Origin of the sequence: Dyella sp. (assembly GCF_051954575.1) — a bacterium.
Lineage (GTDB): Bacteria > Pseudomonadota > Gammaproteobacteria > Xanthomonadales > Rhodanobacteraceae > Dyella_B.
The window spans coordinates 1-55,670 of record NZ_JBQCHP010000048.1; the positions used below are offsets into that span (position 1 = coordinate 1).

The following is a 55,670-nucleotide window of genomic DNA, read 5'->3' on the forward strand; positions in this document are numbered from 1 at the left end:
TCCCCTTCCCGCGCCATGCCGGCGGCACTGTACGCGCTGGCTGCCGGCGCCTTCGGCATCGGCACCACCGAGTTCGTGATCATGGGTTTGCTGATCCAGGTGGCCGCCGATTTGAAAGTGACCATCGCCACCGCCGGCCTGCTGATTTCCGGCTATGCCCTGGGCGTGTTCGTGGGTGCGCCGGTACTGACCGTCGCCACCAGCCGCTGGCCGCGCAAGGCGGTGCTGATCGGCCTGATGGCGATCTTCACCCTCGGCAATCTGTGTTGCGCGATGGCACCCAATTACACGCTGCTGCTGCTGGCGCGCGTGGTCACTTCCCTCGCGCACGGCACCTTCTTCGGCGTGGGTTCGGTGGTGGCGACCAGCCTGGTGCCGGCCAATCGCCGCGCGTCGGCCATCTCGATCATGTTCACCGGCCTGACCATCGCCACCCTGCTCGGCGTGCCGGCGGGCGCGTGGCTGGGTTTGCATTTCGGGTGGCGCTCGACGTTCTGGGCAGTGGCGGCGATCGGTGTGCTGGCGATGCTGGTGATCGCGGCGCTGGTGCCCGCCGATCACGAACACGGCAAGCGCATCGCCGTGCGCGATGAACTGCGCGCCATCGGCCAGCCTTCCGTGCTGCTCGGCTTGTTGATGACGGTGCTGGGCTTTGCCGGCGTATTTACCGTGTTCACCTATATCCAGCCGATCCTGACCGAAGTGACCGGCTTCGCACAGGGCGCGGTGTCACCGATCCTCTTGGTGTTCGGCGTCGGATTGATCGCCGGCAACCTGCTCGGCGGCAAGCTGGCCGATCGTCATCTCACGCGCGCGCTGTGGTCGACCCTGGTGGCGCTGATCGTGGTGCTCGGTACGATGAGCTTCGCGCTGCATAGCAAAGCACTGGCGGTGCTGTTCGTCGGCCTGCTTGGCGTCGCGGCATTCGCGACGGTGCCACCGCTGCAACTGTGGGTGCTGCACAAAGCCAACGATGCGAAGCACCTCGCTTCCAGCTTGAACATCGGCGCTTTCAATCTGGGCAATGCGCTGGGCGCATGGCTGGGTGGCGTGGTGGTGGCGCGCGGCCCCGGCCTTGGCGCGCTGACCTGGGTCGCGGCGCTGGTCACTTTTTCCGGCTTGCTGATTGCGCTGTGGGCGCAGCAGCGCGAAAGCGCGCTTGCACGGCTGCCGGCCCGCGCCTGCCCGGGCAGCGGCGCGTAATCGACCAATCTTTGTGCTCAAAGGAAAAACGACCATGGAATACCGATTTCTCGGTGCCTCCGGCTTCAAGGTCCCCGTGCTCGGATTCGGCGCGGGCACCTTCGGCGGCAAAGGGCCGCTGTTCAGCGCCTGGGGCAATGCCGATGCGACCGAAGCGCGGCGCCTGCTCGATATCTGCCTGGACGCCGGCGTAAACCTGTTCGACACGGCGGACGTCTATTCGGATGGCGCTTCCGAAAGCATTCTCGGCGATGCGCTCAAGGGGCGCCGCGATCAGGCGATCATCTCCACCAAGCTCACCCTGCGCAGCGGCGACGGCCCGAACGATGTTGGCGCATCGCGGCATCATCTGGTGACGGGTGTCGAGCGCGCACTCAAGCGGCTCGGCACCGATTACATCGATCTGCTGCAACTGCATCACTTCGACGCCATGACGCCGGTGGAAAGCGTGATGCGCACGCTCGACGACCTGGTGCGCGACGGCAAGCTGCGTTACGTAGGCGCGTCGAACTTCTCCGGTTGGCAGCTGATGAAATCGCAGGCTATCGCCGACCGATTTGGCTACACGCGCTTTGTCGCCAACCAGACGTACTATTCGCTGATCGGCCGCGATTACGAGTGGGAGCTGATGCCGTTGGGCCTGGACCAGGGAATCGGCGCGCTGGTGTGGAGCCCGCTCGGCTGGGGCCGCCTCACCGGCAAGATCCGTCGCGGCCAGCCGCCGCCGGAAGGCAGCCGGCTGCATGAAACGGCCGGTTTCGCGCCGCCGGTAGAGGAAGAGCGGCTGTTCCGCGTGATCGACGCGCTGGACGAGATCGCGGCGGAAACCGGCAAGAGTGTGCCGCAGATTGCGCTCAACTGGCTGCTGCAGCGTCCTACCGTATCGAGCATCCTGATCGGCGCGCGCAACGAGCAACAACTGCGGCAAAACCTGGGCGCGATCGGCTGGGCATTGACACGCGAGCAGATCGCGCGACTGGATGCCGCCAGCGCCGTCACGCCGCCTTATCCCTATTACCCGTATTGGAACGGGCAGTTCGCCGAACGCAATCGGCCCGCTGTGCCGATCGCATGATCTCTCGACCTGGAGCTCGCACGATGAAAGCCGTCGCCCTCACCCGTTACCTGCCCATCGACGATCCGCAAGCGCTGGTCGATGTGGAGCTGCCCACGCCGCAGATCGGCGCGTACGATCTGCTGGTGCGCGTGGAGGCGGTGTCCGTCAATCCTGTCGATACCAAGCTGCGCTCGCCCAAGCCGAATGTGGAAACGCAACCGCGCGTACTCGGCTTCGACGCCGCCGGCACGGTGGAAGCGGTCGGCGCCGAGGTCAGCGGTTTCAAGCCGGGCGATGAGGTGTATTACGCCGGCGACGTCACCCGCCCCGGCAGCAATGCGCAGCATCAGGCGGTGGACGCGCGGCTGGTTGCGCATCGGCCGCACCGGCTGGATGCAGCCGCTTCCGCGGCGCTGCCGCTGGTCACGATCACTGCGTGGGAGCTGCTGTTCCATCGCATGCCTTATTCGCCGGAACACGGCGGCGACGGCAAGTCGTTGCTGGTGATCGCCGGTGCCGGCGGCGTGGGCTCGATCGCGATTCAACTGGCGCGCCGCGCTGGCTTCACCGTGATCGCCACCGCGTCACGACCAGAAACGCAGGCATGGTGTCGCGCGATGGGCGCGCAGCACGTCATCGATCATCGCCAATCGCTCACAGCGCAGCTGAAGGCGCTGGGTTTCGAGCACGTCGACGCCGCCATCAACCTGGCCGACACCGTGCATTACTGGACCGAACTGGGCGAGCTGCTCGCGCCGCAAGGCCATGTCGGCCTGATCGTGGAACCGACCTCACCGGTGCACATCGGCGATCCCTACAAGGTCAAATGCATCGGCATCCATTGGGAAATGATGTTCGCACGCCCTCGCTTCAAGACGCCCGACATGGCCGAACAAGGCCGCCTGCTGGCACGCGTCGCGGCCTTGATCGACGAAGGCGAGCTGCGCGGCATCCAGCGCGAAACGCTAGGCCCGATCAATGCGGAAAATCTGCGCGAAGCGCATCGGCGATTGGAATCGGGAAGCACGATCGGCAAGCTGGTGGTTGCGGGTTGGTAGCTTCGCATCCACCGCGGCGGTCATTCCCGCGAAGAAGCGCATACGCTTCGCTCGCGGAAATAACCGCCGCCATCAATGATGCACCGCCGGCTTCGCCGGTTCGCCTTTCTTGCCCAGCTCCTCGAGCAAGGTGCGCAGATCATCGGCGTGCTCTTCCTCCTTCGCCAGGATTTCCTCCATGACACGGCGCGACGAAGGATCGTCGTTACCCAGGTATTGCACGATGTCGCGATAGCTGTCGATGGCGATGCGCTCGGCGACCAGGTCTTCCTTGATCATATCGACCAGGTCGCCGCCTTCCACGTAATCGGAATGCGCGCGTGTGAGCAAACCGTCCGGATTGAAATTCGGCTCGCCCTCGAGCTGCGTGATGCGCCGCGCGAGCATGTCCGCGTGTTGCTCTTCTTCCTGCGCATGCTCCAGGAATTCCGCCGCCACGCTCTTGGCGTGAATGCCCGAGGCCATGTAGTAGTGCCGCTTGTAGCGCAGCGTGCAGACGATTTCGGTGGCCAGCGCTTCGTTGAGCAGCTTGATCACGGTGTCGCGATCGGCCTTGTAGCCTTCGGTGATCGCGCCCTTGTCGATGTGTTCGCGGGCGCGCTTGCGGATGGTCTGGATGTCCGTGAGGAAGGGCTTGGACGCCATGGCTGTCTCCTGTATCCGGCCAGTCGGGACTGCTCCATCCATCCTGTCTTCACTGCCGCGAAGCACGGGTGAAATTGAGGTCGCGAATGCGTTCCGCTGCTTCGCTTATGGAAGTGTGTAGTCGAAAACGTAGGAGTGCTTGCCATCCTCGATCTGGATCTGCATCGTTCCCAGCAAGCCGGCCAGGGCATCCGTCCCCGAATCCGGCACCACCGTGATCGTCAGTTGCGGCGCGCCGCGATCCATGATGCCGTAATGCTGCAGCACGAAGCTGCCCTGTTTGCCGTGCAAGGTGCCGATTACACGCTCGATCGCCACATAACCCGCCGAGCCTTGCACCTGTCCCATCGCCGAGAGCATTTCGCCCAGGCTGGTGGCCTCAAGATCGCCGTGGAACTGCTTGTCGATGGTCATCCGCCCCAGGTTCGCCGGCTCGATGCCAGGCGCCGCGGGTTGCGGGGTCAGCTTTACGTCAAAAGGTCCGTTTGCCTGCATGATAGGTTCCGGTTCGCATTGCAGACGCGACATTATTACAACGGCGGACATGGCGATTGGAAAAACGCGACAGTTGGGGACTGCATGACGATTGACTTGGGCAAGCCTCGCGGCGTCTTGCACCCGCGATTGGCGCACGGTGAATTCCTGCATGCGCGCCGCACGCCGTCCCTTGCGCTTGCAGGCGTGGTGGAGCATTACTGGCACGTAGCCTGGGACTTGCGCGGGCTCCCGGCGCAGCAGCAGGAAACGCTGCCGCATCCAAATGTCCACTATGTGATCGAGCCGGCCTTGACCGCCATCTATGGCGTGCACACGGGCCGCTTCGTTCGATTGCTTGAAGGCAAAGGGCAAGTGTTCGGCATCAAGTTCAAGGCCGGTGGCTTTTTCCCGTTTTACGACAAGCCGGTTTCGGAGCTACGGGATCGCTCGCTCGATCCGTGCCAGATCTTTGGAGATGACGCGGGCGGCTTCGAAGCGGAAGTGCTTGGGGCGACGAACGTCGATATCATGGTCGCGGCCGCCGAGCGCCTGTTGTTCACGCACCTGCGGAACGTGGATTCGAATGTTGCTCGCGTGAGCGAACTTGTGGCCGGCATTGCGGCAGATCGCAACCTGACCTCGGTCGATGCGCTGGCCCAGCAGGCCAAGCTCACCAAGCGCGCTTTGCAAAGGTTGTTCAATCAGTACGTGGGCGTCAGTCCCAAATGGGTGATCAACCGCTACCGGCTGCACGAAGCCGTTGCGCAAATGCAGGCAGGTGTATCGGTATCGTGGATGGAATTGGCGTTGACGCTCGGCTATTTCGACCAGGCGCATTTCATTCGTGATTTCCGCAAGCTGGTGGGACGTTCGCCTGCGGAATACGCTCGTGCGGAAGGTCGTTTGGGTGACTGAGCGAATGTTTGCTCCCTCCCCTGCATGCAGGGGAGGGATAGATGGCGGCAAGCTTTGACCATCACGCCTTGTGATAAACCTCCGCGCCCTGCGCGCGGAATTCGGCCGCCTTCTCCGCCATGCCTTCGTCCAGCGCGACGGTTTCTTCCACGCCGTGTTCGGCGGCGTAATCGCGCACATCCTGGGTGATCTTCATCGAGCAGAACTTCGGACCGCACATCGAGCAGAAGTGCGCGGACTTGTGCGCATCCTTCGGCAATGTCTCGTCGTGGAATTCCTTGGCCTTTTCCGGATCCAGGCCAAGATTGAACTGATCGTCCCAGCGGAATTCGAAGCGCGCCTTGCTGAGCGCATTGTCGCGCACCTGCGCACCGGGATGACCCTTGGCGAGATCGGCGGCATGCGCGGCGATCTTGTAGGCGATGATGCCGTCGCGCACGTCCTGCTTGTTCGGCAGGCCCAGATGCTCCTTCGGCGTGACATAGCAGAGCATGGCAGTGCCGAACCAACCGATCATCGCCGCGCCGATCGCGCTGGTGATGTGGTCGTAGCCGGGCGCGATGTCGGTGGTGAGCGGCCCGAGCGTATAGAACGGCGCCTCGTGGCATTTCTCCAGCTGGCGCTCCATGTTTTCCTTGATCAGCTGCATCGGCACGTGGCCGGGGCCTTCGATCATCACCTGCACATCGTGCTTCCACGCGATCTGGGTGAGTTCGCCCAGCGTGTCCAACTCCCCGAACTGCGCGGCGTCGTTCGCATCCGCCACACAACCCGGACGCAGGCCGTCGCCAAGGCTGAAGGATACGTCGTATGCCTTCATGATCTCGCAGATTTCCTCGAAGTGCGTGTAGAGGAAATTTTCCTTGTGATGCGCCAGGCACCACTTGGCCAGGATCGAACCGCCGCGCGAGACGATGCCGGTGACGCGCTTGGCGGTAAGCGGCACGAAGCGCAGCAGCACGCCGGCGTGGATGGTGAAGTAATCCACGCCCTGCTCGGCCTGTTCGATCAAGGTGTCGCGGAACAGCTCCCAGGTGAGTTCCTCGGCCACGCCGCCAACTTTTTCCAGCGCCTGGTAGATTGGCACGGTGCCGATCGGCACGGGCGAGTTGCGGATGATCCACTCACGCGTTTCGTGGATGTTCTTACCGGTGGAAAGATCCATCACAGTGTCACCGCCCCAGCGGATCGACCACACCATTTTTTCCACTTCCTCGGCGATGCTGGAGCTGACCGCGCTGTTGCCGATGTTGGCGTTGATCTTGGTGAGGAAGTTGCGGCCGATGATCATCGGCTCGCTTTCCGGGTGATTGATGTTGGCCGGGATGATGGCGCGGCCGCGCGCCACTTCGTCGCGCACGAATTCGGGCGTGATCAGCTTCGGCAGCGAGGCGCCGAAGGATTGGCCCGGATGCTGGTGGCGCAGCGCGCTGTCTTTCAGCGCCTCGATGCGCTGGTTTTCGCGGATGGCGATGTATTCCATCTCCGGCGTAATGATGCCCCGGCGCGCGTAGTGCATCTGCGTGACGTTCGCGCCCGGCTTGGCGCGCAGCGGTGCGCGCGTGTGGCCGAAGCGCACGGCGTCGAGCTTGGCGTCTGCCGCGCGTTCGCGACCGAAGGCGGAGGTGAGGCCCGCGAGTTGATCCACATCACCGCGCTCCATGATCCATTGCGCGCGCAAGGCCGGCAGGCCGGTGGCCAGATCCACGGTGTAGTCAGGATCGGTGTAAGGGCCGGAGGTGTCATAGACAGTGATGGGCGGATTGGCTTCGCCGCCGAACAGGGTGGGTGTCTGCGCTTGCGAGATTTCGCGCATCGGCACCTTCAGGTCGGCGCGGCTGCCCTGCACGTGGATCTTGCGCGAGCCAGGAATGGGCCGGGTGACGGCTTCGGAGAGTTCTTGCGCGGCGCGCACGAGATCGGAGGGCAAGGCATTCATCGGCATTCGTCCAGTGCTCAAGCAGTGTCCCGAAGGACGCGCTTTATTGAGAAGTCCGCACGAATGTGCGGCATACCAGCAACTGAAGCGACGGCGCCAACGCATGGTGACCCATGCGACGAAGCTCCCTACACCGGTGCTAACCGGATCAGGTTCGAAGGGACTCTCTCAGCCGACTGCGGTCGGCACCCCCGCTTCCTAACTAACAACAACCCCGCTATTTGACCATGAAGCGGGGTGATAAACGAGTGCAGGCCGCAGGATGCCTTGATCCTTTAGTGCGACGGCGAATAGGCGCGCAGGAACATGGTGACGCTGGCGCGGGCGTTCTCTTCGATTTCCCGGGCGTAGGACTGCTGGCAATCCACGCAGCCGAACATGTGCCGCATCATCGAATCGCCCTTGATCAGCGAAATGAACTGCGTGGCCGCGCGCGAGATGTTGGGAATGTCGAGCTTGCCGGCATCAACCGCTTGCTGCAGCAGGCGCTCGAGCAGGGCGCGGGAACGCATCGGACCCTCTTCCCACATCAGCTTGCCATAGCGCGGATTGCCCTGGCGGCAGTCGCTGAGAATGGCGCGGAACGTGCCCACGGTTTCCGGATCGCAATCCAGGCGGGCGTGGGTGAGGGCGATGCGGTTGAGGATTTCGCCGATATCGGTATCGGACTCGAACTGATAGGTCTCTTCGGGCAGGAGATCCTGGATGCGCGCGCGGATGACCTCGCGGAACAGGTTGTCCTTATCGCCGAAGTGACTGTAGACCGTGAGCTTGGATACGCCCGCCTCCGCGGCGATTGCATCCATGCTGGTGCCGGCGAAGGCATTGCGTATGAACAGAGCCTTGGCGGCGTCGAGAATGGCCGCGCGCTTTTCCATGTCCTTAGGGCGGCCTGGCCCATGTGGCTTGGTCAGCGGGATCGAGTTCATGGATGCACCTTCACAAATCAAAAAACCCAATTTATTATACGGGTCGGTTTACTTATTTTCTGAATGATACCGAATATTTCGGCCGATGTGCGCAACTATCCCTGAAATGGCTCTCAGCGCCCCATTCCGCAAGGCCCAGCGCCTGCTGTCGGAGTGGCTGGAAGGAGGCCGGACAGCGCGCAGACAGGTGTTCGCGATCCGCGCCCTCATTCCAACCCTGGACGTCAGTGATAAGCATCGTCTGTGCCGGTGGCTCGCCTGGTGGTGCGTCGCGGCCGGCCAGCGGGGCGGATGGTTGCTCGGACGCATCGAACGGCTGGACGCCGTGCTCGGCGCAAGCACCGAAAAGGCGCTCTCACTGCTTCCGGTTGGGGTGGATTTGAGCGCCGTTCGCAATCACCGGAAAAGCGCGTAAGTGTCCGCGGACACAGAACAAAAGCATGACTTACGTCAGGTCATCGCGATGACTTCCGGCACTTCGTGCGAGGCATGATGCAACGCAACCTTACCATTGTCGAAACAGGGTCTAAACGCTTATCCTTTTTGACCTTTTTCCGATCCATATAGGCTTTGTTTTCCATGGCGATGAACTTCGATCAGGCGCGTCAAAACATGGTTGAGAACCAGGTGCGCCCCTGGGAGGTGCTGGATGGTCGCGTGCTTGACGTGCTGCGTCACGTCCGCCGCGAGGATTTCGTCCCGGCCGCCCATCGCCAGCTGGCGTTCGCCGACCTGAACCTGCCGCTCGGCCACGGCGAAGTGATGATGAAGCCGGTCGTGGAAGGCCGCGTGCTGCAGGCGCTGGCATTGAAACCCGAAGACAGCGTGCTGGAGATCGGCACCGGTTCGGGCTTTCTTACCGCCTGCCTGGCCAACCTCGCCGCGCAGGTCACCAGCGTGGACATCCATGCCGATTTCACCGCCGTGGCCAATCAGCGCCTGCAGGCCGCCGGCATCACCAACGTGCAGTTGCAGACCGGCGAAGCCGTCAACGAATGGCAGCCGCAGGGCACGTTCGATGCGGTGATTGTCACCGGCGCCGTCTACCGTATCCCCGACCGTTTCCTCGGCTGGCTCAAGCCCGGTGGCCGGTTGCTCGTCGTTCGCGGCGAGTCCCCGGTGCAGCAGGTGCTGGTGCTTACGCACGAAGGCAACGGCCGTTATCGCGAGGAAAGCCTGTTCGAGACGGATCTTCCCTATCTCGCGCACGCCGAACCTCCTCGCCGTTTCGTTTTCTGACCCCGATTTTCGAACCCACGAGGCGAACCATGCGCTTGAAGCTTCTGACCCTTGCCCTGTCCCTGGCTGCAGTTTCCCTGCCCAGCCACGGCGAGGATTTGCTGGATGCATATCGTCAGGCGCGTGCGAACGACCCTGTGCTGGCACAGGCCGACGCCACACGTCTGGCCGTGCGCGAAAATGTGCCGCAGGCGCGCGCATTGCTGTTGCCGCAGATCAATGCCGGCATGACCCTGCAGCAGCAGAGTCTTTCCGGCAGCAATAGCAGCCTGGCCCAGGGCACCGGTTCCGGTCACGAACGCACGCGCTCGATTTCGGCCAGTGTCGACCAGACCATTCTCAACCTGTCCGACATCGCGAACCTGCAAGCTGCACATTCGACCTCCGATGCGCAGGAAAAAACCTATGAGGCTGCCGCGCAGGAATTATTCGTGCGCGTGGCCTCGGCCTATTTCACGGTGTTGAATGACGAGGAGCAGCTCGCCTACGCCAAGGCCAACGAAGAAGCCTATCGCGTCACCTACGACCAGGCCGAGCAGCAGTACAAGGTGGGCATCTCCGCCGTCACCAACGTGTACCAGGCCAAGTCATATTACGAGGCTGCCAAGGCGAACACGGTCAGCGTGCAGAACACGCTGGCTAACGATCGCCAGGCGCTCAGCGTGATCACCGGCAAGCCGGTCGGCGAGCTGAGGAAGCTGCGCCCCGATCTGCCGATGGATCCGCCCACCCCGGCCGATCCGCAGAACTGGGTGGACAGCGCACTGAAGAACAACCCCACGCTGGCTTCCTCGCAGCTTTCCGTCGACGCGGCCCAGCACACCATCAACGCGGCACGCGCTGGCCACCTGCCAACCATCACCGCCAGCCTCAGCCGTGGCAAGACCACGGCATGGCTGGAGAACGGCAGCTACAACGCGCTTGGTGCAACCGGCAACGGCCGCTACGGCACTACCATCGGCGTCACGCTGTCGGTGCCGATCTTCTCCGGCGGCGCCACGCAATCGAAGGTGCGCCAGTCGATCTACCAGCGCGACGAAGCGCAGGACGCACTGGAACTGACGCGCCGCCAGGTCACGCAGAACACGCTCAACTATTACAACTCGGTGCTGGCCGGCATCAGCGAAGTGGAATCGGGCAAGGCCGCGGTGGATTCGGCGCAGAAAGCCGTGGACGCCACCAAGGCCGGCTTCCAGGTGGGTACGCAGATCATGCTGGACGTGCTGACCTCGATCCAGCAGCTGACCCAGGCGCAGAGCACCTATTCGGTCGCGCGCCATCAGCTGGTGTTGAATCGCCTGTTGCTGAAGCAATCGGCGGGCACGATCGATTACAACGATCTGGAATACGCCAATTCGTTGTTGCAGTGATCAAAAAAGGCCGGGATTCCCGGCGTTTTTTTGATCACGTAGGTTGGGGTGCAAACCCCAACGTCATCGAAAAGATACGTTGGGGTTTGCACCCCCACCAGCGGTAAATCACTCCTGCAACATCCGATCGATCAACCGCATCACCCGCCCCACCGCGCCACGCTCGCTGTCGAACACCACTCGCGCCTGACAGCCCATCTGCCTGCAGCGTGCCTCGTCCTGCAGCAGATCGAGCACTTCGGCGCCTAGCGCATTGCTTTGCATCACGCGCTTGGCGCCGCCGCCGCGGATCAGCGTGAGGGTGATTTCCTCGAAATTGAAGGTATGCGGCCCCACCAGCACCGGCCGGGACAGCGCCGCCGGCTCGAGCACGTTATGGCCACCGATCGGCACCAGGCTGCCGCCGACGAAGGCGACGTCGGAGGCGGCGAAGAACGGCATCAGCTCGCCCATCGAGTCGATCACGAATACCTGGTGCGATTCGCCGGGCACGCGGTCCGCGCTGCGCATCGCCATGCTGAAGCCCAGGCTGCGTACCGAGTGCTCCACCAGCCGGAAGCGTTCCGGATGGCGCGGCGCGATCAGCAGCAGGGCGTCCGGCAATCGCTTCAGCACCTCCAGGTGTGCTTCCAGCACGGCCAGCTCCTCGCCTTCATGCGTACTCGCGGCAATCCACACCGGCCGCAGGCGGCCCCATTGCTGACGGAACGCCTCGCCGGCTTCCGGCGCGCCGACTGGAATGGGCATGTCGAATTTCAAGTTGCCGCTGACGGTGACCTGCGCCGGATCCGCGCCCAGCAAGCGGTAGCGCGCCGCATCGGTGCGCGACTGGGCCGCGATCTGCCGCACGCAGCGCAAGGCCGAACGCAGCAGCGCACGCATCGGGGCATAACCACGCAGCGAGCGGCCGGACAGGCGCGCGTTGACGATCATCAGCGGAATGCCACGCCGGTAGCAGCCAAAATAAAGGTTTGGCCAGATCTCCGTTTCCACGATCAGCGCGAGCCGCGGCCGCACCTGCTTCAGGAAACGGTGCACGGAAAACGGCAAGTCATACGGCAGATAGACATGGAACACGCTGTCGCCGAACAGCTGCTGCACGCGCGCCGAACCGGTCGGCGTGACAGTCGTGACCACCAGCGGCGCATTTGGATAATCCTCGCGCAGCGCCTTGATCAACGGCTCGGCCGCGTTCACTTCGCCCACCGATACCGCGTGCACCCAGATGCTGCCGCGCAGATCCGGCGCCTTGAAAAAGCCGAAGCGCTCCGGCCAACGCCGGTGGTAATTGCCATAGCGCACCCCGCGCGTCAGCAGTCGCAGCACGAGCACCGGCGTGGCGAGGTACATCAGGAGGGTATAGAGATAGCGCAACGTCGATTCCTGTGCGGGACGCGGAAGTATACGGGGCATGTGCCGCTACAATTGCCCGAATGCCTGGAACACCTTATCCCCCCTTCACCCGCTCCTTGCTCGCACCACGCCTCTGGCCGGCATGGGTTGGCGTGGGCGTGATGAAGCTGATCGCCATGCTGCCGTTTCCGGTGCTGATGGGCATCGGCCGCGCGCTGGGCTGGCTGATCGAGCGCTTTCCCTCGCCGCGCCGCCAGGTGGCGGCCACCAATGTCGCACTGTGTTTTCCGGAGCTCGATGCGAAAGCGCAGGCCGCGCTGGTGGATGCGCACCTGCGCGACATCGGCCTGATGCTGATCGAGTTCGCGCTGGGCTGGATGGGATCGGACCGCGCGATCGGGAAAATCCCGGTCACCATCGAAGGGCTGGAACATCTCCAGGCCGCACACGCCGAAGGACGCGGCATCTTGCTGGTAGGTGGACATTTCTCGCACCTGGAATTGTGTGCGCGGCTGGTGTCGCAACGCATCCGCATCGCCGGCATGTACCGCCGCATGGACAACCCCGTGTTCGAATGGACGGTGCTGCGCGCGCGGCTGGGTTACGCGCGCGCCATGTTCGACAAGGACGATATCCGCGGCACCGTGAAATACCTGCGCAACGGCGGCACGCTGTGGTACGCGCCCGACCAGGACATGCGCAGCAAGGACAACGCCTTCGCGCCGTTCTTCGGCGTGATCGCCGCCACCATCACCGGTACGCATCATCTGGCGCGGCTGTCCCGCGCGGCGGTAGTGCCGTTCTTCCATCGGCGCCTGCCCGGCAGCCAGGGCTACGTGCTGCGCCTGGGTGCGCCGCTGGACAACCTGCCCAGCGCGGATGCCGAAGCCGATACCGTGCGCGTCAACCGCTGCATCGAAGACATGGTGCGCGAAGCGCCCGAGCAATACCTGTGGGTACACAAACGCTTCAAGACGCGGCCTGAAGGGCAGCCGCCGATCTATTGAGCGCAACGACAGGCTGGCGTCAGCCTCGGCCGGTACATAGATGGATTGGCCTTTTGTCGCGCCGTTGCCATGCCCTATCACCGAACCAGCCGGTCGCGCCGTCGCCCGGCACCGCCGACTGCCGTAAAATCCTGCGAACGGCAGACAAGGAGCGCTGCATGACCACGCAGGAAGGGCGAAGCGCTCCGGCTTGCCCGATCTTCATGTATCACAACATCGCCAAGGCCCCGCGCGGCCTGAAGCGCTGGCGCAGCCTGTACGTGAGTCCCAGCGCTTTCGCGCGGCAGATGTGGCTGCTCAAGCGGTTCGGTTACCGGGGCCTATCGATGTCCGACGCGATGCCGTACCTGCGCGGCGAACGGCAAGGCCGCATCGCAGTGATCACGCTGGACGACGGCTATGTCGACAACCTTGAGTTCGCGCTGCCGATCCTCCAGCGCTACGGCTTCACCGCCACCTGCTACGTAGTCAGCGGCAGCATCGGCCGCTACAACAACTGGGACGCGGAAAAGCTCGGCATCCAGAAGCCCTTGATGACCGCCGCACAACTGCGCGCCTGGCAGCAGGGCGGCATGGAGACCGGCGCACACACGCGCAGCCATCCGCATCTCACGCAATGCAGTGACGCACAGTTGCAAGACGAGATCGCCGGCAGCAAGGCCGATCTGGAAGCCGTGCTCGGCGCGCCGGTGACGCAGTTCTGCTACCCCTATGGCGACATGGACGATCGCGTCGCCGAAGTGGCCCGCGCCGCCGGCTATGCCGCCGCCACCACTACCCAGCGCGGACGCGCCAACGCCGGCATGGACGTATGGCGCCTGCCGCGCGTGCAAGTCGCCCGCCATCACGTGCTGCCGCAGTTCGCCATGCGCGCATTCACCGATTACGAGAACAAACGTCACCCGGGCAGCCGCGCATGAAATTTCTTTTCGTCGGCACCAATCCGGAAAACACCGGCGCCGCCACGCACTTCGTCGCGCTCGCCCTGGCCATGGTGGAAGCCGGCCACCAGGTCAGCGCCGTGGTGTATCCGAATGGCCTGATCGCCAATGCGCTGGACAAGTCCGGTGCGAAACTTTATCCGGCGAAATTCCGCAACGTGTTCGACCTGCGCGGATATTTGGCCACGTTCAAGGCCGCACGTGATCTGCAACCGGATTGGCTGGTCGGCAACTTCGGCAAGGAATACTGGCCGCTGATCCTGGTCAGCCGCCTGCTGCGCGTACCGGTGGCGCTGTTCCGTCACCGCACGCCACCAATGGGCCGACTGTCCCAATACCTGGTGCCACGACTGGCGCAGCGCTTCTTTGCGGTTTCCCAACATGCGCGGCAGGCTTATCTGGACCGTGGCGTGGCGCCGCAACGCGTTCGCGTGCTGTACAACCCGGTGAGCATGACCTGGTGCAAGCCCGACGCGCAGCGCCGCAGCGACGTCCTGCACCAGCTAGGCATTCCGCAGGATGCGATCGTGCTGGGCTATTTCGGTCGCATGCATCACACCAAAGGCATCTTCACCCTGCTTGAAGCGCTCGATGGGGCCATGGCGCAGGAATCGCGCCTGCATTGCCTGTGGCTGGGCCATGGACCGGAGGCGCAACAACTGGGCGAACGCATCGAAGCCGGCAACTTCGCGCACCGCCATCACATGCTCGGCTGGATCGACGACGTGCATCCGTACTACAGCGCGATCTCCATGCTGGCCTTCCCTTCCATCGCCACGGAAACCTTCGGCCGCGTGTCGGTGGAAGCCCAAGCTGCGGGCGCGCCGGTGCTGGCCAGCAACATCGGCGGCGTGCCCGAAACGCTTTCGCCGAACGTCAGTGGCTTGCTGTTGCCACCCGGCAATGCAGCGGCGTTGCGCAACGCCATTCTCAAGCTATGCGATGCAGACGTGCGCGAGCCCATGGGCATCGCGGCGCGCGATTTTGTGGACCGGCATTTCAGCACGCGCGTCATCGCCGACGAATTCGTGCGCATTTTGAGCGATGCCCAGTAGGTTGAGCTGAGACGCCGGGTTGGTCGTTGCCTCAGTCCTGCCTACGACGCGCCTCATGCAATTTGGCGTATTTCAGGAACACGTAAAACGCACCCAGCACACTGGCGACAAACCCTGCCCATCCGCTCAGAAAATACCGCTTCAACACAAACTGCCTTAAAAAAAACAGCGGCGGATAGATCACCATGCGCAGCCCGGTAAAACGCTGCCCACGGCGCAGCTTGTGCGCCACCATGCCGCTGCTGTAGCGATTGATTTTCTCCGCCCGCGTGGCGATATCGCCATCGCCGTTGTTGACGAAGTCGGCGCCCCACAAGGTCTTTACCGGCCCACGCACTTCCACCGCCGCATGCACTTCCACATCGTTCATGGCGCCGTGCCTGCGATTGAACAGGCGCAGATGGCCGTTGCGATGACTCAGGCGGTGCTGCACGGTCCAGAACATGCGCTCGCGGCGCGGCAGGCGGAACCCAGCGTGCTGTGGATCTTCCAATGCACGCTCGATGATCGCGCGCGTACCGGGCGACAGGATTTCGTCCGCATCCAGGTTCAAGATCCAATCGTTGCGCGCCAGTTCGTAGGCGCGCTGCTTCTGCGGACCGTAGTCGTCGAACGGATGCACTTCCACCCGCGCGCCATGCATACGCGCAATCGCCACCGTGCTGTCGGTCGAACCGGAATCGAGCACGACGATTTCGTCGGCCCAATCCACTTCGCGCAGGCAGATATCCAGCGTATCGGCGTTGTTGTAGGTGATCACCACCACCGAGAGCGGTTCACGCGCCATCGCGTTCTTCCTTCGTTGCTGCAAACAGCGACGCACACCATAGCCCCAGCAACCAGGCGAACAACAGCCCCCACCAGGCCGAATAGAAGGCCAGGTGCGAATTGAGCGGAAACAGCATCGCCGCCAGCGATACCGTCACCGGAAAAGCCGTCGCCCGGCCGGCCGACCCTGCGCGCCGCCATGCGCGCACAGCCAGCGCGACACCGACCAGCCACAGCAGCAGGCCCACAACGCCGGTTTCGATCAGCACCTCCAACACCAGTTGATGCGGATGGCAGGCGCCCATGCCGTCGCCGCAATTCTCCGCCACCATGAAATGATCGTTCGCGGGTGCATAATGCGGATATGCGTAGCGAAACCCACGCACGCCCACTCCCAGCAAGGGATGCGCCTCGATCATGCGCACGCCGGTGTGCCAGATATCGAGCCGCCCGGTCGTCGCTTCGTTGAGCGATTGCTCGCTGCCGCTCAAGGCCATCAAAGTGCGCTGCATGCGCGTCTCAAAGCGGGTGGATGTTTTCCATGCGATAGCGCCCGCAATCGCCAACACCACAGCCACCGACGCACCGACCGCCAAAAAGCGCACAAACGAACCCGCTTCGCGCGCGATGAACACCAGCGTGACCAAGCCGAAGGCGATCCACGCCGACCGCGAGCCGCTCAACATCACCGGCCCCAGCAACAACACGAAAGCCACGATCAGCCCGCGCAATTCCCAGCGCTTGCGCGCCGCCCACAGCGCAAACGGCGACAACATCGCCAGCGTCGGGCCCAGCTTGGGATCGTCCGCACCGAACAGCCCGGAAATCCGCTCCGCGTCCGCATGCCCGCGCAAGCTCCAGCCGGTAAGCATCTGCATCCACGCATCGAGCACCCAGAAGGCGATCACCGCCGCCACCGCGACATACAACCCATGCACCCGCTGCTCGCCGCGCAACGCATGACAGGCATAAAGCCCCAGCGGCAGATAACGCAGCAAGCCCAGTACCGTGCTCCAGCTTTTACCAGGCGCCACGGACACGAATGAAGACAGCAATGCTGCGCCGATGTAGCACGTCAGCAGCATCCATAGCAGACGCATCGACGGCTGCGTCCATTCGATCCCTCGCCGCCATGCAAGCAGCAGCCCGATCAGACATGCCGCAGTGCCCAGCTCGGCACTGCGCCCGAACGGCAGCAAGGCCACCACCAGCCAGTACGGCCACCATGGCTGCTGCAGCCAGCGTTTGAGTCGCTCGGAAGATTGGCTGTGCATAGGCGGCTGGCTGGCCTCAGGCGGTCAAGGGAGTCGAGGTACTCGGCTGGCGTAGCGCCAGAGTTCTAGCGATGGTCTTCGTCGGGCCGGCTCCCCGTGCTACGCGTCCGACTCCAACCTGCCCGCGATTTTGCAGAGATCGACCCCGCTTTGTCGCAATGTGTTCGTTAGAATTATTCCGATCGCGCATTATCCGATTCTTCCACACCAAAGCAGCAAGGACGTTATATGACCGCACGCTTGTACGGCCGTAAGTGGGTTGCGCTCGCATTCGCGCTTTTTGCCTTCAACGCTCACGCCACCGACCTGAAAGTCCAGGTATTGAGCGCTACCGTCAAAGACCAGAAAATCCCCGACGCAACAGTGATTCTGCAGCGTAACGGAGCGCAATCCGTACATGCCGTCACGGATGACCAGGGCAACGCCAAGCTGTCCCAGGACCAGGCCGACGATGCCAACTCGTTGATCATCATCAAGAAGGATGGCTACTCTGACCTGATCGCCAAATGTCCGTGTGCCGGCCTGAGCTATGCGCTCAGCCCCGTCATGCAGAACCTCGACGGTTTGCGCGTCGTGCTGAGCTGGGGCGCCGAGCCGGCCGACCTCGACCTGCACGTGGCCTACCCGAACAATCACGTCTTCTGGCGCACAAGGAAGGGGCCTGACGCCAATCTGGACATCGACCACACCGATAGTTACGGACCTGAAACCATCACCCTGGAACGCAAGCACGCGGGCGATACCTACGTCTTCGCGGTGCACGATTACACCGACCGCGCCAAGCCGCATACGACCTCCCTTGCCGACAGTCAGGCCAAGGTGTTCGTTTACGTCGGCAAATCGTTGGTACGCAGCTATTACGTGCCGAAAAATCAGCCCGGCAATTTGTGGACGGTATTTCGCATCACGGGCGAAGGCGAGTTTCAGGACATCAATACCGTGCGCGGCGTGTATGTCGACGCGGAAAACGTGCTCAATGAGATCGGCAACTACAACAACGAACAACTGCAAGTCACCGCCGCCAACCAGGGCGGCATCGATCCGGCCCACGCCAAGACGCTGAACCAGAACGGTGAAAAGGCATATCACGCCGGTGACCTCGAAGGCGCCATCAATCTGTACCGCCAGGCCATCGATGCAGACCCGAACTATGGCCAGGCCTACAGCAACCTGGGCCTCGCCTACCAGAAAGCGGGCCGTGCCGCCGAGGCCATCTGGGCCGACCGCAAGGCGCTGGCTCTGGCCAGCGGTCCGACCGCGGCGACGGTTCGCGCCAGCTCCTACTACAACATCGGACGCCTCTATGAAGATGCAGGTCAGCTCGACGACGCCTTGAGCAACTACCGGGCGGCGAAGCAGCAAAAGGCCAATCCGGTCTACGACAACGCCATCCAGCGCGTCAGCAACCATCGCTGATCCAATCCATGCCCCGCAGCCTTGCGGGGCATTTCTTTTCGCTGCCCGAGTGTTAGCCCATGCGCCGAATCTTTCTATCGGCGATCCTGCTGGTCGTCACGGCAGGGTCGCTTCATGCTGCAGGTCCCAGCGACGTCGCCGGAGGCGACCGCGCCTTCTGGCCTTCTCCCATCAACTCCACCGCGTCGTTCGACCTGGCATCGCGCGCCGAACTGCTGGCGTTCGGCAAGGCCTTGGCCGATAGCGAGCGGATCGATGACCAGGCTCTTCAGCAGCAACTGCAGATCAAGTCGTTCGATCACGCCTCGGTCGAACGCATCCGCGCCACCTACTGGCAACGGCTTACGGCGAACTACATGCTTGCCGCCGCGCATTGTGACAATCGGCAGCCCTTCTGCGCACCGGTGCATGACCAGGCCGATTTCAAGCGCGCCGCCGCGGCCTTCGTCGCCGCACCCGCGCCGGAATATCGCGCGTGGTTCGATCAGGCCAGTACGTTCCAGCATGTGTATTTGAACGAACTGCTGCGGCTTGCTGCGTTGTTCCCGCGAGTCAACAGCGAGGTAATGAGTTTTTCTTCGCAAGAGATCGACGGCCATGCACTGGGCGACCGCGAATTTTTGCTGAGCTTCGACGATGGTCCCACGCATGCAGGCGGTTCAACCGATGCGATGCTGCAGATCCTCCGTTCCTTGCATACGAACGCCACGTTTTTCACACTCGGCGAACCGCTGCAAGCCCGCCTGAAACAGAGTTCGCCAGCCAGCGTGGCAGCCTTGTACCAAGGCATGTGCGTTGGTGCGCATGGCTGGGAGCATCGCTCGCATAGCGCATGGCCGCAGTGGCAGGATTCGGTAATGCGCAGCATGGCCTTGGTTCACGACAATCTGCCGGACAGCTACGTGCCGTTGTTCCGCCCGCCATTCGGCCAACGCCGTCCCGACAGCGGCGATTTCTTTGCGCAGCATGGCTGGCACGTCGCACTGTGGAACATCGATTCGCAGGACTGGAACGCCAAGGTCGGCGCCGAGCAAGTCAAGCAGCGGGTGCTCACGCTGATGCTGCTATGGCGTCACGGCATCATCCTGTTCCATGACATTCACACCAAGGCCCAGGTATCCGTGCCGTGGCTGCATGATCAGGTGCGTGATGCGGGCGTGCAGTGGCTGGATTGCCACCGGTTTTCCGCCGGCACGTGATCTGGAAACGAGAAGGTGGTGGCACGCCCGCAGGCTACGCCACCACTTCCTCATACAACGCCAGCGACGCATGCTGCATGTCGACCAGCCGATAGCGCTGCAAGGGCGAGATGGGCGGCGCCACGCGCAGCAGTTCGGCGGCGCGTTCGATCAGGCGCTCGCGGTCGCCGGGCGGTACGCGTCCGGCGGGGTAGAGTTCGGCCAGCAGTTCGCCCACACCGCCGTGGGCATAGCCGAGTACCGGGCGGCACAGCGCCAGGGCTTCGACCACGGTGCGGCCGAACGCTTCGGGCTTGTTCGACAGCTGCAATATCAGCGCGGACATGGCGTAAATGTCGCGCACGTCTTCGCGCGGCGCAGTCATCACTACCTGGTTGGTTACGCCGCGGCCCTTGATCAGGTCCTTCAGTTCTTGCACGTAGGCTTCGCGACCCGGCTCGATCACGCCGAGCAGCAACAGGCGCGTGTCGATGCCGCGCTGCTTGAGTTCGGCCACCAGCTCGATGGCGTCGTGATGGCCTTTCAGGCGTGTGCCGCGGCCGGGCAAGGTGAGCAGCGGCGCGCCGGCGAGGTTGGGGAATTCGTTGAAGAACGCTCTCTGCCAGCTCTCGTCCGGACGATGACCGTAGGGGAATTTATCCGGATCGATGCCGCGCGGCACGATGCGGATGCGGGTGGTATCCACCTTGTCGTAATGGCTGATGAGGTAATCGCGCACGGTCTGCGATACCACTACGATGCGCTCACCGCGCAACATGATGGCGCTGTAGCGGCCCGGCGAATTGAGCCCGTGCACGGTGGTAATGAAGTGGGGGCGGGGCGACATGCCCTTGAGCGCCCACCAGCCCATCCAGGCGGGCAGCCGCGAGCGGACATGGACTACGTCCGGCTTGAGCTCGCGCAGGATGCGTCGCAAGCGCCCCAGCCGGCCCAGGGTGAGCAGCGACTTGCGGCCGATGTCAAGGGTGATGTGTTCGCTGCCCTCGGTCTGCAGCTGCTTGACCAGGCGGCCGCCAGCTGAGATCACGATCGAGCGATGTCCGGCCTGCACCAATGCCTGCCCCACTTCCAGCACCGAGCGCTCCGCGCCGCCCGAGTGCAGCGCGGGGATGAGCTGCACAACGGTCAGCGTTCTGGCCGGTGTGGCGGCGACGGACATGATTGCCTCATTGGCGACTTTCATCCATAAAACCCAAGCACCAATCGTGCCGTATGGCGCCGTTTATGCACCAGGTCGACGTTGTATTCAGTCGCGCAGGACGTAATGCGCGCCGCAGTAAGGACATACGGATTCACCGCCGTCCTCCACGATGGGCAGATAGACCTTCGGATGGGAATTCCACAGCGCCATGCCGGGCATGGGGCACGACAGCGGCAGGTCCGAACGCGTCACTTCATAACGATTTTCGGCATTCGCCAGGATGGGCGTGACGGCGGCAGAGGAACCCGACATGGGATGGTGCTCCGGGGTAAGACGTTGGGACCGGCAATGTTAGCAGGCCCAAGTTGGCGTGATACAGCACCCGGAATGCGGCCTGGCCCGCGCGTGGCGAGCCGGGCGTGAGCACTTGCCGAAGGAACCCGGCAAGTGCCCACCTTGTCCGTCCCCTCTCCCGCGAGCAGGAGAGGGAGCAGAGGAAAACGACGGCGCTTACTGCCCCGCCTTCGGCACCGAACCTTCGGTGGTGATGTCGATCTGGATTTCGTCGCTGACCTTCGGCACGTACGCACCCAGGCCGAAATCCGAACGCTTGATCGTGGTCGTGGCGTTGAAGCCGATCGCCTGCTGGCCGGTCATCGGATGCTTGCCTTCGTTGTTGAGCGTGGCGTTGAGCACCACCGGCTTGGTTACGCCGTGCACGGTGAGGTCGCCGCTCACCTTGTAATGCTTGCCGCCCAGCGGCTGCACGCTGGTGCTCTTGAAAGTGATGGTGGGAAATTTCTCGGCATCGAAGAAATCCGGCTCCTTCAGATGCTTGTCCAGCGCCGGCACGTGGGTGTCCAGATCGCTCAGCGGCAAGGTCACGTCCACCGAGGACTTGGCCGGGTTCTGGTCGTCGAACACCAGCGTGCCGTCACCCAGGCCGATGTTGGCGGTGGGATGGGAGAAGCCGAAGTGGCTCCAGCTGAACAGCACCATGGTGTGGCCCGGATCGAGCTTGTAGGTGACCGGGGTGGCCTGGGCCGAGAACGCTGCGCCGAGCAGACCGGCCAGCAACATGTAGCGAAGGGTACGCATAAAAAAATCTCCTGCCTTCATCGGGTGGATGGAAAAATCGCCTTCGTGCCAAACGAGGGGACCGTCGCCCGGGCATAGCCCTGGACGGTCATCCCTGGAAAAACCGCTTATTCGACGCGGCATGCTTCCTCGAACGCGAGCCGCGGGCTGCGCGGGAACAAGTCGCGGCTGCTGTCGCCGTAACCGATATTGATCAGGAAGTTCGATTTCACCGTGGTGCCGGCGAAGAACGCCTGATCCACGCCGGCGTTGTCGAAGCCAGACATCGGGCCGCAATCCAGAGCCAGCGCACGCGCCGCCATGATCACGTAGGCGCCTTGCAACGTCGCGTTGCGGAACGCCGTGGTATCGATCAGCGGCTGATTGCCGACGAACCAGCTGCGTGCATCGGCGTGTGGAAACAATTGCGGCAGCTTTTCGTAGAACGCATGATCGTTCGCCACGATCGCGGTCACCGGCGCTGCCATGGTCTTGGCGCGATTGCCTTCGGACAGGAACGGTTTCAACTTTTCCTTGGCCGCGGCGGACTTCACGAACACCAGGCGCATGGGCGAGGAATTGGCGCTGGTCGGACCGAACTTGGCCAGCTCGTAGAGAGCGTGCAACTGTTCGTCGGCCACTTCCTTGGGCAGGAAGGCGTTGTAGGTACGGGCGGTACGGAACAGCTGGTCCAGCGCGGCCTCGGCAAGCTTCTCGCTCATGGGTATCCTCTGGTGAACAATAAAGCGCAGAGTGTAAGCGCAAGCCGGACCGACCAGCGGCGAACGAGGCGAACATACTGTGCACGATCCGGCGACAATCGACCTGCGAGAACGCGGCATGCATCACACGCCGCAGGGCGAATGCTGGGCCATCACTGACCGCGCCGCCGGCAATCAACGACAGGCGCTGGCGCTGGCCGACTGTCTGGGGCTGCCGGTGCGTCACCTGGTGCTGTCGCTGCGTGCGCCATGGTCGTGGCTGTCGCCACGCTTGCTTGCGGGCGGCCGGCTGGCCTTGCCGGCTGCGCAACGCATTAACTTCGCGCCGCCATGGCCCACGGTCGCCATCGGTTGCGGGCGTAGCGCGGCCTTGCTCACGCGCATGTTGCGCAGCCTGACGGATGGGCATTGCCATACCGTGCAGATTCTCGACCCGCGCATCGATCCCGCGCATTGGGACACAGTCATCGCGCCAAGACATGACGGCCTGACCGGCATCAACGTACTGAACCCGCTGGGCTCATTGAATCCCATCGATGATGCATGGCTGGCCGATGGCCGCCAGGCAAGTCCTGCCCTGGGCGAGCTGCCAGGCCCCCGCACCGGCGTGTTGATCGGCGGCCGACGCAGCGGCATCCGTATCGACGCCGATTACGCGCGTCGCCTAGCGCAACACCTGCTCGCACGCCGGCGCCGCGAAGGCGGCAGCCTGCTGGTGCTGACCTCGCGCCGCACGCCCAACGCCGTGGCCGAGGTGATGCGCCATATCATGCGCGGCGTTCCCGGCCTGATGTGGAGCGGGCCTGACGACGGCCCCAATCCCTATCCCGGCGTACTTGGCTGGGCCGATCGCCTGGTGGTGACGCCCGATTCGGTGAACATGCTCAGCGAAGCCTGCGCCGTTGGCTGCGCGGTGCATACGTTTGCGCCGGAGGCCTTGCCCCCGAAGCTTGCGCGGTTTCATGAAAGCTTGCGCGCGGCCGGGCTGTTGCATGGTGTGGATGACGATGTGCCGGTGCGGCAGGTGCCGTTGCGGGAGACGCAGGCGATTGCCGGAGCGTTGCGAGAACGCGCTTTGGGGTGAGGGTACGATCAGCGCGCGGCAATAAAATCTTGCGCAAGAACCGTGGGTTGGGTTGCAAACCCCCAACGTCGCAGCGCATGCGTTGGCCATGTTGGGGTTTGCACCCCAACCTACCAATCGAACCCAAGCGCACGCGTCACTACATTCACTTCGCCGCACAGCGCCTCCAGCTCCGCATCGCGCGCCGCAAGACGCGAACGCAAATCCAGCGTGCACAACAACGCGCGCCGCAACAGCTCCGCATGCGCGCGGGTAAAGCAATTCGCTTGCGCGGTATCGAGCAAACCCGCATCGCGGCAAAGTTCGATCAGGCCTGCGTTCGCTGTCGTCGACAACAGACGCGGCGATTGCGACGCATGCGCCAGCACCAGGCCTTGCAGTGCGAACTCGATATCGAGCAAGCCACCCTGCCCTTGCTTCAAATCGATCAATGTGTCGCTCGAACGATCGCGCTCCGCACGCCAGCGCTGCCGCATGCTGCTGACTTCCGCCAGCACCGCGGTGCGATCGCGCGGCACGGCAAGCGTGCGGCGTCGCACGTCGGCCAGTTCCGCGTTCAACGCGGCATCGCCGGCGACTGGACGCGCACGCAACAAGGCCTGGTGTTCCCAGGTCCAGGCGCGGCTTTCCTGATAGGCGACAAACGCTTCCAGGCTACCGACCAGCAAGCCCTTCGAACCATCAGGCCGCAGGCGCGTGTCCACTTCGTACAGTCGCCCGGCGCGGGTGAGCACGGTAAGCCAGTTCATCACGCGCTGGGTCAGGCGTTGATACCAGCGCGAACCTTCCAGCGGACGCGCGCCATCGCTGATGGCTTGCGCACGCTGGCCATCGAACACGAACACCAGGTCGAGATCGGAGGCGAAACCCAGTTCCTCGCCACCCAGGCTGCCGTAGCCGAGGATGGAAAAACCCGAACCCTCGCCCGGCAAGCGTCCATGCGCGGCGATCACCTCGCGCTCCGCCAGCGCGGCAATCGCGTTGACCGCCGACTCGGCCAGCGCAGCCAGCCGGCGCGCGGTCGCCACCGCATCGGCGCGTCCATCGTTGAAGGCCAACCCTAAGCGAAAAGCGATGCTCGACTTGAATTCGTTGATGCGCTCCAGCTCCGCTTCCGCCTCGCGTTCGTCCAGCGTGGTGAGCACGCGGGCGATTTCCGCGCTGATATCCGCGCGCTTCAGTGGAAGCTGGTCGATGCGCGGATCGAGCACGTCGTCGAGCAGCAAGGGTTGCGCGATCACGCGCTCGGCCAGGAATGCGCTGTCGGCAAATAATTGCGCCAGGCGTTTGCGCGCCGAGGGTTGTTCTTCCAGCAGCGCAAGATAGGAAGGACGGCGCGCCACCGTCTGCACCAGGCGGCACAAGCGCAGCAGCGATGGCACCGGCGCGGAGGTGTCGCGAGCCGCCGCCAGCAATTGCGGCATCAGATGGTCGAGCAGCTCGCGTGCACGCGCCGGCATGGCGCGCAATTGCGACGCCTGCGGCAGTTTCAGCAGAGCGTCCGCCGCTTCCGCACCAGGCTTGAAACCGGACGCTTCAAGCACGCCTGCGTCGAGCGATTCATCGCACGCGCGCTGCCACAGGATGGCGTCCGCCGCGGGCACGCTCGCCTTGGCGCCGCCTTCGGGCATAAGCATGGCGGCAAATTCGTTGGCGACGATATCGCGGTGTTTGGCCAGTTCCTCGGCCAACGGTTCCCATGCCGGATAATCAAGCGCCAGCGCCAGTCGTTCGCGCGCGAGATCATCTTCCGGCAGATCGTGGGTTTGCGCGTCGCGCAGCATCTGCACGCGGTTTTCCAGCCGCCGCAGGAATATGTAGGCTTGGCGCAACGCACGCGCACGCGAAGCGGGAATATGCCCGCGCGCCTCGCAGGCGGTAAGCGCCGGTAGCAGGCCACGCACGCGCAGGCTCGGTTCGCGGCCGCCGCGGATCAGCTGCACCAATTGCACGATGAATTCGATTTCGCGAATGCCGCCCGGCCCAAGCTTGAGGTTGTCGGCCAGATCCTTGCGCGCCACTTCCGCATTGATCAGCGCCTTCATTTCGCGCAAACCGGCAAACGCGGTGTAATCGAGATACTTGCGATACACGAACGGCCGCAGCATTTCCTGCAATTGCTTGCCGGCGTTGCGATCGCCCGCGACGGTGCGCGCCTTGATCCACGCATACCTTTCCCAGTCGCGTCCTTCGCGCTGGTAGTACTGCTCCATCGCGGCGAACGGCAGCGCCAGTCGCCCGGCATTGCCGAACGGCCGCAGGCGCAGATCCACGCGCGCACAGATGCCGTCGGTGGTCGGCTCGTGCAGCAGGCGTACCAACTGGCGGCCCATGCGTACGAAGTATTCGCTGTTGTCCAGCACGCGCGCGCCGTCGCTCTCGCCAGCTTGCGGATAGGCCAGCACCAGGTCGATGTCGGAAGAGAAATTCAACTCACTGCCGCCAAGCTTGCCGAAGCCGACCACGATCAGCCGCTGCAGCACACCGTCCGCATCCCGCGCATGGCCGTAGCGCACGGCAAGGCTGCGCTCGGACCACTCCAGCGCAGCACCCAGCAGGGCTTCGTAGAGCACGCTGGTGGCGGAAAGCGTTTCGGGCAGATCGTCCAGCCCGTTGACGTCCCGAAACACCAGCCGCAGCGCCTCGGCATGCCGGAAGCGTCGCAACGCGGCCATGCAGGCCGCTTCGTCGGGATCGAGCTTCAGGGCCTCGATGCGCGCAGAGGCATCGGCGCTGGCGCGCAGGCGTTCCAGCCCCTGCGGCGCCAGCAATTGCGGCTGGCTGCGCCAGGTCTCGAAGGCGAAATCGCTGGCCAGCAGGGTGCGGCGAATGCGCTCGGCCACGCCGGCGTCGTCGTGCAGCGGCACGCCCGCGGCGCGGCAGCACGCCACCAGTTGCGCGTAGCGATCGTCGATAAGCGCCCGCAACACAGGCGATTCAGTAGGAGGTGAGATGACAGCCATGCAGCCATTATGGGCCCTGCATCGCATGCGATAGAACTGCTTTTCGCGTTCAGGGCTTGCATGCTTCACCGCGATCCTCCGACAGCGTCCTGCCGGATGCGTGCTGCAGCCTTATCGGCATGCGGCAGCACGGAGATCGACGCATGGATACCACGCACGATACGACATCGGCAGGCCACGCCCTTCGCTATGACACGCAAGGCGAGGCGGTACGGGAACTGCAGCGACAGTTGCGCAAACTCGATTACTGCGACATGGACGGCCCCGTCACCGCCGACGGCCGCTTCGGCGATCGCACCCGACGTGCGGTGGAAGCGTTCCAGTACGACTACGGACTTACTGTGGATGGCGTCGCCGGTCCGAAGACGTGGCGGGCATTGCGGCATGCGCTGCGGCGGCGGTCGTGGCAGAGGGTGCGATCGTAGGTTGGGTTAGCGCAGCGTAACCCAACGATATCGCGTCGAAGACGTTGGGTTACGCTGCGCTAACCCAACCTACAATGGCCTACAGCCTTACGCTTCAACGCGCCGCCAAGGGCCTACCGCTACCGGAAAGCTCGCGTGTGGCGGATGCACCGTCGCATGCGCCAACACGCGGCCTTCCCGATCGGTGGCGAACACCGACAGCGCCTGGAAATGAATACCGATGGCATCGTCCACCGGTGCATTGTGGCGCGCCCAATCGCGTTCGCTCCATTCCGCTTCGATCGGCTCGTCCATATTGCCCACGCGCAAGCTGGCGCGCACGGTGCCGGCCACGTGACGCAGGCTGAGCAGCTGCGCGTTCAGGCCGTCGGCGGGCAGCGAGGCCAGCACGATGTCTTCGGGACGCACATGCACGGTGATTTCGTGCGCGCCCTCCGCCGGAAAATTCTCGATGCGCCAGGTGTGGCCGAACAGATGCAACTGCTGCTCCCTCACCACGCCGGGCAAGGCCTGGCCGCGCGCGATGAAGCGCGATGCGAACGGCGTCGCCGGCTGGCGGTAGATCTGTTCCGGCGTGCCGATCTGTTCGATGCGGCCGCGATTCATCAGCACCACGCGATCGGCCATTTCCAGCGCCTCATCCTGATCGTGCGTGATGAACAAGGTGGTGATGCCCAGCGAATGATGGAACTCGCGCAGCCAGCCGCGCAGATTCACGCGCACTTGTGCATCGAGTGCGCCGAACGGTTCGTCCAGCAGCAGCAGGCGCGGCTCGATCGCCAGCGCACGCGCCAGCGCGACACGCTGGCGCTGGCCGCCGGAAAGCTGCGCTGGATAGCGCTGCGCGAAACCTTCCAGCTCGACCTTGCGCAGCAGGTTCTCCACGCTCGCCTTGATCGCCGAAGCCCGCGGCCGCTGGCGCCAGGGACGCACGCGCAAGCCGAAGGCTACGTTCTGCGCCACCGTCATGTGCGGAAACAGCGCATAGTGCTGGAACACCAGGCCGACGCCGCGGCGCCTGGCGTCCAGCGCCAGCAGATCCTGGCCATCGCGCAGCACGCTGCCCGCGTCCGGCTGGTCGAGCCCGGCGAGGATGCGCAGCAGGCTGGTTTTTCCCGAACCCGACGGGCCGAGCACGGCAACGAATTCACCGTCGCCGATGCTCAGGCTGACGTCGTCCAGGGCGGCGAAATTGCCGAACTGGCGACGCAAGCGGGAAATCTCGATACCCATGGTGCCTTCTATCCCTCAATGCAGCTGGTCGCCATGCCGCCATTCCACGAAACGCTTGATGCCAAGCGTGAGGACAGTAAGCAAGGCGAGCAGTGAAGCCGCTGCAAAGGCAGCGGAAAAATTTTCTTGGTACAGCTGGTCCACCTGCAGCGGCAGCGTATTGGTGATGCCGCGCAGGTGGCCCGACACTACGTAGACCGCGCCGAACTCGCCCATGGCGCGCGCATTGCATAACAGCACGCCGTACAACAGCGCCCAGCGCACGCGCGGCAGGGTGACGCGGAAAAAGATCTGCCAGCCGTTGGCGCCCAGCGTCAGCGCCGCTTCTTCCTGTTCCGAGCCTTGCGCCTGCATCAGCGGAATCAGTTCGCGCGCCACGAACGGCAGGGTCACCAGCACGGTCGCCAGTACCAGGCCGGGCAAGGCGAAAATCACCTGCAGGTTATGCGTTTGCAGCCACTCCCCCAGCCAGCCGTCCTTGCCGTAGATCAGGATCAGCATCATTCCGCATACCACCGGCGAGATCGAAAACGGCAGATCGATCAGGGCGGCGAGCAAGGCCTTGCCGCGAAATTCGAAATGCGTCATCGACCATGCGGCGGCGAGGCCGAAGACCAGGTTCAACGGCACGGCGATGGCGGCGACCGTCAAGGTGAGGCGCACGGCGGCGACGGTATCGGGCTGGCGGATCGCATTGAGATAGAACGCCAGGCCTTGCCGGAACGCCTCCGCGAAGATCGCCAGCAACGGCAACACCAGCAACCAGCCGAGCACGGCCAGCGCCGCGAGCACGAGCACGATGCGCGCCACACGCGTGGCCCCGCTCGGCCGGCCGATCGACACCACGGCAGCGACGGCGGCCATCAGCGCACCACCGCCCAGCGGCGCGTCCAGCGATTGAGCCAGGCCATCGCGATCAGCAACAGCAGCGACGCGGCCAGCATCACCGCGCCCAACGCGGCGGCGCCGCGATAGTCGTATTGCGAATCGATCTTCTGCACGATCAGGTAAGGCGCGATCTCGGTATGGAACAGGCGATTGCCGGCGATGAAGATCACCGAACCGTATTCGCCGATCGCCCGCGCCAGCGCCAGCGCATATCCGGTAAGCAGCGTCGGCAGCAGCAACGGCAGCACCACGCGGAAGAAGCGCTGCACCGAGGAGGCGCCGAGTGTATAGGCCGCTTCCTCCAGATCGCTTTCCATGCTTTCCAGCACCGGTTGCAACGTGCGCACCACGAATGGCAACCCGACGAACACCATCGCGAGCAACACGCCCAGCCGCGTGTACGCCACTTCGATGCCGAGCGGCGCGAGGCGACTGCCGACCCATCCGTTCGGCGCATACAACGCGGTCAGCGCGATGCCAGCCACCGCGGTGGGCAACGCAAACGGCAGGTCGACCAGCGCATCACATACGCGACGGAAAGCGAAGCGATACCGCACCAATACCCATGCCACCAGCAGACCGAGCAAGGCGTCGATGGTGGCGGCAAGCAGCGCGGCCCCGAAACTCAGTTTCAACGAGGCCAGCACGCGGGGCGTGCCGATCTGCGCCCACCAGCCCGCCGGACCAAGCTCGCCCGCCGTCCACAACAACGCCGCCAGCGGCAGCAGCACGCAACTGCCGAGCATCGCCAGCGTATAGCCGGTGCTCAAGCGGAAGCCTGGCAGTACATGGCGCGCCATGATCGTCAGTGTGCTCCTTCGGTGATGCGATCGAACACGCCGCCGTCGGCGAAATACGTCTTCTGTGCCTTGCGCCAGTCACCGAACTGCTCGCCGATGGTGAAGGTCTTCACCGCCGGAAATTGCGCCGCGTATTTTGCGGCCACCGAAGCCAGGCGCGGACGGAAGAAATGCTTGGCGGCGATCTCCTGTCCTTCCGGGCTGTATAGATACTGCAGGAACGCCTCCGCGATCTTCTGCGTGCCGCGCTTGGCCACCACCGCATCAACCACCGCCACCGGCGGTTCGGCCAGGATGGTGGTGGACGGCACGATGATCTCGTAGTTGTCCTTGCCGAATTCCTTCTGCGTCATCAAGGCCTCGCTTTCCCACGCGACCAGCACGTCGCCGATGCCGCGCTGCACGAAGGTGTTGGTGGCACCGCGCGCACCGGTGTCGAGTACCGGCACATTCCTGTAGAGCGCGGTCACGTATTCGCGCGCCTTGTCCTCACTGCCGCCCGGCTGACGCATCGCCCAGCCCCACGCGGCGAGAAAATTCCAGCGCGCGCCACCGGAGGTCTTCGGGTTGGGCGTGACCACCTTGACGTCGGAACGGATCAGGTCGGGCCAGTCATGAATCTGTTTGGGATTGCCCTTGCGCACCAGGAACACCACGGTGGACGTGTAGGGCGAGCTGTTGTCGGGCAGGCGCGTCTGCCAATTCTTCGCCAGCAGTCCCTTGTCTGCCAGCACGTCGATGTCATAGGCCAGGGCCAGGGTCACCACGTCCGCCTGCAGACCATCGAGCACGGCGCGCGCCTGCTTGCCGGAACCGCCATTGGAGGTGGTGACGGCAATGCTCTGCCCACCCTGCTTCGCCCAATACGCCTGGAAGGCGGTGTCGGCGTCCTGGAAATACTCGCGGGTGGGATCGTAGGAAACGTTGAGCAGCCTGGTGTCGTTCACCGACGAGCAGCCCGCGCAGAGCGAAACCAGCACTGCCAACAGGAATCCCAGGCGCTTCATACGTGACAATCTCCTCGGGCAGCGTCGCCCACCGTGAACTATAGATTTGGATGGCCGGACGTCCGAAAGCGCGGATCGTTCTAACCATATGCGCTGTTGCTCCCGCTCCGCGGAGGGGAGCGCAGGCTGCTGCCCGCTAGATGAAGACTTCCGCGCGCAATTCGAAGATATGCGGATCGATCACCAGCCCCTTGCGGTTGCTGAAGGCGCGGATGTAGTTGGCCTGCAACCGCAGATGCGTGCCCAGGTACCAGTTCGCGCCCGCGGTCCAGTCATGTTCCTTGCCGCCCTGTACGCGCCCGTCGTTCAGATCGAGCGCGCTGTAGCGGACCGCAAATTCCACCGCCCCCCATGGATGCCCAGGAATCACGTTACTGACATTGCCGTCGTGATACTGGCGTGATTCGCCGGTCAGCACCCAACTGCCGAACACGTAGTAGCCGGAGATGTCGTAGTTCGGCCGCGGCAGCTCGAAGCGGGTCTGCGCCTGCAGGTATTCGCCCTGCACCGACCATGGGCCGTCGATCCACAGCCCTTCCAGGCCGAGGCGGTTGATATGGCTCACGCCGCTCAGCGTGCCGGAGCTGACCAGGGTGACGGCGGTGAGCCCCGCTTCGGGCGGCGCCTTGAAGCTGGCCGTGGCCGGTTGCTGCACGCCCAGCGCGTTCACCAGGCCATAGGGGCGTTCCTGCGACGCGGCCACGCCCAGGTGCAGAACATTCTTGTCCTCATGGATCGGCACCCAGGCTGCGCGGGCCGCCACGGTGTGCCCGCGATTCTTGCCGGTGAGGTTCTCGCCGTAATAACCCAGGCTGGCCAGCCAATGTGTGCGCTGGATCGCCCAATCCAGACCCACGCGGCGGTTTTCGTACACCGCCTGCGAAGGCAACGCCAATTCGATGAAGGTGGTCTGGGTGGAGGTGGTGACGCCTTCGAAGCTCACCGGCGTCTTGCTCTGGCCGAAGCGCACGGCGCCCAAGTCCTGGCCGAACACCGCCTTGGATTGCAGCCGGGCGAACACGTCCTGCCACTGCTTGGATTGGAAGTCGTAATACACGGTGGCGTCATAAACGCCGGGCTTTTTGACGTAGAAGCCCAGGTACCTGCGGCGGTTGGTATGCGAATCCCTGAACTTGCCGTCGTCGTTGGAAAACTCGTTGACGTCGTACTGGTAACGCAGGATCAGCCCGATATCGGTGCCATCGCTGGTTTGCGCATGGGTGGGCCAGTGATAGAGCCAGTCCGGATCGCCAGCCTGGGCGGCGGCGGAAGCCAGCATGGCAAGCGCGCCCCACGCGGCCAAGGCAAGAAACGGCTTGGATCGTCGTCGCGGCATGGAACACTCCCGCGCCGTGGGCGGCGCCTGTGAAAGATGGATGAAAAACCCCTGGTGCGCACCTGCGGGGGAATGGCGCATCCGGGTTCCATGCTGCCTGCGCGCTTTTGTCCGGTGGAAAGGAGGGAATGGCATGGGGTTATGCCGCCCCATCATTTCTTGGCCAAAACACGAAGTCCTAACATCCTTCCACCGATTTGGACGTCTAAACGTCCAGGACCTCAAACGATGACCGCCGCCACACTATCGCCTTTGCCCGAAGACAAGCAACCGCTGGTTGCGCGTCTGATCGACGGGCTGGAAGCGCCGGCGTTGCTGTGGCTTTCCGGCTATCTCGCGGGTGTTGCAGGCCAGCGCCAGCTTCCCGGCAAAAGCGCAGCAGTCGAGCCTTCACCTGCCAACGACACGCAAGCCCGCCTCACCGTGCTCTACGGCAGCCAGACTGGCAACGCCAAGCGGCTGGCCGAAGACCTCGGGCGCCGCGCCTCCGCCGCCGGCCTGGCCGTGCGCGTGGTGCGTGCGGATGCCTACGCCACGCGCGAGCTGAAGCAGGAACGCCTGCTCTATGTCGTCGTCAGCACCCAAGGCGACGCGGAACCGCCGGACGATTCGCGCGCCCTGGTCGAATTCCTCGCCAGCGCCCGCGCACCGAAGCTGGAAGCCTTGCGCTACGCCGTGCTGGGCCTGGGCGATTCCAGCTACCCGAACTTCTGCGCGATCGGTCGCCAACTGGACGAGCGCCTCGCTGCGCTTGGCGCACAGCGCCTGCTTCCGGCAGGCGAAGCGGACGTCGACCTGGAAACCGTCGCGCAACCCTGGCTCGAACACGCCCTGCAGCAGGCGCGCGAGCAACTGAAAACCTCCGCACCGCTGGCCAAGGTCACCACCTTGCGCACCGCGCGCAGCGCGCCGGCGTGGCATCGCGAGCAGCCGTTCCAGGCGCCGCTGCTGCTCAACCAGCGCGTTACCGGCCGCGACAGCGATCGCGACGTACGTCACCTGGAACTGTCGCTGGAAGGTTCCGGCCTGCGCTATGCACCGGGCGATGCGCTGGGCGTGTGGCCGACGCAGTCGCCGGCGCTGGTGGATGCGGTGCTGGCCAGCTTGCGCCTGGATGGCGACAACCTCGTTCGCGTCGGCGACGAGGAACACACTCTGCGCACATGGCTGGCGGAGCATCGCGAACTGACGCAACTCACGCGCCCGTTCGTGGCGGCGCATGCCGAGCGCAGCGGCGATACGCAGCTGCGCGAACTGCTGTTGCCGACCTCGCGCGATGCACTGGCCGCGTTGTTCTCGCAATGGCAGGTGCTCGATCTCTTGCATCGCCATCCGGCGGAATGGACGGCGGAAACCTTGGTCGCGGCGCTGCGCCCGCTGGCGCCGCGCTTGTATTCCATCGCCTCCGCACAATCGGTAGTGGGCGATGAAGTGCATCTCACCGTAAGCCACGTCGACTATGCGTTCGACGGCCAGGCACGTTGGGGCGCAGCCAGTCGTTATCTGGCGCAACGCGCCGAAGGCGAAAACGTGCCGGTCTTCATCGAGGCCAATGAACGCTTCCACCTGCCCGCCGACGATCGCGACATCATCATGATCGGCGCGGGCACCGGCGTCGCGCCGTATCGCGCGTTCGTGCAGGAGCGCGCCGAACGCGGCGCTGCTGGCCGCAATTGGCTGGTGTTCGGCAATCCACATTTCTATTCCGACTTTCTCTATCAGGTGGAATGGCAGCAGGCGCTCAAGCGCGGACAACTGCATCGGCTGGATCTCGCCTTCTCGCGCGACCAGGCGGAAAAGCGCTACGTGCAGCATCGCCTGCTCGAGCAAGGCCGCCGCCTGTACGAATGGCTGGAGAACGGCGCGCACCTGTACGTGTGCGGCGATGCCAACCGCATGGCCAAGGACGTGCACAAGGCGCTGGCCGCGATCGTCGCCGAGCACGGCGCGCGTTCGAGCGAAGACGCCGAAGCCTGGCTGAGCCAGTTGATTCAGCAGGGCCGTTACGCCCGCGACGTGTATTGAGGTGGGTGATGACTGACGCGGCGGCCCTTTCCGAACTCGAGCGCATCAAGGCGAACAGCCGCTTCCTGCGCGGCACGCTGGTCGAAAGCCTGGCCGATCCGGTCACCGGCGCGATCAGCGAAGACGACAACAAGCTCTTGAAGTTTCATGGCAGCTACCAGCAGGACGATCGCGACCTGCGCGAGGAACGCCGCAAGCAAAAACTGGAGCCGGCGTATCAATTCATGGTGCGCGCGCGCCTGGCCGGCGGTGTGCTCAGCCCCGCGCAGTGGCTGTCGTTCGATCATATCGCGCGCACCTGGGCCAATCACACTCTGCGCATCACCACGCGTCAGACGTTTCAGCTGCATGGCATTCTCAAGCGCGACCTGAAGCGTTCGATCGCCGCGATGAACAACGTGCTGGTCAGCACCGTCGCGGCCTGCGGCGACGTCAACCGCAACGTGGTCGCCAGTGCGAACCCGGTCGCCTCGCCTGCACATCGATTGGCATACCGCTGGGCGGAACGCCTGTCCGATCACCTGAAGCCGAAGACGCGCGCCTATCACGAGATCTGGCTGGACGAACAACTGGTCGCCGGCGGCGAGGAAGAAAGCGAGCCGCTATACGGCCCCACCTATCTGCCGCGCAAGTTCAAGATCGGCATTGCGGTGCCGCCGACCAACGACGTGGACGTGTTCGCGCAGGATCTTGGCCTGATCGCGATCATCGAGCACGGCGAACTGCTCGGCTTCAACGTGGCGGTCGGCGGCGGCATGGGCGCGAGCCACGGCGATGCCAGCACGTATCCGCGGCTGGCCAGCGTGATCGGCTTCGTCGAACCGGAACAACTGCTGCGCACCGCCGAAGGCGTGATCGAAGTGCAGCGCGACCATGGCGATCGCCAGGAGCGCAAGCATGCGCGCCTGAAGTACACCATCGATCGCATGGGCGTGGCTGCCTTCAAGGCCGAACTGGAGCGCCGCATCGGTTTCGCGCTGCAGCCTTCGCGCGCGTACCGCTTCGAGCACAACGGCGACCGCTACGGTTGGACCGAGGGCGACGACGGGCGCTGGCATCTTACGCTGCAGATCGAATCGGGCCGCCTCGCCGATCTTCCCGGACAACCGCATCTGAGCGGCCTGCGCGCGATTGCCGAGGAACACCAGGGCGATTTCCGCCTCACCTGCAATCAGAACCTGATCATCGCCAACGTGCCGGCGTCGCAACGCATACGCATCAATGCGCTGGTCGCCGAATACAAGCTCGATGGCTATCGTCGGCTCAGCGGCATCCGTCAGCATGCGGTGGCGTGCGTGGCGCTACCCACCTGCGGCCTGGCCATGGCCGAAAGCGAACGCTACCTGCCGCAGCTGCTGCCGAAGCTGGAAGCCTCGCTCGAACGGCATGGCCTGCTCGACGAGCCGATCGTGCTGCGCCTGTCCGGATGCCCGAACGGCTGCTCGCGTCCGTACCTGGGCGAGATCGCCCTAGTCGGTCGCGCCATCGGTCGTTACGACCTGCGCGTCGGCGCCGACTTTGCCGGACAACGCCTCAATCGCGTGCTGCGCGAAAACATCGACGAGAGCGAGATCCTCGCCGAACTGGATGCACTGTTTGCGCGCTACGCCGCCGAGCGCCGCGAACAGGAACGTTTCGGCGACTTCCTCGTGCGCAGCGGCGTGTTGCCGACCGCGCGCCATCCGATCGATGCAGAGGTTTTTGCATGAGCCCGCCCACCCCCGACCAGGCCGCTGTCGATGCACGCGCACGCGACAAGCTCGAGGCGCGGCTGCTGGCGCTGAGTGCGGAGGAACGGGTCGACTGGGCGCTGGAACACCTGCCCGGCCAGCACGTGCTTTCCTCCAGCTTCGGTGCGCAGTCGGCGGTCTCGCTGCACCTTTTGACCCAGCGCGTACCGGAAATGCCGGTAGTGGTGGTCGACACCGGGTACCTGTTTCCCGAAACCTACCGCTTCATCGACGAGCTGACCGAGCGTCTTTCACTCAATCTCCACGTGGTCCGTCCACACTTGTCGCCGGCGTGGCTGCAGGCGCGCTACGGCGAACTGTGGAACCAGGGGCGCGAGGGGCTCGATCGCTACAACCGGCTGGCGAAGGTGGAACCGATGCAGCGCGCGCTGGTCGATCTGGGCGCCGGCACCTGGTTCGCGGGCCTGCGCCGCCAGCAGTCGCTGAGCCGCGCCACGGCGCCGGTGCTGGATTATCGGCAGGGACGCTGGAAGGTGCATCCGATCGTCGACTGGACCGATCGCGACGTCGGCATGTACCTGCGCCGTTACGACCTGCCTTATCACCCGTTGTGGGACCAAGGCTATGTGTCGATCGGCGATACGCACACCACGCGCCGCTGGGAACCCGGCATGCGCGAGGAGGACACCCGCTTTTTCGGCATCAAGCGCGAATGCGGATTGCATCTGGATGTATGAAGACCAGGAGCGAGTGGAGAGGAGTGAGCAGTTCGAGAACGAGTAACCCCAGCTTTTGACTCCCTCTCACTCCTCTCCCCTCGCTCCTAAAACAAAAGAACATTGCCCCGATTCGAGGAAACATCATGAAAGCCCTGGCCGCCGAAATTGTTTTGGCCGAACACGATGCATTGGTTGCGCCGCATGGCGGCGCGCTGCGCGAGCTGTACCTTCCCGCCGCCGAAGCCGAAGCGCTCAAGCGACATAGCGCCTCGCTGCCGCAATGGACGCTCAACCAGCGTCAACTGTGCGACCTGGAACTGCTGCTCAACGGCGGTTTTTCGCCTTTGCAGGGTTTCCTGGGGCGCGGCGACTACGATCGCGTCGTGCACGACATGCGGCTGGCCGACGGCACGCTGTGGCCGATCCCGATCACACTCGACGTGGACGAAGCCTTCGCCGCGCGGCTGCCGGAAAACGCGCAGATCAGCCTCAACGACATCCAGGGCACGCCGCTGGCGGTGTTGACGGTGGAAGATGTGTATTTTCCCGACCGCATCGCCGAAGCGCAGCACGTGTTCGGCACCACCGACCGCACACATCCCGGTGTGGCCGAGCTGCTGGATCGCACCGGCTCGGTGTATTTGGGTGGCCGCGTGCAAGGCATCCAGCCGCCGGCGCATTACGATTTCAGCGCGCTGCGCCAGAGCCCGCGCGAACTGCGCGACTGGTTCCACCAACACGGCTGGCACCGCATCGTGGCGTTCCAGACGCGCAACCCGATGCATCGTGCGCACCGCGAACTGACCTTGCGCGCAGCCGAACAGGTCGGCGCGAAACTGCTGATCCAGCCTTCGGTGGGACGCACCAAGCCCGGCGACGTCGACCACTACACGCGCGTACGCTGCTATAAGGCGCTGCTGGAACATTATCCGCGCGACCACGCCACGCTCTCGCTGCTGCCGCTGGCGATGCGCATGGGCGGCCCGCGCGAGGCCTTGTGGCACGCGATCATCCGCAAGAACTACGGTGCCAGCCATTTCATCGTCGGGCGCGACCATGCCGGCCCCGGCAAGGACGCGAACGGCAAGCCGTTCTACGATCCGTATGCCGCGCAGGAACTGTTGGCCAAGCACGAGAAGGAACTCGGCATCGAGATCGTGCCGTTCCCTGCCATGGTCTACGTCGCCAACCGCGACGTCTACGTGCCGCAGACCGAGGTGCTGCCTGGCGACGAAGTGCGCGACATCTCCGGCACCGAACTGCGCCGCCGCCTGCAGCAAGGCGACACCATACCGGAGTGGTTTACCTTTCCGGATGTCGTGAAGATCTTGCGTGAGCGCCACCCAGCGCAGGCCCGCCAGGGATTTGCATTATTTTTCACTGGCCTCTCGGGCTCGGGCAAATCGACTCTGGCGCAGGCTGTACTGGCGCGCCTGCTGGAAACCAGCAGCCGGCCCGTCACGGTGCTGGATGGCGATGAAGTGCGGCGCCACCTGTCCAAAGGCCTGGGGTTTTCGCGCGAAGACCGGGACGCGAACATCACGCGCATCGGCTTTGTCGCCAGCGAAGTAGTGCGTCATGGCGGCATCGTGATCTGCGCGCCGATCGCGCCTTACGACGGCGCGCGCAGCGAGGCACGGCAGTTGGTGGAAGCGCACGGACGCTTCGTGGAAGTCCATGTTTCCACCCCGCTGGAAGTATGCGAAACCCGTGATCGCAAAGGCCTCTACGCCGCGGCACGTGCCGGCAAGATCAAAGGCTTTACCGGCATCGACGATCCCTATGAAGTACCTGCGACGCCGGAGCTGCGCGTCGATACCAGCCAGGTAACGGTGAACGAAGCGGCGGGCAAGGTGTTCGATTGGCTGGTCAGCCAGGCCTTGGTGTAAGCAACAAACGCCGCTTTCTCCCGCCATGGCGGGAGAAAGCGGCGTTCGACCTTGTGATTATTTGCCTGGTGCCGGCTGCGCCGGTGCGGTGGCTGGCTTGGCATGATCGGCGGGCGCGCCTTGCGGTTTCGCCTCGCGCACCACGTAGCCGATCGGCTGCCAGTCGGAAGAAGTTTTCGCCATCGATACGGTTTCCACCGTCATCGCCTTGGCGAACCTGGTTGCGTACACCACGTTGAGATACTCGCCGGCAGGCAAGCCTTGCGGATTGTCGATCTTGCTCACGGCGACCCAGTTTCGCTCCTGCTGACCACCGACCGCGTTGCGCAGATTGCCGACATATTTGCCCCAATCTGCTTGCGTGACGCTCTTCTGCATCGCGGGGCTGCTGGCTTTCCACATGGCATCCGCGTCGCCGGCGTCTGCCCTGACCACCCACTTGCCCGCGGTGGCGACGGCCTTGTCCAGATTGAGGCTTTGCGCCATCGCGGCACTGCCGCCAAGCAGCATAGCCGCTGTCGCCACGACGACGATCATGCGTTTGTTCGCGATCTTATGTTCCATAGTGCGTTCTCCTGAATTACGCCGCAAAAATCGCTCACCAGGGTTGCGAAAGCTCACATCCATGGATGTGAATGCTTAAATTCTAGCCGCAGTTCGCTACGTTCTCGCTAAGTTCAGACGTAAACATTTTCTGAACGCAACATTGTGCTATTCATCACTATTCGGCGCAGAACGAAGCGTACGCTGGCCTCGCGCTGCCGGAGCGAAGGCTGCGAATGGGGTTCTCCCAAGGAATCAATGGATAGACCTGTCCGGCCAGGTCCGCTACGGATGAGGAGGATGTCAACATGCTTCGACATACACGCTTCAGCCTAACTGTTTTTTCCTCATGGCTCGCCACCATCTTGCTGCTGGCGGCTGCGATTGCTCTGCAAGGAGCCATGCCTGCCACGGCGACAGCCCAGTCAACCGCCTCCCCTGCAATCGCCCCGGAATGCAGTAACGGCGCGGGGAGTCCGGGCGGCGTTTTAGTCAGCGACATGGTGACGGTAAAGCAAGACGGCACGGGCGACTTCAAAACCATTTCCGATGCGATCGCCTCGGCGACCGATAATTCGGACGGAACCAAGGGCTATTATTTGATACACGTTACCGCGGGCACGTACAAGGAGAAGGTCTCAATTCCCAAAGACAAGAAATATCTCATGCTTTTGGGCGATGGCATCGGAAAAACCATCATTACCTATGATGACTCAACCGCCAAGCTTGGCATGACCACCTTTGAATCCGCCACCTTGGCTGTTGTGAGCCCGAACTTCATTGGGGTTGATTTTACGGTGGAAAACACAGCGGGCGCAGGCCCCAACAAAGCCGTCGCTATGCGCAGTGGAGCAGATTTGTCGGCCTTTTACTGTGTGGAAATCAAAGGCGACAACGGCACGCTCTATGCGCACTCACTGCGCCAGTTTTACAAGGATTGCGTTATCTACGGCTCGGTCGACACCGTGTTCGGTAACGCTGCAGCGGTGTTTCAGGACGACTCACTGATCGCCACCAAACCGGCCACCGGGCAGCAGGTCATACTTACTGCCCAGGGGCGCACTGATCCTAATCAGAACACAGGTTTTGTGTTCCAAGGCGCCACGGTGACCAAAGCAGCCGACTTCCCTGTTGGTGCCACTGTCTTTCTTGGCCGCCCATGGAAGGCTTACGCCCGCACCGTATTCATGCAGTCACAACTTGATGGCGTTATCGATCCAGCTGGCTGGACGACGAATGGACTGCTTGATGTTGATGGGTTAGAGGGGACAATAACCGGCTATTTCGGCGAATACGCCAATACCGGTGCCGGATCAGACACCACCTACCGCGTGAACTGGCTGGCGCGTCACGACCTGACCCAAGCGGAAGCGCAACAGTTCACGGTCAGCAACTTCATTCTTGGAGACATGTGGCTGCCAGGTACCGGAGTTCCTTACCAAAGCGGGTTGTAGTCAATGAATGCAAACAACCACCGGAACCAACGCAAAAGGTGGATTTAAACCGCGCGGACTGCCTCAGGCCGCGCGATTTACCGTACGCCGTGTACCGCGTTGCTGCAGATCGCTCCACAGCGGCGGCGAAGGCCAGTTCGGCTCGGCGTGCCCGGCCACCACGCGGCGCAGTTCCGCCTCGTCGATCTGCGGCGCCACCAGGCGCGCGAACTGCGCCACGTAGCTGCGCAGCACGTGGTCTCGGCGCAGCACCATCCAGCTGGTGCAGACCGGTAGCAGGCTGTCGATATTCAGCGCGACCAACTCGCGGGCGTCCGCCGGGATGATCGCCATCTCGGCCAGGATGCCCACGCCCAGGCCGGCGAGCACATAGGTCTTGATCAGGTCCGCATCGGCCGAGGTGCAGGCGATGCGCGGAGTAAGCGCCGCGGCGGCAAAGGCGCGGCGCAGCGAGGATTCCGGCTGCAGCGAGGATTCGTAGCTGACCAGCGGGTACTCCGCCAGATCCTCGATGCGCAGCGGCCGGTTCAGCTTGGCCAGGGGATGGCCCTGCGGCACCACCGCGCGGCGGTACCAGCGGAACAACGGTACGGCGATGCCGCCTTCCGGCGCCTGGCCGCTGGTGCTGACCACGGCCAGGTCCACCTCGCCGCTTTCGAACAGGCTGATGATGCGCCCCTCGCCCTGCGGGCGAATGTGTACGCCCAGCTCCGGGTAGTGCTGTTTCAAGCGAGCGATCGCCTCCGGCAGCACGAAGCGCGCCTGGGTGTGCGTGGTGGCCACCGACAGCTCGCCTTGCGCCTCTTCACGCAGGTTGGCGGCCAGCGCGCGGATGTTGCGCGCCTCGTGCAGGATGGTGCGTGCGCGTTCCAGCACCTGGACGCCGGCCGGCGTGACCGCATCCAGGCTCTTGCCGCGGCGGGTGAACACCTGGAAACCGAGCTCGCCTTCCAGTTGCTTGAGCTGCTTGCTGATGCCGGACTGGGTGGCGTGGACGTTGTCGGCGGCGAGGGTGATGTTGAGGCCGGCGTCGGCGATGGCGACGATGTAGCGCAATTGCGTGAGGGTCATGAGATCGGCTCCAGGATGAAAGGCATGCAGGGGTGTGCTCGGCGCATGGCAAAGCGCATACAGCTCGCGAAGCACCCTGAACGACGTTTCATCACGATCCCCACACAAATACCGGTCCTGTTACCGGTCGTCACTGGACCTTAACACAGCGGTATTTGGACGTCTATACATCTAAAAATCCATTTCGCGTTATGAAAAAGCCTATGCCGTGCAGGCATATCTTCCCGCCCAGCGGCCATTTCCATGGGCACGCCCGAAAGCGCTAGCGTGGATCATCTGACTGCGTTTTCCGGAACCTGAAGCCCATGCTTTATCCCTTGTTTGCCGATTTGAACGATCGCCACGTGCTGGTGGTGGGCGGCGGCGACGTGGCGGCCCGGAAAACGGCCATGCTGCTCAAGGCTGGCGCCCGGGTCACGGTAGGCGCACCGGTACTGGCGCCGGAGTTGCGCGAATGGGTACAGCAGGGGCGCATCGCCTACAAACCCGGCGCGTATCGATCCGACTGGCTCGACGGCACCTGGCTGGTGATCGCCGCCACGCGTTCACGTCCGCTCAACGCGCGTATCGCCGCCGATGGACAGGCCAGGCAACGACTGGTCAACGTCGTGGATGATGCGGCGCTATCCAGCTTTCAGGTGCCGGCGCTGATCGATCGCTCGCCTTTGCTGGTAGCCATCTCCAGCGGCGGCGCGGCGCCGATGCTGGCGCGCCGCCTGCGCGAACGGATCGAAAGCCTGCTGGATCCGGCATGGGGTTCGTTGCTGCAACTTGCGCAGCGCTATCGCGCGCGCATCCGCACGCGCCATGCGGACCTCGCTGCACGCCGCCGCTTTTATGACTGGCTGCATGACGGTCCTGTGCACGCACAACTTCGCGCCGCGCGGCCTGCGCATGCGGAACATCGGTTGGTCACTGCACTATCGGATGCTGCAGCACCGGCAGCGAGCGGCTCCGTCGCACTGGTGGGCGCCGGTCCCGGCGATCCTGGCCTGCTGACATTGCGTGCCTTGCGCGCCCTGAACGAAGCCGACGTGATCCTGCACGACGCGCTCATCAGCGAACCCATTCTCGATCTCGCGCGTCGCGATGCCGTGCGCATCGCCGTCGGCAAGCGCGCGGGTGGCATGCATACACCGCAAGATTCGATTCATGCTTTGATGCTCGAACATGCGCAGGCAGGAAAGCGCGTCGTACGCCTGAAGGGCGGCGATCCGTTCGTGTTCGGGCGCGGCGGTGAAGAACTGGATGTTCTGCGCGAGCACGGCATCGCCTATGAAATCGTGCCCGGCATTACTGCCGCCGTCGCGTGCGCGGCGTACAGCGGCGTGCCGTTGACGCATCGCGGGCATGCGCAATCGGTGCGACTGGTGACCGCGCATGGCCAATCATCGTCGAACACACTCGATTGGCGCGAGCTGGCGCAAGAGCGGCAAACCTTGGCGATCTACATGGGCGTGGGGCAGCTTGAAGAACTCACCGCACAACTCATCGCGCACGGCCGCGCTGCGAGCACGCCGTTTGCCTTGATCGAAAACGGAACGCTACCGCAACAGCGCACGCTCACCGGCGTGCTCGGCGATCTGCCGGCGCTCGCAGCACGCCATGCGATTGAAGCGCCCGCCTTGCTCATCCTGGGCGAAGTGGCGGCACAGGCCGATAGTTCGCATTGGTTCGGCGAGCTGCTGGGCGAATCACGTTCGCAAACCGCCGTGCCGCCCGCTGTCCTGGCTGACGCGGCATGACCGCCGCCGCGGACGCCCAGCAGCTTTCCCCGAGGGCTGGCGTACCGTGAAGCCGCACCTGCGTTTATTACGGTTCAGTAACACGCAGCACTGAAACAATCCCGCGCAAGCCTCTGTTGACACACGGGATGGGCCGCCATGGCACGATGGCGGCCCGCTTTCTTTTCGCTAATTTGTTGTAAATCCATCACATACAGGAGTAAATCCGCCCTGAGCCCCGCCGCATGGGCGACAACCGATTCATGTCAATCACGTTACAGTCCGTATCCCCTGGATGAGCCGGGTATCGGACCGCATGGCTTTCGTTTCCTCCACGCTGCTATCAAGACGCTCCGCCGCCGCACGCACCGCCCTGGTGCTGGCGATGATGGTGGCGTTCGTGCTGCTGACCGGCTTGCTGGATGGCAACGATGGCGTGGCGGCGTCGCGGCTGCTGGCGCAGCCCGCCTTTCCGCTGGCCAATGCCATGCCCGGCCTGATGCTGGCTTTGCTATTGCTGGTGGTGACCCGGCGCATCCTGTTGTCTTTCGGGCTGGCATTCCTCGCGCAAGCCGTAATGTATGGGGTCAACGCGCTGAAGGTGTCCAACCTCGGCATGCCCTTGCTGCCGGCGGATTTCCGCATGGTGGAGCAATTGCGCAAGGGGGGCCTGCACGTGCTTGGCAGTTATCTGCCGCACAGCCCGTGGCCCTATCTCACCCTGCTCGGCGGTATCGCGCTGGTCGCCGCCATGTGGCGCTACGAACCGCCGCTATTCGCTGCCCACACGCGCGGCATGCGCCTGACCGGTGGCGCCTTGCTGGGCGCCGTGCTGGTCACCTTGGTGCTGGGCATGCCCGGCTGGCGGCATCTCTACAACGGCCAGAAACTGTGGCTGGAACCCTGGTCGGCGTCCGCGACCACCAGCCATTCCGGCCTGGTCAGCTCGCTGGTGATGTTTCATCTGCAGGATCGGCGCGGTAAACAGAAAGCCGACCCCGCCGCGGTGAGCAGCCTGCTGCAGAGCACCGGCGATGCGGTGCGCGCACGCATGCAGACGCCGGCCGATCCCGGCTCGGCGCTGCCGGATATCGTGGTGATCCAGAGCGAATCGTTCTTCGATCCACGCATCATGCGCGGCTACGAAAACGCCCAGCTCACACCCAACCTTGAGCGCCTCGCCGCGCAAGGCATGAGCGGCCCGCTGCACGTGCCCACTTTCGGCGGCGGCACCATCCGTACCGAGTTCGAAGTGCTGACCGGGCTGTCCTTGCGCTATTTCGGCAATATGCAGTTCCCGTATCTGCAGATGCACGACAAGGTGGTGCCGAGCATGGTGCGCACCTTGCGCTCGCATGGCTATGAAACGGTGGCGATCCACGGCAACGATCCCACCTTCTGGAATCGCAATACGGCGTTCAAGACGCTGGGCTTCGATCGCTTCGTATCGCAATCGAGCTTTCCCGCGAACGCGGCGATGGACGGCAAATACATGGCCGACAGCGCGATGACCGACGAGATCATGGCGCAATTGAAAGACGCCGGCCCGCCGCAGTTCCTGTTCGCGATCAGCCTAGAAGCGCACGGTCCGTACGACACCGAACCGGTCGACCGCGCCGCGCGCGACGCCATTCCCGTGCCGACCGGCATCGAGGGCAAGGACAAGCTGGAATTGCAGAACTACCTCTATCACATGCGTCACGCCGATCAGGAACTGGGCCGCCTGGCCGACCTGCTCGCACGGCGCAGCCGTCCGACCTTGCTGCTGTTCTACGGCGACCACCTGCCCGGCCTGGTCGGCGCCTACCACACCGCCGGTTTTGCCGATGGCCAGGACATGCTGTCGCAAGCGGGCACGTGGTTGCTGATCGATCCGCGCAATCCGGGCACGCCGCAACATACCGAGATGGCGTCGTGGATGCTGCCGGGACTGCTGCTGGAACGCGCAGGCATCCATGACGATGCGTACTTCGCGCTTACGCAGGTGTTGGCGCCGTCGCTGGCCCGGGTCACGCGCGCGCCGGGCGCCGCGCCGACTGCGCTCGATATGCAGCAAGCCCAGTTCGACAAGGACATGGCGAGCATTGCCGTGCTGCGCATGAAGGGCAAGCTCGACAAACTGTTGCCCGCAAGCCTGCTGCCGCCCAGCACCGTGGTAGCCAGGCAGGATAGCGAAGAAGAAGGCACGCGCGCGGCAGCGGCGATGGGGATGCATCGCTAATCGAAAACGGGGAACGGCGCTAACGCGCAACCGTTCCCGCTCCCATTCCCCGCTTCCTCAAATACTGATTGCCGCACGCCGCTGCTGGCGCTTGTAGTGAATGATCAAGGCACCGACCAGCAATACCAGCGTCACGACGAAGATGGTAGCGCCGAGGTTGGCGCCACCCACGCCACCGGCAATGCCCGTCGGCGCCGGCCCATTGCTTTCTTCGACATTGAAGGCTGCCATGCCGGTGTAGTGCATGCCGCATACGGCAAGCCCCATCACCAGCGCGCTGCCGATCATCTGCACCCGTCCGCGCAGATTGAATGCCAGCCACAGCGCGACGATCGATGCGACGATCGCGATGATCATCGAGGTCGCCACCAGGTTCATGTCGTAGCTGGTATATGCCGCCATCAACACCGCCGCCATGCCCAGGTAATGCATGCCGGTAACGCCCAGTCCCATGCAGATGCCGGCCGCGGCGAGCTTGGCCCAGTTGAAGTCGCCGCTGCTGGCAATGAACAGGCCCAGCGAGCAGGCCGCGAAGCCGATCACCGCCGAGAGCGAGGTCAGCAGCGGGTCATAACTCACCGGCATGCCCATGTCGCAGGCGAGCATGGCGATGAAATGCATCGCCCAGATCGCGCCTACACCCATCGCCGCACCCGCCGCCAGCACAGCGCCGATGCGCTGCTGCGAGGTTCTGGCCAACGGAATGAGCACAGCCAACTGCAAGGCCGTGAACGAGCCGAGCACGGATATCACGTACGAAAGCAACACCAACAACAGGTTGTAGTGCTGTTGAACAGACATGGCCTGCACCTCCGATCGTTATGGCATGAGTCGACGCGAGCACGCGGCTATCCCCGCCACGTGCGCCGCCTTTTTCAGCGCATGGCCACAGGTTCACCGGCCGCGCTGCACTGCTTGTTCTGCTGAACTACGTCATCGATGCACGCGCCCTCCACGCGCGCATCAATGGGATACTTCGAGAATGCAGTCACCGGCGCCATGGCTATGGCTGCGACAATGCAGGTTGCGCACAAAAACAGTCTGCGGCGCGGCGGATGCACCGAGCATGCCTTCGAGGAATCCACTGAAAAACCTGCAACCGGAATGGCCGCCTGGCGGACAAAGCGGGCATTTCTGAATGTGGAAGTGGCGTTCGCGTACATCGATCGCCACCAGCGCGCGCAAGGCCGGCGAAGCGATGCGCTTGATCGAATCGAGCAGGCCGAGCTTGCCGCCCATCTCGTATTCGCGCTTGTACACCCAGATGCCGGTGCGCCGACCGGCCAGCAGCAAGGATGCCTCCCGTGCTTCGGCCGCCACTTCATGCTCCAGCGCCAGCAGCCAGGGAAAAATCTTCGGGTAATCGCGCGCCAGCTGCGGCAGCACGCTTTCCACCTTGCGCACGTCCGGCCCGATGACCGCGAGCGAAGGCGGTGATCCGTTGCCGGCACCATGCGCTGCACGCGGCACGGGCGACGGTGCCGCGCCCGCCTGCGCCGCCGCGCCCGGCGCCAGCAATGTAGCCTCGAAGCTCAGCACGCGATTGTGCGTGGCGAGTGTTTCTTCCAAGGCAAGCTGCCGCTCCGCTTCACCGCGCACCACCATCACCAGCCACGCGCCTTGATGGTCCTGATACACGCGCTGGCGCAACAACGTAAAACCGCTCGCAACCACCACGCGGCCCAGTTCCACAAGCAAGCCTACGCGGCGATCCGAAAGGATCTGGATTTCCAGCTCGATCATTGAATGAAGCTCCCCTGTTTCGTCGATGCTGGCAAACGAATGGTGAAAATTACGAAGCTTTCGCTCTCGCGAAGTGTGATCGGACCCGCAAAAGCAAACGCGAATTTTGAAATCGATAGCCACTTTCGGCACGGCCCTTGCGCACCACGCCGTTCTTCATCAATGCAATGCAAAAGAAAAGCCCCGCTTGCGCGGGGCTTTTCGATATGCGCGTAACGGAGGATGGACGATCAGAAATCCATGCCGCCCATGCCGCCCATGCCACCGGCACCCGGGCCGCCGTGGCTGTGCTCTTCCTTCTTCGGCAGCTCGGCCACCATCGCTTCGGTGGTGATGAGCAGGCCGGCGACGGAGGAGCCGTACTGCAGGGCCGAGCGCGTGACCTTGGTCGGGTCCAGGATGCCGAAGCCGATCATGTCGCCGAACTCGCCGGTGGCGGCGTTGTAGCCGTAGTTGTCCTTGCCTTCCTTGACCTGGTTGACGATCACGGACGGCTCGGCGCCGGCGTTGGCGACGATTTCGCGCAGCGGGGCTTCCAGCGCACGGCGGGTGATGGCGATGCCGTGGTTCTGGTCTTCGTTGTCGCCCTTGAGGTTTTCGATGGCCTTGAGCGTGCGGATCAGCGCCACGCCACCGCCGGGCACCACGCCTTCTTCAACGGCTGCGCGCGTAGCGTGCAGGGCGTCTTCGACGCGGGCCTTCTTTTCCTTCATTTCGACTTCGGTCGCAGCACCAACCTTGATCACCGCCACGCCGCCGGCCAGCTTGGCCACGCGTTCCTGCAGCTTCTCGCGGTCGTAGTCGGAGGAGGTCTCTTCGATCTGCGCCTTGATCTGGCCGATGCGCGACTGGATCTTCGACGCTTCGCCGGCGCCGTCGATGATGGTGGTGTTTTCCTTGGTCACCACGACCTTCTTGGCGCGGCCCAGATCCTGGATGGTAGCCTTCTCCAGCTGCAGGCCGACTTCTTCGGAGATGACCTGGCCGTTGGTGAGGATGGCCATGTCTTCCAGCATCGCCTTGCGACGATCGCCGAAGCCCGGCGCCTTCACGGCGGCAACCTTGACGATGCCGCGGATGGTGTTGACCACCAGGGTGGCCAGCGCTTCGCCTTCCACTTCCTCGGCCACGATCAAGAGCGGCTTGCCCGCCTTGGCCACGCCTTCGAGGATCGGCAGCATTTCGCGCACGTTGGAGATCTTCTTGTCGTGCAGCAGGATGAAGGGATCATCCAGCTCGACCTGCTGGCTCTGCTGGTTGTTGATGAAGTACGGCGACAGGTAGCCGCGGTCGAACTGCATGCCTTCGACCACGTCCAGTTCGTTCTCCAGGCCCGAACCTTCTTCCACCGTGATCACGCCTTCCTTGCCGACCTTCTTCATTGCGGTGGCGATGATGTCGCCGACGGCCGCGTCGGAGTTGGCCGAGATGGTACCGACCTGGGCGATGGCCTTGTCGTCGGCGGTGGGCTTGGAAAGCTTCTTGAGCTCTTCCACCGCGGCGGTCACGGCCTTGTCGATGCCGCGCTTCAGATCCATCGGGTTCATGCCGGCGGCCACGGCCTTCAGGCCTTCGCGCACGAACGCCTGGGCCAGCACGGTGGCGGTGGTGGTGCCGTCACCGGCGTTGTCGGAGGTCTTGGAAGCGGCTTCCTTGACGATCTGCGCGCCCATGTTCTCGTAGGCGTCGGACAGTTCGATTTCCTTCGCCACGGACACGCCGTCCTTGGTGACGGTGGGGGCGCCGAAGCTCTTCTGGAGCACGACGTTGCGGCCCTTCGGGCCGAGGGTGACCTTGACCGCGTTGGCCAGGGTGTTTACGCCTTTGAGGATGCGGGCGCGGCTGTCTTCGCCGAAGCGGACTTCTTTAGCTGCCATGGGTAGATACCTTCAATTCGTTAAGAGGGTTTGCAGAGAGAGCGGGAGAGGCCGATCAGCCTTCGATCACCGCAACAATGTCGTCTTCCTTCAGGAAGACCAGCTCTTCGCCGTCGATCTTGATTTCCTGGCCGGCGTACTTGCCGAACAGCACCGTTTCACCGGCCTTGACCGACATCGGGCGAACCTTGCCGTCTTCCAGGATGCGGCCTTCGCCAGCAGCGATCACCTTGCCGCGGGTCGGCTTTTCGGTGGCGCTGTCGGGGATGACGATGCCACCGGCGGAGACACGCTCCTCCTCCAGGCGCTTGACGATGACGCGATCGTGCAGCGGACGCAGTTTGCTCATGAGTTGGACTCCAGCTTTGGCTTGAGGATGAAAAAGTTGAGGACCCCGGCCCGGCCTGGGCGGCCTGTTAGCACTCGGGATACGTGAGTGCCAATTCTAGCCACCAAAAAAACCCCTGCAACAGGGGCCGGATAGGTCGTGCAGCGTTTATGGGGGAAACGGGAAGGCTTTCAAGGGCCGGCAACGAAACGACGCGGTTTGCAAATTGCCCGGGAGGATCGACACGGCCGTGGAAAATGCCGACGATGCTCCGTTTCCACACGGGTATCGGGCAGTGCGCAGGGACCAGACATTACGCGAGCAGATCGTCGCCCACGGCCTGAAGCTGACCCCTTCGGGCCTGAGCCAGGGCACCTCCGGCAACCTCAGCGTGCGCAGCGACGGCGGCTTCCTGATCACCCCCAGCGGCACACCGTACGAAGAAATCACCGCCGAAGGCGTGGTGCAGGTGGCGATGGACGGCAGCCACGCACCGGGGCTGCGGCCCTCCAGCGAATGGCGCTTCCACCGGGACATCTACGCCGCGCGCCCGGACGTGCATGCGGTGGTCCATGCCCATCCGCCCTACAGCACCGCGCTGGCGATGTGCCGCATGGACATCCCTGCCGCGCACTACATGATCGCGGTGGGCGGCGGCGATTCCATCCGCTGCGCCGGTTACTACACCTACGGCACGCAGGAACTCTCCGATGCCGCCGTTCGCGCGCTGGAAGGACGCCTGGCCTGCCTGCTGGCCAACCACGGCATGATCGCGGTGGGGGCGACGATGGAACAGGCGATGTGGCGCGCGGTGGAAGTGGAAACCCTGGCCCGGCAATACACGCTGGCGCTGCAGGTGGGCAAGCCGGCCTTGCTCAATGACGACGAAGTGGCGCAAGTGCTGGAAAAATTCGGCAACTATGGCCTGATGTCGCGCAAGGAAGCGTCCTCATGACCACCGACGATCCCGTCCTGCTCTGCTATTGCACCTGCCCCAACGCCGACAGTGCACGGCACCTGGCCGAAGCGCTGGTCGGCGAAGCGCTGGCCGCCTGCGTCAATCGCCTTCCGGCCGTTCAATCGACCTATCGCTGGAAAGGCGAAGTCACCACCGACAGCGAAGAACTGCTGCTGATCAAGACCACCGCCTCGCGCTTCGAAGCGCTGAAGGAACGCGTGCTGGCGCTGCATCCCTACGAATTGCCGGAACTGATCGCAGTGCCGGTGGAGCGCGGTTATACCGCTTACCTGGACTGGGTGCGCGCCGCCGGCGCCGATTGAGCGCCGGCACGATCCCATACGGTCAAGCGTGCATCGGGCTTCGCGACGAAGACCACCAACAACGTTGCCGGCTCCGTCGCGCTCGCATTGCCGCTGACGACGTGGTGCGCGCCCATCGGCTCGAACCAGCTGTCGCCCGGACCGTAGGTGCGTGCGGCAGCGCCTTCCACCTGGCTGCGCACATGCCCACTCAACACGTAAACGAAGGCGTCGCCGCCGTGCCGATGCGGTGCGGAGGATTGGCCAGGCGCATACGTCACAGTGACCGCCTTCAATTGGTGATCTGCAATATCCGTCAACGGCGACGACAGCAACGCGTGTTCTTCAGCGGCCGGACTGTTGCCGTTGAGCCCTAAGGCCATGCACACGGCGGCGAGCTTCATGTATCGCATGCACCTGGCTCCTTTCATCTTGCCGACAGTGCGTTCAATTGATCGGCCAGTTGCGCATCCACGCCTTCGATACGCCGCACCAGCCGGCCGTGTGCATCGAACACCAGCAAGGTCGGCACATGCATCACGCGGAAGCGGCGGAACAGCGCGCCGGACTCGTCCAACGCCAAGGGCATCGTCAGATGGTGTTCCTGCTGATACGCACGCAGGCCATCCTGGTCCGCCCACAGGCCGGAGGCGATGCCCAGCCAACGCGCATGCCCGTCACGCGACAGCGCCGTCACCTGTTCGCGTACCGCACGGCAGCTGGCCGCGACGGCCGGACGGCTTTTCGCGAGATACGTCTCGCACCACGGTGACATGAAGACCAGCACGGTGGGCTGGCTGTTGGCGGCATTCAGACGAAAGGTGGCGCCCGATAGCGTAGGCACCGTCACATCCGGCAGTTGCTTGTCCGCGGAGCCATTGTCACTCGCCGCCACCGCGGTAGCGACGTTGGACTGCATCGACGTGCGTGCCGCCAACAACGCCGCATTGAGCTTTTCGTTCGCTTCGTGACCGACGTACAGGATGCGGCCGTCGCGCCCGATCACGACGTGCTGCGGCGTCACACGCAGATGGAACGCCTCGCCGATGGAACCGTCGTCGAACACGATCGGCATCTTCAGGCCCATTTCCTTGCGGTAACGGCGCACGTCCTCGATGGTGTCGTCGAAGCCGACATCGACGGCGATCACTTCCATATCCGATCCGGCCTGTTCGTAGACATGCTTCAGATGCGGCATCTGCTCGCGGCACGGCACGCACCAGGTGGCCCAGAATTTCAAATACACCGCCTTCTTGCCGTAATAGCTGGCCAGGTCGATGGTCTGGCCATCGATGGTCTTGAGCACCAGCCGGGGCGCGGGCGTACCCACCAGTCCGCGCGCCGCAGCTTGCGCGTGCTGCTCGCCGGTTTCGGCCAGAACCTGCGCGCTGAACAACATCAACAACAGCAGAGCCACGATACGCACGATCATCTCCTTGCATGAGGTGCCTGCATGCTCGCGATTTTGATGGGCGGACCATAAGAGCCACTTTGCGGCAATTCATGAGGACCACCGTAAGTTGGGGTGCAAACCCCAACGTTGCCATGCATGGGATACACCACGGCGTTGGGGTTTGCACCCCAACCTACGGAGCGGCCAGCTTCATCAGCTTGGCGATGCCTTCGTCGATGCGCGAGACGTCGATCATGCCCAGGCCGAAGGCAAGGCCGTGCACGCCGGCGCTCTCTTTCATATAAGCATCCAACACTTCCAGATTGATCCCGCTCGTCGTCGCGCGCGCAAGCAAGGCCGAACTGTCGACCGCGTCGTCCAGCCGTGCCGCCAGATGCAATCCCGCATCCGAAGGACATACCTGCAGCCGCCCTTTTCCGTGCCGCTGCAAGGCATCCAGCAGCACCTCGCGCCGCTGTGCGTACACCTTGCGCATATGCCGCACGTGGCGCACCAGATGCCCTTCGACAATGAACGCCGCCAGCGTATCCTGCGCCAGCACGTCGCCATGCCAATCGGCCTGATGCTTGGCATTGACGAAGGCGGTGCGCAGCCACGGCGGCACTACTGCGTAGCCGAGGCGAAGCGTGGGAAACAGGCATTTGGAAAACGTGCCGACGTAGCAGACGCTGTCGTCGCGATCGAGTGTCTGCAGCGCATCCAGCGGCCGGCCGCTGTAGCGGAACTCGCTGTCGTAGTCGTCTTCGATCACCAGGGCGCCGCGCGTGCGCGCAAACGCCAGCAGATCGATGCGCCGGCGCGGTGACATCACCACGCCGAGCGGAAACTGGTGCGAAGGCGTCACATAGATCACGTTGGCGTCGCGCGGAAGCTGATCGACGATCAACCCTTCCTCGTCCACCGCCACACCGATCACGCGCGCGCCGGCAGCGCAAAATACCGCGCGCAGCGGCGGATAGCCGGGATCCTCCACGGCGACGACCGTGCGGCCCGGCGTCACCAGCACGCGCGCCAACAGATCGAACGCCTGCTGCGCGCCGCTGGTGACCACCACATCCTCGGCTTCGCACGACACTGCGCGCGCAAAGGAAATGTGCTGCGCAATCGCCTGGCGCAAAGGCAAGCGCCCTTGCGCGAGATCGTAGAGCGGCGCGGCCTTGGACAGATTGCGCAAGGCGCGCGCGGCAAGTCGTCGCCAGATGTCATAGGGAAAGGAGCGGCTGTCCGGAATGCCGAGTCGAAAATCGTACGTATAGGCGCCGGCATGCATCGGTTGCGGCAAACCCGCGACGTTTCGCCAGTACGGCGCCAACCGGTGGTCGGGCGTGGCGATGTCGGCCCGCGCACGTCGCCCGCTGCGACGCATGGCCAGATCAGCCACGAAATTGCCGGCGCCCTGCCGCGCTTCGATATAGCCCTCACCAAGCAGCAAGTCATACGCCGCCACGACGGTGTTGCGCGACACCTGCAACGCTTCGGCCAGCTCGCGGGTGGCGGGCAGCCGCAGCCCCGGTTTCAGCCGTCCGTCGAGAATCGCGGCGCGCAATTGCCCATGCAGCGCGGCCATGCGCTGGCGCGAGCCACGTTCCGGCAAGCTGAGCGGAAATTCGAACGGGTGGTCCATGTGACGAGGCCTTGGACAAACTGGATCCATAGATTTGATCCAACGTGGTTCTTTTACAAGACCACCTGATTACCTAGCATGCCTTCAACGCCACGGAGCCAAGCCATCATGATCGACCTCTATTTCGCCGCCACGCCCAATGGCCTGAAAGCCAAGCTGTTCCTGGAAGAAGCGCAGCTCCCTTATCGCGCGATACCGGTGAGCCTCAGCAAGGGCGAGCAATTCAAACCCGAGTTCCTGGCCATTTCGCCGAACAACAAGATTCCAGCGATCGTCGATCACGCCCCAGCCGACGGCGGCGAACCGGTGACGCTGTTCGAATCGGGCGCGATCCTGCTCTATCTGGCCGAAAAGATCGGCCGCCTCATTCCGCAGGACACCCACGGCCGCGCCGAAGTGCTGCAATGGCTGTTCTGGCAGATGGCAGGGCTGGGCCCGATGGCCGGACAGATCGGGCACTTCAATGTGTACGCGCCGGAGAAAGTGCCGTACGCCATCGATCGTTATGCGCGCGAAACCAGCCGGCTCTACGGGGTGCTCGATCGGCGCCTGGCCGATCGCCCGTTCATCGCCGGCGAGTTTTCGATTGCGGACATCGCCTGTTACCCGTGGATCGTTCCGCACGAAGCACATGGACAGGATCTGGACGCTTTTCCCCATCTCAAGCGCTGGTTCGAAAGCATGGCGACGCGGCCCGCCACGTTGCGCACGTATGAAGGTGTCGAGAACGTGTATGCGCCCAAGCAGGCGATGTCGGATGAAGAACGCAAAGTGTTGTTCAACCAGGGTGCCACGGTTCGCACCTAGGCGAGCCGTCTCACCGTTCCCCAACCTGCACTGTCCTTCCTGTGAGCATTTCCGCCATGAAGAAATCCGACCTTGCCGCCTTGCTGTTGCTGGGAGCCTTATGGGGTGTAGCGTTTCTTTTCATGCGCATGGGCGCGGCGCAGTTCGGCAGCATGCCGTTGGCTGGGATGCGTGCGATCGGTGCCGCGATCTGCTTCATACCGTTGCTGCTGTCTCGGGAACGTTTGGCCGAGATGCGCGCAAACTGGCGCTCGATTACGCTGATCGGGCTGAGCAATTCTGCGCTACCGTTCGTATTGTTTTCCTACGCGGCGCAGAGCTTGCCAGCTGGGCTATCGGCCATCTTCGATGCTATTTCGCCGCTGCTGGTCGCCGCTTCGGGTTGGTTGTGGCTGGATGAACGCATGAGCGCCACCCAAGCAAGCGGCCTGGTGATCGGCATGACCGGCGTGGTGTGGCTGATCGGCGGCAGCATCGGCTTCGGGCATGGCGGCGCGGCGGTAGGCTGGGCGATGGCGGCCTGCGTGGCTGCGAATGTCTGCTACACCTTCGGCACGCATTACAGTCAGCGACGCGTGCGCAGCGTCTCGCCGCTCACGATTGCGATCGGCAGCCTGTTGGCGGCGGCAGTCATGCTATTGCCCTTCACGGTGTGGCTGTGGCCAGCCAAATCGCCCACGGTGCAAGCCTGGGCCGCCATGTTCGGCCTGGCCGCCGCCTGCACCTCGCTCGCCTACGTGCTGTTCTACCGCTTGCTGG

At 63.7% G+C, this 55,670-nt stretch carries 51 protein-coding genes and 1 riboswitch (1 of these 52 running past the window's edge); of the genes, 25 read left to right on the forward strand and 26 right to left on the reverse strand.

Features of this window, described 5'->3' with window-relative positions; all coding sequences use genetic code 11:
• From ACTHNE_RS06915 to ACTHNE_RS06925, 3 genes are all read left to right on the forward strand, one after another.
• Nucleotides 1–1,203 (forward strand): MFS transporter (locus ACTHNE_RS06915; RefSeq protein ID WP_440268853.1); only part of this gene is annotated, 1,203 nt, incomplete at its 5' end.
• 34 nt (nucleotides 1,204–1,237) lie between these two features.
• Nucleotides 1,238–2,278, forward strand: coding sequence for an aldo/keto reductase (locus ACTHNE_RS06920; RefSeq protein ID WP_440268854.1), 1,041 nt, complete (start codon nucleotides 1,238–1,240; stop codon nucleotides 2,276–2,278).
• Nucleotides 2,279–2,301: 23 nt separating this feature from the next.
• On the forward strand, nucleotides 2,302–3,318 hold the full coding sequence (locus tag ACTHNE_RS06925) for a zinc-binding alcohol dehydrogenase family protein (protein WP_440268855.1): 1,017 nt from the start codon (nucleotides 2,302–2,304) through the stop codon (nucleotides 3,316–3,318).
• Nucleotides 3,319–3,390: 72 nt separating this feature from the next.
• Here the strand turns inward: ACTHNE_RS06925 and ACTHNE_RS06930 are convergent, their stop codons facing one another.
• Both ACTHNE_RS06930 and ACTHNE_RS06935 read right to left on the reverse strand, forming a co-directional pair.
• On the reverse strand, nucleotides 3,391–3,963 hold the full coding sequence (locus tag ACTHNE_RS06930; protein ID WP_440268856.1) for a ferritin-like domain-containing protein: 573 nt from the start codon (nucleotides 3,961–3,963) through the stop codon (nucleotides 3,391–3,393).
• Nucleotides 3,964–4,068: 105 nt separating this feature from the next.
• Nucleotides 4,069–4,458, reverse strand: a complete 390-nt coding sequence (locus ACTHNE_RS06935; RefSeq protein ID WP_440268857.1) for a DUF3224 domain-containing protein — start codon at nucleotides 4,456–4,458, stop codon at nucleotides 4,069–4,071.
• 84 nt (nucleotides 4,459–4,542) lie between these two features.
• Here ACTHNE_RS06935 and ACTHNE_RS06940 point away from each other — a divergent pair, with 84 nt between their 5' ends.
• Nucleotides 4,543–5,355 (forward strand): DUF6597 domain-containing transcriptional factor, encoded by an 813-nt coding sequence (locus ACTHNE_RS06940; protein WP_440268858.1) that lies wholly within the window; start codon nucleotides 4,543–4,545, stop codon nucleotides 5,353–5,355.
• A 61-nt stretch (nucleotides 5,356–5,416) separates the two neighbouring features.
• Here ACTHNE_RS06940 and thiC read toward each other — a convergent pair whose 3' ends face one another.
• Together thiC and ACTHNE_RS06950 are read right to left on the reverse strand one after the other, a co-directional pair.
• Nucleotides 5,417–7,294, reverse strand: a complete 1,878-nt coding sequence (gene thiC / locus ACTHNE_RS06945; RefSeq protein ID WP_324946856.1) for a phosphomethylpyrimidine synthase ThiC — start codon at nucleotides 7,292–7,294, stop codon at nucleotides 5,417–5,419.
• A 108-nt stretch (nucleotides 7,295–7,402) separates the two neighbouring features.
• A riboswitch (TPP riboswitch) is annotated at nucleotides 7,403–7,497 on the reverse strand.
• 72 nt (nucleotides 7,498–7,569) lie between these two features.
• Nucleotides 7,570–8,223 carry a TetR/AcrR family transcriptional regulator gene (locus ACTHNE_RS06950; protein ID WP_324946853.1) on the reverse strand — a complete coding sequence of 218 codons (654 nt, stop codon included), beginning with the start codon at nucleotides 8,221–8,223 and terminating at the stop codon, nucleotides 7,570–7,572.
• A gap of 106 nt (nucleotides 8,224–8,329) precedes the next feature.
• Here ACTHNE_RS06950 and ACTHNE_RS06955 point away from each other — a divergent pair, with 106 nt between their 5' ends.
• The 3 genes from ACTHNE_RS06955 to ACTHNE_RS06965 all read left to right on the forward strand — a co-directional run bounded on the left by ACTHNE_RS06955 (nucleotide 8,330) and on the right by ACTHNE_RS06965 (nucleotide 10,832).
• Nucleotides 8,330–8,638: a hypothetical protein gene (locus ACTHNE_RS06955; RefSeq protein WP_324946850.1), complete on the forward strand. Its 309-nt coding sequence runs from the start codon at nucleotides 8,330–8,332 to the stop codon at nucleotides 8,636–8,638.
• Nucleotides 8,639–8,802: 164 nt separating this feature from the next.
• Nucleotides 8,803–9,462, forward strand: coding sequence for a protein-L-isoaspartate O-methyltransferase family protein (locus ACTHNE_RS06960; protein WP_324946848.1), 660 nt, complete (start codon nucleotides 8,803–8,805; stop codon nucleotides 9,460–9,462).
• Between the two features lie 29 nt (nucleotides 9,463–9,491).
• On the forward strand, nucleotides 9,492–10,832 hold the full coding sequence (locus ACTHNE_RS06965) for a TolC family outer membrane protein (protein WP_324946846.1): 1,341 nt from the start codon (nucleotides 9,492–9,494) through the stop codon (nucleotides 10,830–10,832).
• A gap of 108 nt (nucleotides 10,833–10,940) precedes the next feature.
• Here the strand turns inward: ACTHNE_RS06965 and waaA are convergent, their stop codons facing one another.
• On the reverse strand, nucleotides 10,941–12,245 hold the full coding sequence (gene waaA, locus ACTHNE_RS06970; protein ID WP_324946844.1) for a lipid IV(A) 3-deoxy-D-manno-octulosonic acid transferase: 1,305 nt from the start codon (nucleotides 12,243–12,245) through the stop codon (nucleotides 10,941–10,943).
• A gap of 20 nt (nucleotides 12,246–12,265) precedes the next feature.
• On the opposite strand from waaA, the gene lpxL reads away from it, so the two are divergent.
• From lpxL to ACTHNE_RS06985, 3 genes are all read left to right on the forward strand, one after another.
• Nucleotides 12,266–13,192 carry an LpxL/LpxP family Kdo(2)-lipid IV(A) lauroyl/palmitoleoyl acyltransferase gene (lpxL, locus tag ACTHNE_RS06975; protein WP_324946843.1) on the forward strand — a complete coding sequence of 309 codons (927 nt, stop codon included), beginning with the start codon at nucleotides 12,266–12,268 and terminating at the stop codon, nucleotides 13,190–13,192.
• Between the two features lie 158 nt (nucleotides 13,193–13,350).
• Complete coding sequence (locus tag ACTHNE_RS06980) at nucleotides 13,351–14,112, forward strand: polysaccharide deacetylase family protein (RefSeq protein WP_324946841.1); 762 nt, start codon at nucleotides 13,351–13,353, stop codon at nucleotides 14,110–14,112.
• Nucleotides 14,109–15,188, forward strand: a complete 1,080-nt coding sequence (locus ACTHNE_RS06985) for a glycosyltransferase family 4 protein (protein ID WP_324946839.1) — start codon at nucleotides 14,109–14,111, stop codon at nucleotides 15,186–15,188. Before ACTHNE_RS06980 ends, ACTHNE_RS06985 begins: the two co-directional genes overlap by 4 nt.
• 31 nt (nucleotides 15,189–15,219) lie before the next feature.
• Here the strand turns inward: ACTHNE_RS06985 and ACTHNE_RS06990 are convergent, their stop codons facing one another.
• Nucleotides 15,220–15,975: a glycosyltransferase family 2 protein gene (locus ACTHNE_RS06990; protein WP_324946837.1), complete on the reverse strand. Its 756-nt coding sequence runs from the start codon at nucleotides 15,973–15,975 to the stop codon at nucleotides 15,220–15,222.
• On the reverse strand, nucleotides 15,965–17,230 hold the full coding sequence (locus tag ACTHNE_RS06995) for an O-antigen ligase family protein (protein ID WP_324946836.1): 1,266 nt from the start codon (nucleotides 17,228–17,230) through the stop codon (nucleotides 15,965–15,967). The genes ACTHNE_RS06990 and ACTHNE_RS06995 overlap by 11 nt, the downstream gene beginning before the upstream one ends.
• A gap of 228 nt (nucleotides 17,231–17,458) precedes the next feature.
• On the opposite strand from ACTHNE_RS06995, the gene ACTHNE_RS07000 reads away from it, so the two are divergent.
• Together ACTHNE_RS07000 and ACTHNE_RS07005 are read left to right on the forward strand one after the other, a co-directional pair.
• Nucleotides 17,459–18,646, forward strand: a complete 1,188-nt coding sequence (locus ACTHNE_RS07000) for a YfaP family protein (protein WP_324946834.1) — start codon at nucleotides 17,459–17,461, stop codon at nucleotides 18,644–18,646.
• A gap of 59 nt (nucleotides 18,647–18,705) precedes the next feature.
• Nucleotides 18,706–19,845, forward strand: coding sequence for a polysaccharide deacetylase family protein (locus tag ACTHNE_RS07005; RefSeq protein ID WP_440268859.1), 1,140 nt, complete (start codon nucleotides 18,706–18,708; stop codon nucleotides 19,843–19,845).
• A gap of 34 nt (nucleotides 19,846–19,879) precedes the next feature.
• Here ACTHNE_RS07005 and ACTHNE_RS07010 read toward each other — a convergent pair whose 3' ends face one another.
• From ACTHNE_RS07010 to ACTHNE_RS07025, 4 genes are all read right to left on the reverse strand, one after another.
• Nucleotides 19,880–21,004 (reverse strand): glycosyltransferase, encoded by a 1,125-nt coding sequence (locus ACTHNE_RS07010; RefSeq protein ID WP_440268860.1) that lies wholly within the window; start codon nucleotides 21,002–21,004, stop codon nucleotides 19,880–19,882.
• Between the two features lie 87 nt (nucleotides 21,005–21,091).
• A complete protein-coding gene (locus tag ACTHNE_RS07015) occupies nucleotides 21,092–21,298 on the reverse strand; it encodes a zinc-finger domain-containing protein (protein WP_115496296.1) in 207 nt (68 codons plus the stop codon).
• A 198-nt stretch (nucleotides 21,299–21,496) separates the two neighbouring features.
• Nucleotides 21,497–22,084, reverse strand: a complete 588-nt coding sequence (locus ACTHNE_RS07020; protein WP_440268861.1) for a YceI family protein — start codon at nucleotides 22,082–22,084, stop codon at nucleotides 21,497–21,499.
• A gap of 107 nt (nucleotides 22,085–22,191) precedes the next feature.
• Entirely contained in the window at nucleotides 22,192–22,785 is a 594-nt protein-coding gene (locus tag ACTHNE_RS07025) for a malonic semialdehyde reductase (RefSeq protein ID WP_440268862.1), read from the reverse strand.
• Between the two features lie 118 nt (nucleotides 22,786–22,903).
• Here ACTHNE_RS07025 and ACTHNE_RS07030 point away from each other — a divergent pair, with 118 nt between their 5' ends.
• Nucleotides 22,904–23,869, forward strand: a complete 966-nt coding sequence (locus ACTHNE_RS07030) for a mitochondrial fission ELM1 family protein (protein ID WP_440268863.1) — start codon at nucleotides 22,904–22,906, stop codon at nucleotides 23,867–23,869.
• 110 nt (nucleotides 23,870–23,979) lie between these two features.
• On the opposite strand, the gene glnE is transcribed toward ACTHNE_RS07030, so the two are convergent.
• Entirely contained in the window at nucleotides 23,980–26,832 is a 2,853-nt protein-coding gene (glnE, locus tag ACTHNE_RS07035) for a bifunctional [glutamate--ammonia ligase]-adenylyl-L-tyrosine phosphorylase/[glutamate--ammonia-ligase] adenylyltransferase (RefSeq protein ID WP_440268864.1), read from the reverse strand.
• Nucleotides 26,833–26,975: 143 nt separating this feature from the next.
• Between glnE and ACTHNE_RS07040 the strand changes: the two genes are divergently transcribed.
• Nucleotides 26,976–27,257, forward strand: a complete 282-nt coding sequence (locus tag ACTHNE_RS07040; protein WP_324943509.1) for a peptidoglycan-binding domain-containing protein — start codon at nucleotides 26,976–26,978, stop codon at nucleotides 27,255–27,257.
• Nucleotides 27,258–27,344: 87 nt separating this feature from the next.
• Here the strand turns inward: ACTHNE_RS07040 and ACTHNE_RS07045 are convergent, their stop codons facing one another.
• From ACTHNE_RS07045 to ACTHNE_RS07065, 5 genes are all read right to left on the reverse strand, one after another.
• Nucleotides 27,345–28,490, reverse strand: coding sequence for a sulfate/molybdate ABC transporter ATP-binding protein (locus tag ACTHNE_RS07045; RefSeq protein WP_324943506.1), 1,146 nt, complete (start codon nucleotides 28,488–28,490; stop codon nucleotides 27,345–27,347).
• Nucleotides 28,491–28,505: 15 nt separating this feature from the next.
• Nucleotides 28,506–29,354 (reverse strand): sulfate ABC transporter permease subunit CysW, encoded by an 849-nt coding sequence (gene cysW / locus ACTHNE_RS07050; RefSeq protein WP_440268865.1) that lies wholly within the window; start codon nucleotides 29,352–29,354, stop codon nucleotides 28,506–28,508.
• Entirely contained in the window at nucleotides 29,354–30,178 is an 825-nt protein-coding gene (gene cysT / locus ACTHNE_RS07055) for a sulfate ABC transporter permease subunit CysT (RefSeq protein WP_440268866.1), read from the reverse strand. The genes cysW and cysT overlap by 1 nt, the downstream gene beginning before the upstream one ends.
• Nucleotides 30,179–30,183: 5 nt before the next feature.
• The gene (locus ACTHNE_RS07060) at nucleotides 30,184–31,185 is read right to left on the reverse strand and encodes a sulfate ABC transporter substrate-binding protein (protein WP_440268867.1); all 1,002 of its coding nucleotides are present in this window, start codon (nucleotides 31,183–31,185) and stop codon (nucleotides 30,184–30,186) included.
• Nucleotides 31,186–31,321: 136 nt separating this feature from the next.
• A complete protein-coding gene (locus ACTHNE_RS07065) occupies nucleotides 31,322–32,521 on the reverse strand; it encodes an OprO/OprP family phosphate-selective porin (protein WP_440268868.1) in 1,200 nt (399 codons plus the stop codon).
• A 228-nt stretch (nucleotides 32,522–32,749) separates the two neighbouring features.
• On the opposite strand from ACTHNE_RS07065, the gene ACTHNE_RS07070 reads away from it, so the two are divergent.
• From ACTHNE_RS07070 to ACTHNE_RS07085, 4 genes are all read left to right on the forward strand, one after another.
• Entirely contained in the window at nucleotides 32,750–34,546 is a 1,797-nt protein-coding gene (locus tag ACTHNE_RS07070; RefSeq protein WP_440268869.1) for an assimilatory sulfite reductase (NADPH) flavoprotein subunit, read from the forward strand.
• Between the two features lie 8 nt (nucleotides 34,547–34,554).
• Entirely contained in the window at nucleotides 34,555–36,255 is a 1,701-nt protein-coding gene (gene cysI / locus ACTHNE_RS07075; protein ID WP_440268870.1) for an assimilatory sulfite reductase (NADPH) hemoprotein subunit, read from the forward strand.
• A complete protein-coding gene (locus tag ACTHNE_RS07080) occupies nucleotides 36,252–36,974 on the forward strand; it encodes a phosphoadenylyl-sulfate reductase (RefSeq protein ID WP_324939389.1) in 723 nt (240 codons plus the stop codon). Before cysI ends, ACTHNE_RS07080 begins: the two co-directional genes overlap by 4 nt.
• 125 nt (nucleotides 36,975–37,099) lie before the next feature.
• Nucleotides 37,100–38,845: a bifunctional sulfate adenylyltransferase/adenylylsulfate kinase gene (locus tag ACTHNE_RS07085; RefSeq protein WP_440268871.1), complete on the forward strand. Its 1,746-nt coding sequence runs from the start codon at nucleotides 37,100–37,102 to the stop codon at nucleotides 38,843–38,845.
• 57 nt (nucleotides 38,846–38,902) lie between these two features.
• Here the strand turns inward: ACTHNE_RS07085 and ACTHNE_RS07090 are convergent, their stop codons facing one another.
• Nucleotides 38,903–39,409 carry a DUF4019 domain-containing protein gene (locus ACTHNE_RS07090; RefSeq protein WP_440268872.1) on the reverse strand — a complete coding sequence of 169 codons (507 nt, stop codon included), beginning with the start codon at nucleotides 39,407–39,409 and terminating at the stop codon, nucleotides 38,903–38,905.
• A gap of 287 nt (nucleotides 39,410–39,696) precedes the next feature.
• Between ACTHNE_RS07090 and ACTHNE_RS07095 the strand changes: the two genes are divergently transcribed.
• Nucleotides 39,697–40,842 carry a pectinesterase family protein gene (locus tag ACTHNE_RS07095; protein ID WP_440268873.1) on the forward strand — a complete coding sequence of 382 codons (1,146 nt, stop codon included), beginning with the start codon at nucleotides 39,697–39,699 and terminating at the stop codon, nucleotides 40,840–40,842.
• Nucleotides 40,843–40,905: 63 nt separating this feature from the next.
• Here the strand turns inward: ACTHNE_RS07095 and ACTHNE_RS07100 are convergent, their stop codons facing one another.
• Entirely contained in the window at nucleotides 40,906–41,913 is a 1,008-nt protein-coding gene (locus ACTHNE_RS07100; RefSeq protein ID WP_440268874.1) for a LysR substrate-binding domain-containing protein, read from the reverse strand.
• A 305-nt stretch (nucleotides 41,914–42,218) separates the two neighbouring features.
• Here ACTHNE_RS07100 and cysG point away from each other — a divergent pair, with 305 nt between their 5' ends.
• Together cysG and ACTHNE_RS07110 are read left to right on the forward strand one after the other, a co-directional pair.
• Entirely contained in the window at nucleotides 42,219–43,658 is a 1,440-nt protein-coding gene (cysG, locus tag ACTHNE_RS07105) for a siroheme synthase CysG (protein ID WP_440268875.1), read from the forward strand.
• A 295-nt stretch (nucleotides 43,659–43,953) separates the two neighbouring features.
• Nucleotides 43,954–45,858, forward strand: coding sequence for an LTA synthase family protein (locus ACTHNE_RS07110; RefSeq protein WP_440268876.1), 1,905 nt, complete (start codon nucleotides 43,954–43,956; stop codon nucleotides 45,856–45,858).
• Between the two features lie 57 nt (nucleotides 45,859–45,915).
• Here the strand turns inward: ACTHNE_RS07110 and ACTHNE_RS07115 are convergent, their stop codons facing one another.
• From ACTHNE_RS07115 to groES, 4 genes are all read right to left on the reverse strand, one after another.
• Complete coding sequence (locus ACTHNE_RS07115) at nucleotides 45,916–46,659, reverse strand: MHYT domain-containing protein (protein WP_324937507.1); 744 nt, start codon at nucleotides 46,657–46,659, stop codon at nucleotides 45,916–45,918.
• Between the two features lie 162 nt (nucleotides 46,660–46,821).
• Nucleotides 46,822–47,601, reverse strand: a complete 780-nt coding sequence (locus ACTHNE_RS07120) for a hypothetical protein (protein WP_440268877.1) — start codon at nucleotides 47,599–47,601, stop codon at nucleotides 46,822–46,824.
• A gap of 230 nt (nucleotides 47,602–47,831) precedes the next feature.
• The gene (groL, locus tag ACTHNE_RS07125) at nucleotides 47,832–49,478 is read right to left on the reverse strand and encodes a chaperonin GroEL (protein WP_324937504.1); all 1,647 of its coding nucleotides are present in this window, start codon (nucleotides 49,476–49,478) and stop codon (nucleotides 47,832–47,834) included.
• Between the two features lie 55 nt (nucleotides 49,479–49,533).
• Nucleotides 49,534–49,827: a co-chaperone GroES gene (groES, locus tag ACTHNE_RS07130; RefSeq protein ID WP_324937502.1), complete on the reverse strand. Its 294-nt coding sequence runs from the start codon at nucleotides 49,825–49,827 to the stop codon at nucleotides 49,534–49,536.
• A gap of 229 nt (nucleotides 49,828–50,056) precedes the next feature.
• Between groES and ACTHNE_RS07135 the strand changes: the two genes are divergently transcribed.
• Both ACTHNE_RS07135 and cutA read left to right on the forward strand, forming a co-directional pair.
• Nucleotides 50,057–50,761 carry a class II aldolase/adducin family protein gene (locus ACTHNE_RS07135; protein ID WP_440268878.1) on the forward strand — a complete coding sequence of 235 codons (705 nt, stop codon included), beginning with the start codon at nucleotides 50,057–50,059 and terminating at the stop codon, nucleotides 50,759–50,761.
• Nucleotides 50,758–51,087: a divalent-cation tolerance protein CutA gene (cutA, locus tag ACTHNE_RS07140; protein WP_440268879.1), complete on the forward strand. Its 330-nt coding sequence runs from the start codon at nucleotides 50,758–50,760 to the stop codon at nucleotides 51,085–51,087. The genes ACTHNE_RS07135 and cutA overlap by 4 nt, the downstream gene beginning before the upstream one ends.
• Here cutA and ACTHNE_RS07145 read toward each other — a convergent pair.
• The 3 genes from ACTHNE_RS07145 to pdxR all read right to left on the reverse strand — a co-directional run bounded on the left by ACTHNE_RS07145 (nucleotide 51,051) and on the right by pdxR (nucleotide 54,104).
• Nucleotides 51,051–51,479: a cupin domain-containing protein gene (locus tag ACTHNE_RS07145; protein ID WP_440268880.1), complete on the reverse strand. Its 429-nt coding sequence runs from the start codon at nucleotides 51,477–51,479 to the stop codon at nucleotides 51,051–51,053. The genes cutA and ACTHNE_RS07145 overlap by 37 nt on opposite strands.
• 14 nt (nucleotides 51,480–51,493) lie before the next feature.
• Entirely contained in the window at nucleotides 51,494–52,492 is a 999-nt protein-coding gene (locus ACTHNE_RS07150) for a TlpA family protein disulfide reductase (protein WP_440268881.1), read from the reverse strand.
• A gap of 160 nt (nucleotides 52,493–52,652) precedes the next feature.
• The gene (gene pdxR, locus ACTHNE_RS07155; RefSeq protein ID WP_440268882.1) at nucleotides 52,653–54,104 is read right to left on the reverse strand and encodes a MocR-like pyridoxine biosynthesis transcription factor PdxR; all 1,452 of its coding nucleotides are present in this window, start codon (nucleotides 54,102–54,104) and stop codon (nucleotides 52,653–52,655) included.
• 108 nt (nucleotides 54,105–54,212) lie between these two features.
• Here pdxR and ACTHNE_RS07160 point away from each other — a divergent pair, with 108 nt between their 5' ends.
• Nucleotides 54,213–54,911 (forward strand): glutathione binding-like protein, encoded by a 699-nt coding sequence (locus ACTHNE_RS07160; protein WP_440268883.1) that lies wholly within the window; start codon nucleotides 54,213–54,215, stop codon nucleotides 54,909–54,911.
• A gap of 56 nt (nucleotides 54,912–54,967) precedes the next feature.
• Nucleotides 54,968–55,670 carry the 5' portion of a DMT family transporter gene (locus ACTHNE_RS07165; RefSeq protein WP_324937234.1) on the forward strand. It continues 209 nt past the right edge of the window, so the window shows 703 of its 912 coding nt (coding positions 1–703); it begins with the start codon at nucleotides 54,968–54,970; the stop codon falls past the right edge of the window.

What these genes read in the sequence shown, in the direction of transcription:
- glnE (WP_440268864.1), bottom strand. Translation starts at nt 26,832, where the DNA reads ATGGCTGTCATCTCACCTCCTACTGAATCGCCTGTGTTGCGGGCGCTT.
- ACTHNE_RS07115 (WP_324937507.1), bottom strand. Translation starts at nt 46,659, where the DNA reads ATGTCTGTTCAACAGCACTACAACCTGTTGTTGGTGTTGCTTTCGTAC.
- ACTHNE_RS07010 (WP_440268860.1), bottom strand. Translation starts at nt 21,004, where the DNA reads ATGTCCGTCGCCGCCACACCGGCCAGAACGCTGACCGTTGTGCAGCTC.
- ACTHNE_RS06980 (WP_324946841.1), top strand. Translation starts at nt 13,351, where the DNA reads ATGACCACGCAGGAAGGGCGAAGCGCTCCGGCTTGCCCGATCTTCATG.
- ACTHNE_RS07160 (WP_440268883.1), top strand. Translation starts at nt 54,213, where the DNA reads ATGATCGACCTCTATTTCGCCGCCACGCCCAATGGCCTGAAAGCCAAG.
- ACTHNE_RS07145 (WP_440268880.1), bottom strand. Translation starts at nt 51,479, where the DNA reads ATGCGATACATGAAGCTCGCCGCCGTGTGCATGGCCTTAGGGCTCAAC.
- ACTHNE_RS07120 (WP_440268877.1), bottom strand. Translation starts at nt 47,601, where the DNA reads ATGATCGAGCTGGAAATCCAGATCCTTTCGGATCGCCGCGTAGGCTTG.
- cutA (WP_440268879.1), top strand. Translation starts at nt 50,758, where the DNA reads ATGACCACCGACGATCCCGTCCTGCTCTGCTATTGCACCTGCCCCAAC.
- ACTHNE_RS07000 (WP_324946834.1), top strand. Translation starts at nt 17,459, where the DNA reads ATGACCGCACGCTTGTACGGCCGTAAGTGGGTTGCGCTCGCATTCGCG.
- ACTHNE_RS07080 (WP_324939389.1), top strand. Translation starts at nt 36,252, where the DNA reads ATGAGCCCGCCCACCCCCGACCAGGCCGCTGTCGATGCACGCGCACGC.
- ACTHNE_RS06965 (WP_324946846.1), top strand. Translation starts at nt 9,492, where the DNA reads ATGCGCTTGAAGCTTCTGACCCTTGCCCTGTCCCTGGCTGCAGTTTCC.
- ACTHNE_RS07110 (WP_440268876.1), top strand. Translation starts at nt 43,954, where the DNA reads ATGGCTTTCGTTTCCTCCACGCTGCTATCAAGACGCTCCGCCGCCGCA.
- ACTHNE_RS06955 (WP_324946850.1), top strand. Translation starts at nt 8,330, where the DNA reads ATGGCTCTCAGCGCCCCATTCCGCAAGGCCCAGCGCCTGCTGTCGGAG.
- ACTHNE_RS06990 (WP_324946837.1), bottom strand. Translation starts at nt 15,975, where the DNA reads ATGGCGCGTGAACCGCTCTCGGTGGTGGTGATCACCTACAACAACGCC.
- ACTHNE_RS06935 (WP_440268857.1), bottom strand. Translation starts at nt 4,458, where the DNA reads ATGCAGGCAAACGGACCTTTTGACGTAAAGCTGACCCCGCAACCCGCG.
- ACTHNE_RS07025 (WP_440268862.1), bottom strand. Translation starts at nt 22,785, where the DNA reads ATGAGCGAGAAGCTTGCCGAGGCCGCGCTGGACCAGCTGTTCCGTACC.
- ACTHNE_RS06940 (WP_440268858.1), top strand. Translation starts at nt 4,543, where the DNA reads ATGACGATTGACTTGGGCAAGCCTCGCGGCGTCTTGCACCCGCGATTG.
- ACTHNE_RS07085 (WP_440268871.1), top strand. Translation starts at nt 37,100, where the DNA reads ATGAAAGCCCTGGCCGCCGAAATTGTTTTGGCCGAACACGATGCATTG.
- ACTHNE_RS06995 (WP_324946836.1), bottom strand. Translation starts at nt 17,230, where the DNA reads ATGCACAGCCAATCTTCCGAGCGACTCAAACGCTGGCTGCAGCAGCCA.
- cysW (WP_440268865.1), bottom strand. Translation starts at nt 29,354, where the DNA reads ATGGCCGCCGTCGCTGCCGTGGTGTCGATCGGCCGGCCGAGCGGGGCC.
- cysT (WP_440268866.1), bottom strand. Translation starts at nt 30,178, where the DNA reads ATGGCGCGCCATGTACTGCCAGGCTTCCGCTTGAGCACCGGCTATACG.
- waaA (WP_324946844.1), bottom strand. Translation starts at nt 12,245, where the DNA reads ATGCCCCGTATACTTCCGCGTCCCGCACAGGAATCGACGTTGCGCTAT.
- cysG (WP_440268875.1), top strand. Translation starts at nt 42,219, where the DNA reads ATGCTTTATCCCTTGTTTGCCGATTTGAACGATCGCCACGTGCTGGTG.
- ACTHNE_RS06925 (WP_440268855.1), top strand. Translation starts at nt 2,302, where the DNA reads ATGAAAGCCGTCGCCCTCACCCGTTACCTGCCCATCGACGATCCGCAA.
- groL (WP_324937504.1), bottom strand. Translation starts at nt 49,478, where the DNA reads ATGGCAGCTAAAGAAGTCCGCTTCGGCGAAGACAGCCGCGCCCGCATC.
- ACTHNE_RS07100 (WP_440268874.1), bottom strand. Translation starts at nt 41,913, where the DNA reads ATGACCCTCACGCAATTGCGCTACATCGTCGCCATCGCCGACGCCGGC.
- groES (WP_324937502.1), bottom strand. Translation starts at nt 49,827, where the DNA reads ATGAGCAAACTGCGTCCGCTGCACGATCGCGTCATCGTCAAGCGCCTG.
- cysI (WP_440268870.1), top strand. Translation starts at nt 34,555, where the DNA reads ATGACTGACGCGGCGGCCCTTTCCGAACTCGAGCGCATCAAGGCGAAC.
- lpxL (WP_324946843.1), top strand. Translation starts at nt 12,266, where the DNA reads ATGCCTGGAACACCTTATCCCCCCTTCACCCGCTCCTTGCTCGCACCA.
- ACTHNE_RS06930 (WP_440268856.1), bottom strand. Translation starts at nt 3,963, where the DNA reads ATGGCGTCCAAGCCCTTCCTCACGGACATCCAGACCATCCGCAAGCGC.
- ACTHNE_RS06950 (WP_324946853.1), bottom strand. Translation starts at nt 8,223, where the DNA reads ATGAACTCGATCCCGCTGACCAAGCCACATGGGCCAGGCCGCCCTAAG.
- ACTHNE_RS07095 (WP_440268873.1), top strand. Translation starts at nt 39,697, where the DNA reads ATGCTTCGACATACACGCTTCAGCCTAACTGTTTTTTCCTCATGGCTC.
- ACTHNE_RS07005 (WP_440268859.1), top strand. Translation starts at nt 18,706, where the DNA reads ATGCGCCGAATCTTTCTATCGGCGATCCTGCTGGTCGTCACGGCAGGG.
- ACTHNE_RS07015 (WP_115496296.1), bottom strand. Translation starts at nt 21,298, where the DNA reads ATGTCGGGTTCCTCTGCCGCCGTCACGCCCATCCTGGCGAATGCCGAA.
- ACTHNE_RS06960 (WP_324946848.1), top strand. Translation starts at nt 8,803, where the DNA reads ATGGCGATGAACTTCGATCAGGCGCGTCAAAACATGGTTGAGAACCAG.
- ACTHNE_RS07030 (WP_440268863.1), top strand. Translation starts at nt 22,904, where the DNA reads ATGCATCACACGCCGCAGGGCGAATGCTGGGCCATCACTGACCGCGCC.
- ACTHNE_RS07065 (WP_440268868.1), bottom strand. Translation starts at nt 32,521, where the DNA reads ATGCCGCGACGACGATCCAAGCCGTTTCTTGCCTTGGCCGCGTGGGGC.
- ACTHNE_RS07045 (WP_324943506.1), bottom strand. Translation starts at nt 28,490, where the DNA reads ATGGGTATCGAGATTTCCCGCTTGCGTCGCCAGTTCGGCAATTTCGCC.
- ACTHNE_RS07060 (WP_440268867.1), bottom strand. Translation starts at nt 31,185, where the DNA reads ATGAAGCGCCTGGGATTCCTGTTGGCAGTGCTGGTTTCGCTCTGCGCG.
- pdxR (WP_440268882.1), bottom strand. Translation starts at nt 54,104, where the DNA reads ATGGACCACCCGTTCGAATTTCCGCTCAGCTTGCCGGAACGTGGCTCG.
- thiC (WP_324946856.1), bottom strand. Translation starts at nt 7,294, where the DNA reads ATGAATGCCTTGCCCTCCGATCTCGTGCGCGCCGCGCAAGAACTCTCC.
- ACTHNE_RS07020 (WP_440268861.1), bottom strand. Translation starts at nt 22,084, where the DNA reads ATGCGTACCCTTCGCTACATGTTGCTGGCCGGTCTGCTCGGCGCAGCG.
- ACTHNE_RS07090 (WP_440268872.1), bottom strand. Translation starts at nt 39,409, where the DNA reads ATGGAACATAAGATCGCGAACAAACGCATGATCGTCGTCGTGGCGACA.
- ACTHNE_RS06985 (WP_324946839.1), top strand. Translation starts at nt 14,109, where the DNA reads ATGAAATTTCTTTTCGTCGGCACCAATCCGGAAAACACCGGCGCCGCC.
- ACTHNE_RS07040 (WP_324943509.1), top strand. Translation starts at nt 26,976, where the DNA reads ATGGATACCACGCACGATACGACATCGGCAGGCCACGCCCTTCGCTAT.
- ACTHNE_RS07070 (WP_440268869.1), top strand. Translation starts at nt 32,750, where the DNA reads ATGACCGCCGCCACACTATCGCCTTTGCCCGAAGACAAGCAACCGCTG.
- ACTHNE_RS06920 (WP_440268854.1), top strand. Translation starts at nt 1,238, where the DNA reads ATGGAATACCGATTTCTCGGTGCCTCCGGCTTCAAGGTCCCCGTGCTC.